Raw genomic sequence first — 57,671 nt, 5'->3', positions numbered from 1 at the left:
AGTATTTGTCCCTTAATTGGTTGCACCCGATCTTTGAACCAAGGCTCAAGAAGTTGTGAATAAGCATTCGTTGCTAACAACACTTTGTCGCAATCAATGATGCGATTGGCAGTCATCACCTGCAGTTGCTTGTCTTGACGAATGGACATTACCGCCTCTTCGTCATAAAGCTGCACTCCACTTTCGGCAATCAATGCCTTGACCAACTTAACAGGATTCACCCCACCATCACAGGCGTTGTACAGAGCACCGTAATAGCTACGGTCTAGTGGATCTTGTTTAAGATACTCAACATCAAACCCGTCTTCGACCATCAGTTGATGGGATTCTTCTAAATCGTGCAATTCCTCAAGCGAGCAAGCCAGCAGATATGATCCTGATGGTTCATAGTTAAAATCTTGACTTATTCGCTTGGCTAATTCACCTATTAGCCTGACGTTTTCTTCAGTAAAGCGAAACAGCATCGAGGCAGTGTCTCGCCCATATTGCTTGACGGCCTCGTTGTAGTAAGAATGAATGCCGCGCAATAAAAATCCGGCATTGCGCCCTGACGCACCTGAGGCCATATGCTGCGATTCAACGATGCACACTCGCAAACCACGCTTGGACAACCAATATGCGCATCCTGCTCCCATGATGCCGCTGCCCACAATGACGACATCATACTTTTCTCTGGGTTTGTTTAACTCATCTTGCCAAATTGAAATAGTCATAACGGTATTATAGCGATCCCCATAATTCACGGTATAATAATTGCCGTTGTCAATTAGAGATTTGCAAGATGATGCTGTCCGAACTTAAACGAGAGATTGAAGCACTCGAGGAGCGCCTGACGAAAGTCAGGGACTATCTTTGACCCGAATAGGTTAAGTTCAGAACTCAAACATCTCGAAAACGAGACTTTAGAACCAGGATTTTGGGAAGACCAGAAGCGCGCTCAAACTGTTACACAGAAAATGAGCCGGCTTAAGGCATCTGTCGAACAATACGAGACTTGGCACCGCCTCCAGAGTGATTTGTCTGTGCTATTACAAATCGGGCTGGAAGAAAAAGACGAAAGCGTAGCCAAGGAAATTGAATCCGGCATCGACGCGCTCAACAAAGACCTGGAAAAATTCGAACTAACAAGACTTTTGTCCGGCGAATACGACGACTCGTCGGCAATTGTGACGATCAATGCCGGAGCTGGTGGCACCGATGCACAAGACTGGGCAGAGATGATGCTCAGAATGTATTTGCGCTGGTGCCAACGCAAAGGGTTTAAGACAGAAGTTTTAGATCAATCCGCCGGTGAAGAAGCAGGACTCAAGAGTGTTACATTTAGAGTCGATGGGCCCTTCGCATTCGGCTATCTTACGTGCGAGAAAGGCGTGCACCGGCTTGTGCGCAAATCTCCTTTCAAGCAAGGCAACGATTCAAGACAAACAAGCTTCGCTGCTCTTGAAGTTAGCCCATTAATGAACGACATTGATAACCTCGTCGAGATAAAAGACGATGATATTGAAATAGACACCATGCGTTCAGGCGGAGCCGGCGGACAAAACGTCAACAAAGTTGAAACGGCTGTGCGCATCGTTCACAAACCAACCGGCATTGCTGTCAAATGCCAGCAAGAACGCAGCCAACTACAGAACAAGGCTCTAGCAATGGAGCTTTTACGTTCAAAATTACTAGCGATCAAACAAGCAGAACGCGAAGATGAATTAGCCCGATTGCGCGGTGAAAATGTTTCCGCTACATTCGGCAATGCTATTCGCTCGTATGTTCTCGATGATCGCCTCGTCAAAGACGTACGCACTAAAGTTGAGACTTCCAATGTGGAAGGAGTGCTTGACGGCGCGCTAGATGATTTCATCGAAGCGTACCTCAGACACAAAGCGCTAGCGGAATCCCGCACCGCCTCCTCCAACTAGACGCACTACTTTGACTTTTTAACGACGAGTCTGTGACTCGTCGTTTTTGTTTCAGCTTCCCTACATTCCCTTTGTCACAACCCACCCCTTTGTCATTCTGAGCCTATCTTTATTGTCATCTCGACCGAACGAAGTGAGTGGAGAGATCTCGTGAGTTAACGACTTGAACATCAAGTAGCCACAAGATTTCTCCACTGCGCGCCTTCAGCGCTTCGGTCGAAATGACAAAGGGAAAAGCGCATGACAAAGACGAACCAACGTGACAAAAGCGAGGTTCATCATGAAAAAGACTCTTTCCGTACTTTCCCTTACCGCATTGCTTGCGGTCTCAATACAAGCGCAAGCTTCACCGTATCAATCCGGCGACAAACGCATCCCAATAATTGCGGCTATATACGACGGTCGCGGCGCGTACACCGAAGTATACGACTTCATAACAAGTACGCACCTGGATCTCGTCGATCCCGCTGTCAGGCGCCAATGGAACGATCGCTGGAACCCCAGCAACGTCAGTCCTTCTATCTATCAATCCAGACAAGCAACTGAAGCCGCCATCAAGAATATGATGCAAAGCCTAAGAAGAAAGCATGACATGTTTCTTTCTCAAGCAGATACCAGCAGACAAACAATCTGGATGGAAGCTCACGATACAGTCAGAACAACCATGCTGAAAAACAACATTGCGCTTGTAAAAATCCCGTCCTTCTTGCCTAAAACAGTAGACCGGGAAACACAAATAGCAATTGCACATTGCAGCAAGGCACAAGCAATTATTCTCGATCTCCGCGGCAACACAGGCGGACTGGTGACTCCTGCACTCAATGTGGCGGCAACACTAATTCCCGAAGGACTTATCTATGTAGCCAAAGCAAGAGTAGGTGATCAAATCGAAGAAACCAGACGTAGTCTGACAAAAACCCAATGGGTAACAGTCACCACAGGCAGCAATCCGGTTACGGAGTACGCCACTCGCACGCAATTGGTGGTATCACCGAGTGTTCCTGTCGTAGTGCTTGTTGATCGCCAAACAGCCAGTGCGGCAGAATTGCTCACCGGTGCACTCAAGCAATCAAGACGCGCTGTAATTCTAGTAGGCACACGCACCTACGGTAAAGGTACCGGCAATAGGCTTACGCACTTGAGCAGCAACGGGCGATCGTTGCAGATCACGCACGAAAAGCTTTTTCCCGGCGGACTCGATACCGATGGCGTCGGCATTCTCCCCGACGTCGTCATCGATCAACCGGCAGGAAGTTCGGTCGACTATCAATTAGATGCGGCTGTCAAAGCGCTGACCAGATCTCTCCTGCAAGCAGAGGCTCCCATGCCTCCGCCTGCCAAATCCGATCAACCAAAGAAACCTTACGGAGGTTCACCCTATGTTCGACTCTATTAGAACTCTCGCGGATGTCACTTATCTGGCATCCGCAATTTTTATCGGCGTGCATGCCTTGCGAGCAGTTGCACGTGTTCTCAGTTATGGAATTGAGTTGCTGTTGGACTGCGCGAAAAACGCCAAAGCCGCCGACTTCAATCTAAAAGCAGTCGGCAAAAATATTGTCAGATTTGGACTGCAAAGCTTCGATGCTTTCGCGCCGATGATTGTTGTGGCATATGGCATTGGTGCTGTTGTGCTCAATTTCAGCATGCTCGCATTCGTTCCCGATCTGACATTCCTGGAAGTAGCCAGTGCCGAGGCTCTAACAGTGGGCATTGCCTGGCGTTCACTTGAGGCATACATCCAGCACATCCAACGCAAACGCGATGCCCTGAAGCCAGCCTGGAAACCACAAAAGAAAGGCTGAGGAGCCACATGTTAGTCCAGTTGGACTAAGTCACACACAACGACATAACAAATCTCGGAGAAAAAATATGGATCCATCAATACTCATTAAGTCAGCTGTCGAAGCCGCTCCCTATGTTGCCGGCTTCGCGGCTTTGACTGTTGCATTCGTTGCAGTTCTGAGAGTTGGTGTATTTGCCTGGAGCAAACTCGGCGAATATGCCATTCCTGTACTAACCACAGCAACACTAGCTTCAATGGCAATACTTCTACCTGGCGTCAATCTCGTAAGCGTCTTTGATGCACAAGTATTTCCCGGCTTCTTCATTCTCCACGTTTGTGGAGGAACAATCGTGTGCTCAATCATTGCCAAATGGGTTAAAGACAAAGCACGCAAAGACCTCGAAAAAGAATTGCTTTCACAACGCGGAGAATAAGCACATGGATATACCTACACTCCTAATTGACTTCGCAAGCATCACATTCGCCTTCATTGGCACACTGTTGATCGGCGTCCCGCTCTGGCTCAAGCTCGGCAGACACAAACTTCTCATCCTCACCATGCCAATTGCCATCGCGCTCTTTTTCGGCATCAAGAGAGAATTGCCGCTAGTCTATAGCTTCTCACCAGAAGTTATTGGGGCAATTGTGCTGGCGCACATTGCCGCCACCGGACTTATCGCCGCGATGATCTATCCCAGCATCAAGGCTCGCCTGCAAAAAGAGCAAAACAAATAACACTCTACCGGAGATCACGACCATGAACGAATTGAACACCCTTGATGCGATGACCCCACTTGCAGATCCTCGCATCACGCACTTTGTCGGCAGCGAAATAGTCGACTCAATTGAAGCGCTAAACTTCGACACGGTTGGCGATCTCTGGTCTGGCATTCAGCTTTATCCGGAATCCTTCCGTAATTTGATTGGCGCTCACTTTGACGATGTCGAGGAGCAGCTAACAGCTCTCATGTCAAAGGATGCAATTGCGCATTTCAGAAACAACCGTGAAGAAATGAATTCATCAATTCACAACCCACTCACTGACAAGCGATTTGTCGATTTGTACGCAATTCCCGGCGTGCTGCAAGTGCGAAGCATATTGCCGCATCAAATTGAATTGCTCAAGCAAGCAACGGCTATCGTTTGCATTGACGTGAGAGAAACAATAAATGCCATTCCTCGCATCGAAGCATTCAACAAAGAAAACAACGAGAACGTAGCAGTCATTCCAATTATGCCCATCCAATCAAAATAGCGCGGAGGCCCAGATGAACATTCTAGAATTCAAACCCGCCAAAGTAGTAGCGGGTTTGGGAAACTTCGGACAACAGTACGAGTACACCAGACACAATGCAGGCTTCTTTGCAATTGAGAAAGTGGCTTTGTCATTGGACACACAGTTTTTCGCTTGCGAACTGTTGCAAGCAGAATTAGCGGCTGTGCATATTGATGCTGTTCCCGTTTTGTTGGTCAAGCCAAATTCAGGAATTGCCGGAATGAATTCATCCGGTATTCCTGTCAAAGCCGTGATCAACCATTACAACATCAATCCAACACCGGACAACTTGATAGTCGCTTACGACGAAATCGAGATGTCCGGCACGAGAGTGAATCTCGTCTACAAGAAAAGTAGACTCCACCACAATGGAGTCGCATCGGTATCGGAATGCCTAGACAATGCTCGTTTTGCGAGACTGCGCATTCCAGTCGGTCCGCCACCCGCCAATCGTGACTTCAAAACATTTGCTCTCACCGAAATTGAAGGCAATGATTTGGACATCATGATGCAAGCTTGCAACTCGGCTGCCACAGCAATCAAGTTGTGGGTGAGCGAAGGCGTCGAACGTGCGGCAAACAAGACCAACAACCAATGAAGGAGTACGCGTTTATGAATTGCAAAAATTGCAAATCAAAACCCGACACTATGTCGTGTCCGCCTTGCTCACACAAGAATTGCACATGCGATTCTCAATCGAGCAATGCAGGACAATGCACTCATGCCTGCACTAAAGGGTCACAGCAACTCTGTAGCACCTGTAGTAAAGCCATGGGGCGCTGCCAAACATGCACGCGCGAAATCCTTGTAGAGGAAGATACTTTTACAGACGAAGTTCTCGGTAGTCCTTTACCGGCTTCCGACCTGACGTAGAAGCAATCCCTCAATCCAACGCAACCACAACAAGCGGCGAGGCAAAGTGCTTCGCCGCTTGTTTTCAAAGTAATTCAACGATTAAGACAGGTGACTACTATGCTCCAGTTAATCAGAATGCTCCTCAAAAAGAGGACAACTAAGAGCGCCGAGAAAATAGAAGCTACAACGGCTCCACCGCCAAGTCCAAATCCCAACGGAGACAGCACTGCAGAGGCTGAACCGGACGTACCTGCGGAAATTGCCGTAACAGCTCCAGAAATAAGCGAGTTGACAACTATTGATTCGGCTGCTGTGATAACTCCTCCTCCGCTGCCACAAATTTGTGAGCCTAGAGAGGTCGACCTATACCAACCAAGCGAAAAAGAAACACAATTCGCAGAATGGCTCAGCGAGCGAATTATCGGCCAACCCAAGGCAATTGAAGCACTTGTAGGCGCCTACAGAGCACATCTCAATCCGATTCGCGATCTCAATAAGCCAATTTGCACATTGATGTTCGCCGGCCCGTCGCGTGTTGGAAAAACTCTTTGTGCCCAGAGATTAGCCGAGTATTTTCATGGGCGACGAGATGCCTACATAAAAGTTGACGGCGGCGACTACATCGATAAGGCAAACCTTACAAAGCTTGTCGGCGCCTCCGCTCAATGGGTAGGTTATCAAAAACCCAACGAAAAAATACCGGAAGGCGTGATGGATACATCAGCATTGCTTTCATCCCACAACCTCATCACTTCACGAAAGGGATCAAGTGCCAATGTGACGATTGTGCTGATTGACGAGATAGAGAAAGCCTGCACCGAGTTCTTTCAGCTCTTCTTGTCTATTCTGGACGTTGCAAATGCCACCATGGGCAACAACCAAAAGGTGGACTACGGTCAATGCATATTCATCATGACCAGCAACCTAGGCATGGATCGTGTTGAAAAGGAAATGTCTAGACCTATAGGACTAGGTGCAACAGAACCAGAGGTCTTGAACGAGTCCAAAATCGGCTCTCTAATCGATAAATGCATGAAAGAACGGTTCCTTCCGGAGTTTCGCAATCGAATCGACGCGCTGGTGGTTTTCTCTCACCTCACACGCGAAAGCATGAGAAAAATTGTCGATGTGGAAATTACCGATCTGGAAAAACATTTGCACAGCAGTTTGGGCGAAAGGAAATTCGATCTTGAAATAGATGCAAGCGCAAGAGAGTTTGTACTCAGCGAAGCTCTTAAGAGCAAGGGCAACGTGTCCAATCTTAAGCGCGTGCTTAACAAACACCTAAGCGCGCCCTTAGGCACCGGCATCATCAACAATGCAATCGGTTGCGGACAGACAGTTTCAGTCACCCACAAGGAAGGCGATCGCCTGTCATTCACTATTTCCGGCAACACAAATGCGGCAACTCAGACCAATCCGGTCACTCAGTCACAACCACAAGAGACGAAGGAAGTGATCGAAGCTCGAAAGCTGTGGGAACAAGCAACAAAAGACCACAACGCAAACTTAATTGATCTAGCAATATCAAATTTGCAAGCAGCAATTGCGATTTTGCAATCAACCAACGGCACTCACAGCCTGAGACTTGCCCAACTCTACAATCGATTGGCACTGTATTATGCCAAAAAAGGAGATCAGCGGCAGGAAATAGCCTCATACATAAGAGCACTCAGCGAACGTCGACAGGCAACAACTGCGGATAACATCAACGAGCTTACAGAGCTGCCCACGATTTATGGGAATCTTGGAATTACCTATACATGCTCGGGACAACGTGAGAAAGCGCGGGAGATCTTCGAAGAGGGAATGGCACACTGCAAACAATATCGCGACGCCTACAAGGGCGGCGGGAACGTGCCTTACTTCCTTTTCAGATACGCCCAATTCGATAATTCCAAACTGCAAGAGCTTTTCGAATTTGCCGCTTCATCGAAGACCAAACCGTAAGTCACAAGAGGATATAACTATGCCAATTTTAGGAAGATCAAACTGGTTTCAACTCTTCAATCGCAAACACGCCGATTTCCAACTAGCTGTTAACCGATCGAAAATGGACGCAACTGAAGTGCATGTATGGCACAACCTCGAAATAATGCACCAAGTAATCGAAGAAGCCGGACTTCAAGACAAGCTGGAACAAAAGTACCAGCATGCCATAGATAACTACGCTCAAATTGAAAGCGAGCGACTGGAAAGATATCGCGACAAATCCTAGTCCGTCATCGAGAAGGATTTACGATGTAAACCCTTCTCTTTTTCCAACCTCTTACTATCCAATGTAGCATAACCAACTTGCGTTGACATTCCGAACAAGGGCGCATGCAATGCGCCCCTACAAACGAGCATGACAATGATACTACTACTCCGGCTTGCGCCAGGTCTCGCGCATTTCTAGATTGCCTTCGTCGTCTACGTACACAACGGACGGTATGGGATCCGGCCTTTGTCTATGCTTAGGTAGGAATTTGCCTAAGAAAGGCGCGGGATTTTTAGCTAAAATTTCAAAGCAGAGACGATCGCCGACAACAGATATACGAGCACTACGTAGAGCAATCTTGTCGATGTTTATTGGTACATCAGCTACAGTCACCGGTATCTCCAATCCCTTAAGACCGGTTAAGTGCGTCTTTCCGTCTACAGTTACAAATTGACAGCGTAAGTGTTCCGGAATGAAAAGTCCGTGAGTAGAAATGTCGGCCGCCAGTGTACCTTCTCTCAACCATTGCGGCTTATCTTTCTCTCGCTTGCAATCAAAGTGCAAGTCAATAACATCGCCATCAACTGTGATTTTGTCCACCCAACTAAGCAGAGGTGTTAGCTTTGCTGCAAATGTAGCGCTTTCCTTTTTCAAGTCGTCCAAGAATTGCTGCTTATCCACTACAACCTTTTTGCATTCCGAATCCGGAGCCGGAGCATAACGGTCAAAGACGTTTTTCAATGTCTCTGTACAGTCTTTTCCAGCACCTGAATGACAGCTCTTGCCGCGGGAAATTTCCTTGTATTCATCCACCTGACTGAAAATTTCGCGAACGAATCCGTCGGCAACTGTTCTTTTATGAGATGCTGACTCGTTAAATTCTCTCAAGGCAACACCTAGTAGCCCAGACGCTTAATGGCCTTATCCAGCAATTCAACTTCGGATGCCAGACGGCAAACAGCGTGATAGTTTTGTGTTTGGCTCAAACGCTTAATTTGATCAGCCAAAAATTCTTTGCGCTTAATTAGCTTATTCGCTTCCCGCAAATTTTTGCTCGGTGCAAAATATGGGCGATTGCCGCGGCGAGTGTCGATATTTACGACGTTGTCTTTTACCAATGTCAGTTTTCTTGGTTTAATACTGACCAAACGATCGGCGCCTGTTAATTCAATCGGGATCGCACTGGCTTTTGCTTTGGCATCCGCCAATGCCGCTCTAAAAGCAATTGCATTAAAAGCAAATTGTTGGTGATCGTTAAACGACATGTTGCGCATATATTCTTCGCGCCTGCGATTGTCCATTTCATCACAGAAGAAAAAGGTCATGCCGAGGCCAAGGAAACCCAGGGGCGACCCGGCGATAAAGGCAGCGGCGGTCATTGCCAGCTTATCTTGAGAGTTCAATGTGGGCTCGAGATACTTGCGCGCCTCTTCATCCAATTCAGAGGCTTCCTTGGAAAGGGTGCGACTTGTACGGGAGTCAAATCCGCTTTCGCGTATTGCGCTTTCGCTATAAACATCCCGTACGTACATTGATTTCATTCAGAGTCGCCCTTTGTTTGCCAACGCCTAGCCAAAGACGTCATTTGGAACTTAGTCCAAGGTGATTGAGTCTAAGCTTCAGGTAGGGAAAAGTCACTGGGAAAACCACCATGCCAAGTTTCAAAAAGTCCAATCTGGCGGTAGTTTGCGGGTTTGACCGGGCGGTTTTCCCCACTGAGGTGCCAAACCTCTTTACTACCACACCTTGGCAGCCAGGGGAAAATTTTTCCAACAAGCAATACAATGATGGCGATGAATATCCCCATGGATAGACCTAACGGCATTACTGTCGCCAACCCTCTTGCGTTGCTCGACAAATACTTTGGCATTGTTTTAGAACTTGTGGGACAAGCCACAATAATGTTCTTGCAGACAATGCGCTATATCTTTCGTGGCGAACTTAGTCTGCCTGAAGCTTTCCGCCAAGCTAATATGATTGGATTGGGTTCGCTTTATGTGGTCGGCGTTACCGGTTTGTTTACCGGTTTTGCCATGTCTCTGCAAATTTCCAAAGAGTTGGCAGCTTTTGGAGCCGACACTGCTGTTGGCGGTGTTGTGGCGCTCGCACTTATTCGCGAAATAGGACCAATTACTGCCGGCGTTATGGTCGCCGGTCGAGTAGGTTCAGCGATGGCAGCGGAATTGTCCAGCATGGTGGTATCAGAGCAAATCGATGCTTTGAAAATCATGCGCGTTGACCCCGTACAGTTTCTTGTTGTTCCAAGATTTCTTGCGGCACTGGTAATGATGCCTGCACTTTCCATTTATTCAATGTTTCTCGGATTGGGCGGCGCTATTTTCATTGCACAAGTAAAAGCAAATATCCCTCCGGAAACATTTTTAGACTCCGTCAAACAAACAGTGGTCGGCACTGATTTCATTACACACATAGTCAAATCAGTGGTGTTTGCCACTATCATCATCTTCTTTTCTTGCTCAATTGGTCTGAGCGCAAGGGGCGGTGCTGAAGATGTTGGTCACGCCACCACTCGTGCCGTTGTTTGGACGATGACCATTATTTTCATTGTTAATTACATTATTACCGCTCTTAGCCCCATGCACGCGAGTTAAAACAATGCAAGCATCAGATGCAAAAAAACTTGCAGCAAGTCCTTATCTTCTAGTTGAAGATTGGGTTAGTATTGGCGTTCGTCTAGCCGGACAAGTCGGCATCGTCATTGCCAAAACTTTTTATTACTTGGTGCGATTGCAAATCGATTGGCAAGAATCAATTCGCCAAGCGTACTTCATTGGCGTCAAATCATTTCTTATTGTCAGCTTAACGGCACTATTTACCGGTCTTGCCATGTCATTGCAAATTGCTATTCAGCTTGTGCAATTTGGCGGCGAATCGGCCATTGGCGGCGTTGTTTCACTGGCGCTCATTAGACAGATTGGTCCAATTACAGCAGCCATCATTGTTGCCGGACGAGTTGGTTCATCCATCGCAGCCGAACTGACAACGATGAATGTTTCGGAGCAAATAGATGCGCTGAAAGTAATGCGAATAGATCCAATAAAATTTCTTGTCGTGCCAAGATTCGTTGGCGCCATGATGATGATGCCCGTGCTTTCTATTTACGCAATGTTCATTGGTATTTTTGCCGGCATGGTTATTGCGCTCGTTTACGCTGACGTTTCGTTCGGCGTATTTCTTGACTCAGCGAAGGCAATGGTGATTGACCAAGATTTCTTCGTGCACTTTCTAAAGGCGTTTATCAATGCAGCCATCGTTATCTTCTACTCGTGCGCCATCGGACTAAACACCAGAGGTGGTGCCGCTGATGTTGGTAATGCCGTTACGCGGTCTGTTGTCTGGTCTATGACAGTTATGTTTATCGTCAATTACATCGTTACTGATCTTACCTATGAAGGTCCTCGCTAAAAACAATGACAAGCCAACCTATACCACCTAGTTCGTTACCGTCATTTTCAAAGGCTTCCGAGCCGATGATTAAGGTCGAAGGATTGCGCAAATCCTTCAACGGGCGAGAAGTTTTAAAAGGCATCAGCTTTGAAGTTTTCCCCGGCGAGATGCTCGCTATTATTGGTCCTTCGGGTTGCGGCAAATCAACTTTGCTCAAACTAATCACGGGCTTACTCGAGCCGGATGCAGGCACAATCACCCTTAATTCAGAGCAGATCGGCTTGGTTTTCCAAGGATCGGCTCTTTTAAACTCGCTCACTGTTCGGGAAAACCTGGCACTGGCTCTAAGAGAACGCAAGCTGCCAAAACGGGAACAGGATAAAGCAATTTTGGAGGATTTAACGTTAGTCGGTTTGGCCGATTATATTGACTCCTTCCCCACCCAGCTATCCGGTGGACAACAAAAGAGGACTAGTTTTGCCAGAGCCATCGTCAATGATCCGCAAATTATCCTCTATGATGAACCGACCACGGGTCTGGATCCTGTAATGTCGACCGTCATTGAAGACTATATGATTGAGCTGGAAAAGCAGCTGCATGCAGCCGGCATTGTGGTGACCCACCAGTTTTCCACATGGACAAGAACGGCACACAGGGCAATCCTATTGAATCAAGGCGTGGTAGTCTGGGAAGGTAAGCCTCACGAGGCCCTGAATTCAACCAACCCGTATATCATCCAGTTTGCAAAAGCAACTCGGGAAGGACCGATGTTAGCCGGTAAGGTTTAAGGACGACTTGAACGAACAACGGAAGCCAGTAGACAGAAAAGGTGAGAAGGATAAATGGCAACTAAAGCAAATTACGAAATCAGGGTCGGGCTGTTCACATTAGTGGCACTTGGACTATTAATCTGGGGATGGGGTTGGCTAAAAAGCGCTTCCCTGCTACATCCGCCACAACGCTTTATTGCCCGCTTCCATGACGTTGCCGGCTTAAATAAGAATGCCACGGTTAACATCAACGGCGTACGCGTCGGCGTGGTTGAGGACATCAAGCTAGTCCGACAATCAGAAGTCAACACATATCTGAAAATCACCGCGGAAAACGTAAAGGTGCCTGTCGGGTCGACATTCACCATCCAAACCCTTGGACTAGTCGGCGCCAAGTACATCGAAATAACCATGCCCGACAGAAAGCCTGGTGAGCCGGAACCAGTAGCTATTGCCGAGGGCGCGATAGTGCTAGGACAAGATCCTGTCCGTGTTGAGATGATCGTCAACGATGTGGCTTCCAAAATTCAAAAGGTGGCTAACACCATAACCACAGGCAAGAGCGGCAAGAGCTTCGAGCGCGCGCTGGAAAAATCCGGCGAAGCAATGGAGAACTTGACTGATGCTTCTGTAAAACTGAACAAGAACATGGACAGATTTGCCACCGTTGCTGATTCAGTTAATGACACATCGAGAAAAATTGGCACAGTTGCTTCATCTGCGAGCCAATTTTTTGCGCACGGCAGCAGCACCCTGGACAACATCTCTTTGCTGTCTAGCGATATGCGGGGTGCCACAGGCAAAGTCAACAAATTGTTGGATTCGCCTGCACTCTCATCTGATTTAAAAGAAACTGTGCAAATGGCTCGCGAAACAGCCAACACTGTTTCTGCCACAGTTCACGAGCTAAACACCACTCTAGGTGATCAACAAATTCGTGGCGATATCTTGACGATGCTGCAAAAAATCAATGATTCAACACAAAACATCAGCAGATCGATGCAAATCGTAGACAAGGTTGCTAACGATCAAGGCTTGCGCTCAGACATCAAAGAAGCCGTTGCATCAGCCAAAGATGCGATGACCAAGGCTGACGAAATGATGAAGGATGCAAACTTCAAGTCTGATCTCACACAAACAATGGCGAAAATGAAGTCGGCCGCAAACAACGTGGATATCGCTGCACGTCAACTCAATCAAATACTGGGCAAGCGCGCACCGCTTTTCCACATGATGATTGGTCGCCCGGGAAAACTTCCACCAGATGAAATCGAACAACAAGCAGGCGTGGATCTGAAACCAGCCCACTAACTCGTTGTCCTTTGTAGGGGCGCATTGCATGCGCCCGAAATTTGAAGAGAAAGGCTAGAAGTGAAATACGAAGCAGTAATTGGTCTTGAGGTGCACGCACAACTCAAGACAAAGTCAAAAATCTTTTGCGGTTGCCCCACCGACTTCGGCGGCAATCCAAATGATCACGTGTGTCCTGTTTGTTTAGGCATGCCCGGTGTATTACCTGTTTTAAACAAGCGTGCAGTGGAGTTCGCCATTAGAACTGGACTCGCTTTGAATTGCGAAATATCCGAAACAAGCAAATTCGATCGCAAAAATTACTTCTATCCAGACTTGCCTAAAGACTATCAAATATCACAATTCGATCAACCTGTTTGTCTTGGCGGTCATCTAACTATCAATGGTAAAAAACTGCGCATTCACCGAGCGCACCTGGAAGAAGACGCCGGCAAATTAGTACACGCAGGCGCGGCCGGCTTGCATGGATCCGACTACAGCTTGGCTGATTACAATCGCTGTGGGATTGCGCTTTTAGAAATTGTCAGCGAACCTGACATGCGCTCACCGGAAGAAGCGCGCGCATATCTAGAAGAGCTACGCACTATTGTGCGCTACATCGACATTTGCGACGGCAACCTAGAAGAAGGAAGCTTCCGTTGCGACGCCAACGTATCCATTCGTCCAGTCGGACAAAAAGAATTCGGCACCAAGGCTGAAATCAAAAACATGAACAGCTTCCGCGCTGTGCAAAGAGCAATTCAATCAGAGATTGAGCGCCAAAGTGAATTATTAGATAAAGGCGAACGTGTTGTACAAGAGACACGACTGTGGAATGAATCAACTGGGACAACATTCCCTATGCGCTCAAAAGAAGAAGCGCATGATTACAGATATTTCCCGGAGCCGGATCTGGTGCCACTTGCAATTGATCGCGCCTGGGTTGAAGAAATCAGAAAGACATTACCGGAATTGCCTGAAGCAAGACGTACTCGTTATGTCGAGCAATCACAACTCTCTCTAGACGATGCCATAGTTTTAGTTGACTCCAAAGAACTAAGCGATTTCTTCGATGTTGTTTTGAAGCTTGGCACGCCTGCAAAACAAGCAGCCAACTGGTTAATAGGCCCGGTAACAGCTCATTTAAAAGAGAACAAGCTAGACATCAATGAAACACCAATGACACCGGAAAATGTGCGTGATTTGGTGGATGCAATCGGCAAGGGTGTTTTAAGTTCAACGACAGCCAAACAAGTGCTTGCAGAAATTCTTGCGAAAGCAGGCAACGTTGAAGACGTCATTAAAGAAAAAGGTCTCGCGCAAATTAGTGATGAAGCCGGTTTGAAAGACACAGTCGCCAAAATCATCAATGACAATCCGGGACAACTGGAAGAATTCCGAAGTGGTAAGACCAAATTGCGTCAGTATTTCTTTGGTGAGGCAATGAAAGCTACGAAAGGCAAAGCCAATCCACAAATAGTCAACAAATTGCTCGATGAAATGTTGAAGTAGCGAGTTTCAATTCGTGGTAAGTTTGAAAAATGACGCGTCCATCTAGATCCGTTAAACTCCTGGTTATTGCCGCATTGTTTGCAGCTGCAACCCAGTCACTCGCCTGGAGCAAGCCGGTGGCTAAGCCAACGGCACCAGCTCGTCCAGCTATTAGCGATCCGTATTATCGCCCGTGGCTGATGTGGGCACCTTTGCGCGACGATTTGGCGTACTCACCTGTGGGAATGGGACTTGTTACATCTAATGCCGGTTATCGAACGCACCCAGTGACAGGACAGCACGGTTCTTTTCACAGCGGCGTTGACCTCAGCGCAAAACTCAATGACAAAGTCTATTGTCTACTCGATGGAATCGTAACCCGCGTTGGTTGGCGCGGCAATCTTGGTGTTGCCGTTGAGGTCTATCATCCGGCTTTTAACTTGAGCACGATTACGGGCCACATGAATGCGTATTTCGTTCTGCCAAATCAGTGGATTCGCCGCGGCACGGTTGTAGGCTACGCTGGCTCTACAGGGAGATCAACCGGCGTCCATGTTCACTACACAGTGCTTCTGTGGCCTGACCGCCAGTATGTTGACCCGATGGCCTTTCTTAAAGAAGTGCCTGATTACGTAAAAGCGATGAGGACAGCCGGCGTGCAGATGGCAGCGGCTCGTAATATCGAAGCATTTAAGAAAGCACCACCGAAAGCGGTGCCGACGCACACGGACAAAGACGATCTCCCCGAAGGCGAAGCAGAAGCCGCCCCGCCCGGGTTTGATGCATTGTAAGGTTAGTCATCTCGACCGAAGGCTGCGCAGCAGCCGCAGTGGAGAGATCTGCTACAGCTTATCGCAGCGGCTCTTGATCAAGGGCCTCATCGTATACATGTCGCAGATCTCTCGACTCACACTCGACGACCCACAGGGTCGTCTCATTGCTCGCTCGAGATGACAGAGTGTGCGCTAGCGCACACTCTGTCAGTTCAATAAATACAAATTTCCATCCTGGCTGCCTACGCAGACGCCGTTTGGCGTTACAGCGGGTGAACTCACGATTGGACGTTGTGTTTTGTATTTCCACTTAATAGCGCCGTTGCGTATATTGATCGCATAGACATTGCCGTCTGAACTTCCGACAAACATCATGTCTCCAGCAATTGCCGGTGACGACGACAGCAATGGAACAGGACTATTGAGCAATGTCTTCCAAAGCATTCTACCGTTGGCTGTATCTAGGCAATACATTTTCAAATCATCGTTGCCGACAAAAAGCCTGTTTCCTACACCAGCTGGCGAAATGCTGAATGACTCATTCATGGTGAGCTTCCATTTCGTAGCGCCGGTTGCAGCATTGAGAGCATAGAAGGTTTTATCCCAACTACCGAAGTAGACTGTTCCATCAAGAACCATCGGCGATGAAAAAATCTTGCCGCGTGTCTGATACTTCCACTTCAAGTTTCCGTTTGTCGGATTAAGCGCGTACAAATACCCGCCGTGTGAAGTAACAAATATCGTGTCGTTCCCACATGCAGGTGAAGAGGTAATTCTTCCGTCTCCCTGAAATTTCCAGGAAACCTGCCCTGACTTGGCATCTATGGCGTATACATTACCGTCCCAGCTGCCTACATATATATATCCGTTATAGAGCAACGGCGAGGAAGTGACATTTTGTCCAGTCGAACAAGTCCACAAAATTTCGCCTGTCTTTGCAGAAAGTGCATAGACTTTAGAGTCTTCGGAGCCAACATAAACAGCGCCGTCTGCAACAAGAGGCGATGATTTAAGCTTGCCCGCCAACTTTGTGCGCCAGATCATCTTACCCATGCGTTCATCGACAGCATAGAGATATCCGTCATCGCAGCCTACATATACGACGCCTTTAGCAATACAGGGCGACGAATCGATGATTCCTTCACCCGGAAACAACCAGCGCAATGTGCCGTTTGAATTGTAGACATTGCCCGGCATTACAGCGCCTGTGCGTCCCAAGTTATTGTGGAACATCATCCATTCGGAGTCTTTTGCAGATGGCTGAACGGTCATTGTAGGTGCCACAGCAGTCGGAGCTTGTTCACTTCGAACAGCAGTTGCTGCACAGATTCCCAGCACTACAGATAACGCGACAAAGACTTTTTTGTTGATCATTTCTTCTCTCGTCTAGAAAGTGTTACGAGTTTTATGAGGATGAATTATACGGTATGCCGCATGAATAGTGCATATTAGTGAAGGAGTAAAACGCAGATTTTATTGAAAGCCCCTTGGTATCTACATTCCCCGAAACGCTGTGCTGCCCTACATTTCAAGACGCGCTGATAATCAGCACTTCAATAAACGCGCAAAAATCGCACTTGCTGAAATGAAGCGGCCATCGGTATTTCGATGCGATGCACAAAAGAGATTTTTTCGAAATTGGCTTGTTTATTCAAATTGAGGGTGCTATCATCACCCGCTGTGAGTTGGAATGAGCATATTTCCACAAGGAGGGAATTGCATGAACCGAGCTGAGCTCGTTGAAAGCGTAGCTTCTGCTACACATCAACCAAAGACCGAAGTTAGCAAAACACTTTCGGCACTCGTATATTGCATCACTGGCTCTTTGGCCAAAGGCGACAAGGTTACCTTGGTCGGCTTCGGCACATTTGAGCGTCGTAATCGTAAGGCCCGTACCGGCCGCAACCCAAGAACATTGGCTCCATTGAAAATCGCTGCAGCCAAAGTTCCGGCTTTCCGCGCTGGTAAAGAACTGAAGGACATCATCAACGGCCGCGCAAAGCAACCAGCTTTGAGCATCGCTAAGCCAAAAGCTGCTAAACCAGCCAAAGCTGCTAAGACCGTTAAGAAAGCTGCTAAGCCAGCTAAAAAGTCCGCTAAGAAAGGCAAGAGAAGATAAATCTCTACCGGAATTAGGTTGGATTAGGTTAGGTAATACTTCTACATTCCAAATTCACAAAAAGGTCGACTCTCACGGGTCGACCTTTTTTTATGGTTCAATAGTCGGGTTATGTTGAATTTTCACGTCGTCACTCTCTTTCCCGAGATAATCCGCAACTATTGCTCGACAAGCATTGTCGGGCGCGGGATCAAAGCCGAGAAGATAAAAGTCGATACCTATAATCCCCGCGACTTCGTCACCGATAACTACAAAAAAGTCGACGATACGCCTTATGGCGGCGGCGCAGGCATGGTTTTATTGCCGGAGCCTTTCTTTGCCGCCTTTGAATCTATACCACGCGATACATCGACTCCTGTTCTGCTGATGAGCCCGCAAGGAAAACCATTCAAACAAGATTTTGCCGAAGAATTATCAACGCACAAAGCAATAACTTTGCTCTGCGGCCACTACGAAGGTTTTGATGAACGCATAAGAACACTCGCCACCCACGAAGTTTCAATCGGTGATTTTGTTATGACGGGCGGCGAATTACCTGCTAACGCCGTAATCGATGCTGTTAGTCGTCTTGTGCCGGGAGTAATCGGCAAATCAATTTCACTGGCACATGAATCATTTGTGGAAAGTTTGCTTGAAGGACCGCAATATACGAAGCCGGCAATTTTCCGAGGCATGGAAGTACCGGAAATATTACGCTCCGGTAATCATAAACTCGTAGATAAATGGCGTAGGCAGCAAGCGTTAAAGCGAACATTCGAGCGTCGTCCAGATTTACTAACTGGCGCTAATCTTTCTAAAGAAGACAAAGAATATCTAGATATGCTCCGTTCTCGCAAGCTCGACCTTCGCTAGCTCGCGCAACCCACGCTTTGTTCCAGATTGCTCATCGCAATCTTGCACTCTCGCTGTTGCTTCTTCTCTAAATACCTGCTCACATCTATTGATTTTGCCATCTTGCAAAGTGGTAGAGTCTCTTTGTCTATATAAATTTGTCTTTTAAAGAGAAATTCCAAGCAACAAGAAAAACCCAGTATTTCCCGCGGCTTACAGACTTTTTTCAGTGCATGCAATGCGCGCGTGCTAAATCGTACTGCAATCCAATAGCGTTGTTCCTGCTGAACTTCGCCTAGCACCGTCTTTGCTATGCCGTGCTAGCTCGTATTTTTTCATCGTGATTTCCCATCACGTCGCTTACGGCAATTTTCGTTGCCGATTTTTTGTTGCCTATGTCACATCCACCAACTCAAAGGAGTTAAAACAATTATGAGTGCAAACACAGAAAAGAAGAAGGAAACGAATCGCCTTCAAGAACTTTTGGAAAGATTCAAGGGACGCAGCCTGATCGAAAAAATCATGCTGATTATCGCCTTACCGTTTGTTTTGATTTTGGAACCGTTCCGTCAACTTTATGATCGCACCTACGAAACGAAAAACGGTTGGGACGGATTCCGCAAATTCTTCGGAATTCTTACCGCACTAGGCTCTGGCATAGGCTGCGGCTATACACTCAAAGCTTTTGAACAACTTGCTGCGTGGAAAACGTACTTGTTGCCTTCTCTGGGCTTAGCCGCCCTCGGCTTCTACGTCATTTTCCCGCTGTTTTACCTGCGGGGCTGGAAATGCGACACATTCCTCTGGAACCTAGTCGATCGTGAAAAGTACGTCCAAGACGGCAAAACCAAATACGAGCACGAGAAGTCTTGGTTGACTCAATTGCTCCTTTTCGTGTCACACGCCGGAGCCGTTTTCGGAAGTATCTACTTAGCGTTTGCTGCAGGCAATTATGTTGCTACTGCAATGCCTAACATTATTGGTGGGCTTGTTGGTCTGGTGGTTGGAATATTGGTTGCATCCGTTGGAATACCTGCTCTCTGGGCACTAGTATCCACTCTGCAACTGAGAGTATTCGCTCTAACCTTTGGCGTCTATGCTGCGCAAGCTGCTCCGCAGTACCTAGCAGGTTTAAGCATCGCGCCAAGTCTTGCATTGTATGCCAACTGGGCGGCGAGTTTCGTGGCCTTCCTTATAGCTACTGGTGATGTCTTCCCGCTCGCCCACATTTTTGTGAGCCGCGGACTGAAAAAGCTGGTTGTTGAAATGACCAAGGTATACGACGAAAAAGACAGGAACTACCGCAACATCTTCGAACACACCTTCAACATTCTTGAGTCATCTTATCTGGCTCAGGCAGTTGTCGGTATGACAGGAGCGCTTGCCGTCGGCGTGCAGTCACTCATCGGCGCAGTTGTCTTTGTTCTATCCTATATTTTCGTCGGACAAATGGTCACCACCCAGCAAAAACCCAACGATGACAAACGCAGAAACCACGACAGTCTGCGCACAGCAAGCGTTCTTGTATCAGCACACTACGGCTGGTATCAAGGAGCAAGCTTTCTGGCTACAGCTGGTACCGATGGCTGGGGAATAGGTGGAGCAATTGGTGGCGGATTGCTACACGCTGCAGCCTGCTATTTGCTGTTTTTCCCCCTAGCCTACGTAACCGTCAGATTCGTCACAAGACCATTGGCGCACCCTGCGATAGGCAGATTCCTTGTCACCATGTACGACCAAGTCGTAACAGCGTTCGAAAGAATCGATGAGATGCGCAAAGACGTCTATTCGTCCAAAGCATCACCTGTAAAGACTTTGGTACAGCACTCGGTTAACGCCCTCGTGGCAGGCACAATAGGTGCCGGTACTCAACTGCTGACAGCTAAATACTCACTTGCTGCCCCACAGCTGTTGACTGCATTGTCTATTACGCTCTCATATCTCGTAATTGGTCGCGTCCTGACCAAGGAGACAATACGATTCTTCGGTCGCAATGCTAACGGCATGACAGTACTCGGGATGCTAGCCGGTCTTTCAACAGGACTGCTCGCAGGCATAGCTACACTCAAATCAAGCTCGATGACATTTGCCATCATACTTGGATTGCTTGTCGGCTCCGTCACAACAGCATGGTTGTTCCCGATTGCCTTCGGCATTCTGGCAGCACTGCTAATGACTCTTGCGCCGCGTGCCACTCGTTGGTTGAGTGAACTTCTTGCGAAGATACACTCGTTTGCCTGGTCGAAGTTCAAGTCTTTTGTCACACTCTTTGTCAACGCTTACCGCGCTGTCAGAGATGCACTGAAACAACTTAGACAGGCTTTCAGAGAATCGTATCGGGCCATCAGAGATGAACTCGATCGACTCCTCGGACGCACACCTAAGTCGGAAGAAGACAACAACAAAAACAACGAGTAATCGTTGACGTGACCCTCAAGAGATCGGCGACGCAAATTCGCCGATCTCTTTCGTTCTTAAACACTTACGGAGACACAATATGTCCAGATCAAGAAAAAAGAATGCCACACCCAAATGGACTACGCGCCTAAGCAACAAGTCCAACAAACGTGTCTGGAACCACAAACTCCGCAACACTATCAAGAAGGCTTTCGTTCGCGCCCTTCGCTGGACCGGACTGGATTCTCTTCAAATCCCAAAACTGGCTCAAGTCACCGACTGGCGCGATTCCGGTCAGGACACTTCCGGACTGGAAACAGATCCAAACGAGATTCCAAAAGCCCGTCGCAAATAACAACTTTGTAGCTTGTCACAGGAGGTAGGAATAATGCACACATTCCTAGCGCGTGTCTTCTAAGACGCTTGACGCGATTGAGAGTTGTTCTTATCGCGAGCAAGCTGTCTTTAGGAGACGGCATATGTCCAATTCGTACAAGAAAACATCTATTTGCGGATTCTCCAAGGCGGAAAGCAACAAGAAGGACAAGCGCTTTGCCAATCGCAATCTGCGTCGCGAGTCCAAGGAGACTATCAATAACGCGCTCAACATGGACAGCCTGGACAATTTGGTTGTTCCTATCATGCGCGAGTGCTCCTGCGTCTGGGCCTTCGCCAAGGACGGCAAGCAGTTCTTTGATCCGTTGAAGCATCCGAAGGAAATGCGCAAGTAGACGTGCAGGGAAGACGGTTTTACCACCGTCTTCCCCTCTAACTTTTTACAGGAGGTTTATAACCATGTTGAATCTGATTTTCTTAATTTGGGGAATCATGCTCATCGGCAATCCCGATACGGCACCCCTCGGCATCATGCTGTTTGTTTTTGCGCTCTTGCTTAGATAGGAGGGTGACAATAATGAACGAGTTATTTGGAACAATTTTGGGCGCACTTGTCGTCATCGCCGCGCTAGGCGTTTTGACCATCGGCTCAAAATTCATTAAATTTGTCGCGCAAAAGGTCTCGGACCTTTTCGACTAGAAATCATTCACAAGACAGAGGGAAGTCCATTTGAGTCTTCCTCTGTCTTGCGAATGTGCAAGCTATTCGGTTTTTCGCGATCTTTCCTGCAGCTTCTAATTCTGCTGACGTTTTCGTAATTGTTCCTTGGGCGGTGAGTAGATGCGCTACCCAAAGGACATTATTGCAACGTTCAGGCTAATTAGGGTTTGACGGAACAACACGCTTCTTATTTTTCGAGCAAGAAGCACGTGCTTGAAAGGAGCGCAATCAGACAAAATGATCTTCGCTGATTTCAGACAAGGTTATAAACGCTATGAGGTGCCAATTACGGTAGACCGCATTCATCAAATAGACATTTCGTTCTGATGCCCATCCAAGATAGAGGAAGACATGTGGATGTTTTCCTCTATCTATTTATTAGTCTCCGCTGTCATCAGTGTCCGAAACTATCGGCGGCATCCATCATGTTGCTCTATAACTTATTTAGAGTGCCCGACACTGCCGTTCGAATAATTTCGATTGGCACTTCATCCTAAGGAAACACTCTCTCAAAACGTTTTTTGCCGAATCGACGATAAATATTGAAATCTTGATCCAGACTAGCAACTCTAGGGATGTCCAAGCGCTCTGAGATCGCTATCAAGGATAGATCCGGATAATCAGCAGCTAGATCGGAATATTTAGCATTGAGCTCAGCAATACGAGCAAAATCTGCCGCTTTTAGTGGTTCACACTTGTACAATCCTTTTGCCAAGTCAGAAAGAAATTCATTTTGTGTCAGATGGTTGGCTTGCAACAACCACATTACCTCCGTCGTACAAGGTTCAGTCGTTACAAACTGTGCTCTACTGTCGTCAAAGAATTTCCTTGTTTTGGCAAACCAGGGATCAGAATTGTCGTAATAAGCGACAATAATTCCGCTATCTATCAAAATAGGAAGAATTGCTGGCATGCTATTTAGTATTGCGTTTGGACTTCTTCATTTGCCATTTGCGCTCTAAATACTCTGCAACTTTCTGTTTGCGGACTTGCCTATCGGAAAGGTTTTCGCCAGAGTTTAATAAGTGAGCTGGATGCCCACCTCGTCGTTGCAAGAAAGTTTTTCCAGGTTGACTGGCGGCCCATCTTTCAAGAATTAAAGTCTTGATTAGTTGACTCTTGTTGGCGCTACCTGTTCGATGCACTAATTCTTCAAGATAGACTTCCGTATCATTATCTAACCGCACACTGAGAATCATTTTTTCGGTCCTTGTCATACATGTCATACACCCAGCATACAAGCAAACAGTCACATTGTCCACCACCTTTATATAAGTCAGTATGACACGTATGACAAACTAGCAAAAATCAAAAATTTGAAGTAGCGCATAAGCCGGGTTCTGTTTGAGACTGTCATCTATCTTCGAGTTCAGTTACCTGAACCCTCTAGCAGCATCGGCAATTCCAGATGATGGGCCATCATTTACTGGACTTATACCTTAGCCTTGCACCTTTAGCGGGGTTTACCTAGCCAGGGACTCTCGACCCTGCTGGTGCGCTCTTACCGCACCGTTGCATCATCACCCATGTAACGCTCCAGCTTTGCCTTCGGCTTCGCTTTCGCTAAGCCATCCGGCAGCTACTGGTTCGTTCGGCTACGGATTCTTCATCAGAACCCTTCGCCTCACTAGCGCCTTTTATCATGGGCAGTCTTCATTTCTGTGGCACTATCCTCACGCTTACGCGCACTGGGAATTACCCAGCAACCAGCCCGTTGGTGCCCGGACTTTCCTCATCAACTGAGATTGCTCTCAGCTAACGCAACAGTCTGCGCTACTTCATTAGCATTATAACGCTCCGGCTACGCAAGCTTCGCCTTCGCTAGCCAGCCAGCAACCCGCGCTCCATTCCGGATTGCTCGGTCGCAATCCTCCATTCTCGCTATAGCTTGTAAAGCCTCGCTATACGCAACATCTATTAGAACTATAGGTCTAACTCATTTCTGTTGCTTTCAGTCTCGATATTTAGCTACGTTGGGGTTAACGATTCGTTCACATTCTAGTTTTCCTCCGAAATACCCAAAGCCAAGACAGCGCATTAGTTTTGCCTTTTTACTCTCGCTTTTGAAGCGATCGGATGGTTACACGCTTCGACTTGCATCGAGGTGGTTAGCGCTGTGTGTCGTGTCGTCGGATAACACTAAGAACGTCTAAGAGACGGAAATACTATGAATAATAACCAAACACCTGGTCGCTCCAACGAGCGGTCCGAATTTGAGCGGCTGCTCGAGGAGGAGTTCTCGCCCTCTCAGAAAAACTGCAGCGCTAACGAAACAGTCACCGGCACACCGGTGAAGATCACCAGAGAGGGTGCATACATTGCCATTCCAGGCAAGAAAACAGAATCCTTCATTCCAGCTAATGAACTTCCTTCGCTAGTTCCGCTTGTAGAAAACGAGACGGCGGAATTTCAGGTAGTGAGCGACGAAAGCGAAGATGGGCAACTGAAGTTGTCCTACGCATGGACTGCCGCTACCAAACTCCTGCAAGAAGGAGCCGTTGTCGAAATCATAGCGAAGCATCGCAACGATCCCGGCCTCGATGTGGAAATTCCAGGACTCGGCAAACTTCAAGCTTTTGTTCCAAAGTCGCTGCTGGGCAGCATCGGCTCAGATGTGACCAAGGGCAAAACACTGGTTGCCAAAATTCTGGAAGTCACCGTGGTGCCGGCTGAAGGAAGACGTCCTGCAAGACGTCGCTTGATAGTCAGCCCCGCAGCAGCTCAGCTCGCCTTCCTCAAAGAATTGAAGAAAGGTCAAACTGTGGCAGCAAAAATTCGCCGGGTCGAATCAACCTACGCCGTTGTCGAATTTGCCAGTGGCGCTACAGCCCTGGTTATCCGCTCACAAATGTCCATTTTTGGACAAGCCGAAGATCTCAGCGCCGCAAAAGCTGAAGGGCGCGAGCTTGAGTTTGAAGTAACGGATATCGATTTGACCAACGAGCAAAAGCCATCTGTCAAAGTAAGCCGCCGCGCAGTTCTCGTGCGTCCTCGCCGCGAACAGCTTGAGCGCGATCTTCGCATCGGCGATGTCGTCTCAGCACGCGTAACCCATTTTGCCAAGGATGGTCACAGAGCATTTCTTCTAGTCGAAGAAAGCTTGCCGGCTTCCATCGACAAATTCAATGTGCCCGCTCGCGTTGAAGACATCAACGACGCACTCACAAGAGACCAAGTAATTCTCGCCAAATTTACCGGCGTGCATGAAAAGTCCGGCAACTTGAAGCTCTCGATGAAAGGCGTCCAACAGTAAACCCCAACACAAGGAAACCCCGCATGCAACAACAACTGATGTTGTGGCGATTCGCGCCTTTCAGGTGAGGCCTCGCTCTAACAAGACGTAAGTACGTACTTGATGAGCGAGCGCCCTCCACCTGGAGGACGCTATGCATCGCAATCGCAAACACGGTTACAAACACACCAACGAAGAAATCGTTGAGGTCGCCGTTGACGATATTTTCGTCTCTGAAAAGAACGTCCAACGTGTACTTCGCGATAAAACACAAATCGAAAAAATGCGCCGCGATTTCGAATCCGGTCGCAACATGGTCCGCGTTGTTCTTCATCCTCGCGCTTTGGGTGGCTACGACGTCGAAGACGGACGTCACCGCGTCATCGCCGCCAAAGCAGCCGGCATCACCTACATCGATGCTGTAATCAAAGGACAATAACGCACGCAAATCGAGATGGACTCCCCGTCTCGATTTGTTTTTCTCTTTCTTTACGATGTGTTTTAGTAGGGGCGCATTGCATGCGCCCGATGTTGCTGGTTCAATTTTGCACCCATTTCAGTCATACGTATTCCCCCCATATTCAGATCAAATTAAATACAAGACCCTAGTTAGGTAATCTGAGCTTGGCGAGGGATTTACTCAGATGATTTCGGAAATAAAATCAAAATTTTGCATGCTCTGCGGCAATGCTCTAACTTTCATTGAAGCCGGTGACAGAACAGCACCCGCTTGTTCCCAGCCGACATGCAACTTCATTGACTGGAATAATCCAATTCCAGGAGCACATGTTCTCGTTAGTTTAGAAGGACGCGTGCTTCTCGTAAGGCGCGGCAACATGCCGATGAAAGGTGATTGGTGTCTGCCTGGTGGTTATATGGAAAGTTATGAAAACCCTGAGCAAACAGCGGCTAGAGAGTTGCTTGAAGAAACCGGTTTAGAGTCAGTCATCAACAAGAAGAACATTTTGTCGGTAATCGCCGAAGGACATAACGATATTCAGGTATTTTATTGGACCAAAGTAATCACAGGCGGTTCGCTGACACTTAGCAGCGAGACAATGGATTTGCGCTTCTTTGAAGAACACGAGCTTCCATCAAACATCGCATTTGAGTCTCATGCACAAGTTATAAAAGATTGGTTCGCTAAAAATCGTCGCAAATCAAATGTAGTGCGCCTTGAACAACCTGGGTCCGATCAAGACTTGGCATACAACTAAGTTATTTGGACTTGAAACCCAAATCTGCCAGCACCGTCTTCAAACAAGCAACGGTCATTAAGATGTCGCGTTCAAAGACATTGCCCATGTGCCCGATGCGAAATATCTTGCCCTGCAGAGACTCCTGACCATCAGCAACAAAGATTCGAAAGCGTTCTTTCATTCCTTTACGAATGTCAGCGACGCTCACTCCATCGGGCGGCAGAATAGAAGTAATTGTCGGAGAAGCAATGTTGTCCGCCGCAAACAATTTCAATCCCATCGAAGTCAGATTTTTACGCAAGAGCTTTTGCAAATCTTGATGGCGTTTAAAGACTTTGTCTTTTCCTTCATCTCGGAAAAGCTTCATTGAGGCTTGCATACCCATAATGAACGACACATTTGGCGTAAATGGCGTCGTATCATCTTCCAGAGATTTCTTGTACTTAGCCAAATCAAAATAGAATCTCGGAGTGCGGCAGTCCTTACTTGCCTGCCAGGCGCGCTCGCCCATGAAAATGAACGCCATTCCCGGTGGCAACATCAAAGCCTTCTGGCTGCCTGTAATGAGAACATCAATTCCCCAATCATCCATTGGAATTGCAACAGCGCCAAAGCTTGTCACTGCATCAACAATTGAAAGCGCGCCGTGCTCCTTGCACAAAGCAGCAATCGTCTTCAAATCATTCATCACACCAGTCGATGTTTCGTTGTGCGTAATGGTGACCGCCTTAAATGGCTTGTCCTTGTTTTCTTTCAACTTAGTACGCACGACTTCCGGATCGATACATTGACCCGGCTCAACAGTAATTCTTTCAACAGCAGCGCCATAAGCCTCTGCGATTTTGGCCCAGCGATTACCAAACACACCACAGACAAGACTAAGCACCTTGTCTCCTGGGTTGATCGTATTGGCAATAGCAGCATCCATTGCACCTGTTCCGGAACTGGTGAGAACAAGTACATCGCTTTTGGTATCACCCAACCACTTGAGATCCACAACGACAGACTTCAATGCTTCCGACATCTCTTTAGTACGGTGACCAATTGGATGTCGCGCACATGCTTCCAAGACAGCATCCGGCACAGGAGTTGGTCCAGGAATCATCAAGAAGTCTCTGACGTGCATATAGTTCCTTTCGTTGTTCCTGCCAGGATAGCAGAGCCCCGCTAATTGAAGATTGCTTGCAAGCATTAATTGCGGGCTTTCAATATTGCCTTTGCCCCCGCATTTTGTCTACGGTGTTGTTAATCATTTGTTTATTATTTTCCAAGAGCTAAAACGTATACCCAGCAAGCAATACAGCCATCAACCAATCCCAAAAGCTATCAAATATTGATAGCGAAGAATTAGTTGAAATAAGGCTGTTTGCAACCACTAATTAGGTATGGCAATAAACAACATGCGTCCTCAACACGGGGGGATGGCAGGCCTAAGTGGGTTCAATTCCCACCCTCTTCGCAATTTTCATAACAGCAGTGCTGTTTCTTCAGTTGTGTCTAGCTCTCCTGCTTTTTAACGGGCGCATGCAATGCGCCCCTACGAAGCATCACGAGCAAAGGCACTTCTGAAGCTGCATGGAGAGGCGGAAGGCCACAGGATACCTGGATGGGTTCGAGTCCCACTTCCCCCGCCAATTTTTCAATTTGCCATACTCATCAATGGCAAATTTTTTCTGTTGTTTTACTATACTCCTTAGTGTAACCTGTACAAAAAAATAGACACGCGCTATGCTGCAATTAGCCTTACTCTCTCAGCAGACTGACATAGAAAAATGACTAGCAAAGACGAACTCCTTTCCAGAATCTCCATCGATCCGAACATATGCTTTGGAAAACCCTGCATCAAAGGTCATCGCATATGGGTGTCGCTAATTCTTGATTTTCTTGCCAGCGGCATGTCGACACAGCAAATTATTGAGGAGCACCCCGGAATCACAGAAGATGACATTTTGGCGTGCATTGCATATGGTGCCGAAATGACTCGTGAGCGCTATGTAGATCTGCCAAGTTAGGTATTTTCAGTTGAAAATCAAACTTGATGAAAACATCGGCAAGCGCGGGAAAGAAATACTTGAAGCGGCAGGGCACGAAGTTCTGACAGTTGCCGATCAAAAGATGTGCGGCTCTTCCGACGACAGCCTCATTGCTGTGTGTGCCAAAGAGGGGCGCTGTCTCGTCACACTAGATTTGGGATTTAGCAATCCGCTACTCTTCAGTCCCGCCAAACACTCCGGAATTGCGGTTTTACGTCTCCCAAGCAAAGCAAACCGAATAGATTTGCTTACAGCATTGGCAAATCTGATCCGAATTCTGGACCAATCATCGATAGCAGGTAAATTATGGATTGTAGAGCGGCATCGCGTCCGGGAATATAGACCAGACGACGAGCCGCTTTACTAAGTCCATCTTTTAGCGACTCACATTCCGCTACTCCGCTATTTCGACAATGTAATAGAAGCCGGAATCGGACAACTTCACCTTGTAGCCATTTGCTTGAAAGGCTCTAATTGCCAATGTCACGGCGTTGATTGAATACTTTTCTTTATCGACCAAGACAAAACAAAAATCGTGAGTGTAATTGTTCATTCTGGTGTAGAAAGTGCGTATCCAATCTTTTGCCAATTCGCGAGCCTGCTGACGAACGATCGGATCGCCAGTCGGCACCTCTTGCAACCTCAATGATGAGGCGCGATTGTACTCCTTCGTCTGCGGTATCATGCGAGATAGTTCTCGAACATTGGGATCAAGCGAACCCATTGCCGCACGAAGATAATAGCCCTCACTTCCTGTAATAGCCATGACAATCCCTGAAATGATCAGAGAACCAATAGCCATGATAAACAGAATTGGAAGCAAGGACTGGGAACGTTTTGAATTTTCCATGACTTCCTCCTATTGTTTTCGGCGCTTGCGTTGCACCGATTTTGGCGTGTACTCGTAAAGCAAATTGAAGTAGCCGTTGGGTCCGACGTAAGAATCGATAACCTTGGCGTCTACACCTTCAGGCAGTTTGTCGCCATCCCCAATGATGTTGAAGTAGCGATACTCTTTTTCGGTGACGCCTTCCGGCTCCAGCATGGTCAGATAGACACGGTTGTCTCTAACCAACAGACGTGAAAGTATTTGCGTCCCCTTCACGCATTTGAATTTAAACTTGTAGGACGATACGTAATATGTTTTGAAGACAGACATAGGGTTATGTCTCCTTTTTTAAAATTAGGGCGTATCAGGTTCCACCTCAAAGGGAATTGCTTTGTGCTTTTTCCCACTGTCAGCATCCACATCTACGTGCAGGTAGAATGTAGTCCCGTAGTTAAAGGCTTCGTATTTTTCAACAGTGTCTTCACCACGTTGTTCGGTACCCTGATATTGCAAGAAAAGGTCGTTAGCAGCGGCACGATCAATTTTGAATTCTGCATGGCGTGCGTTGTGAACAAAATCCACTTCTTGCCATTGCTTTACGTGAATTGTTTTCGGTGCTTTCTTCTCGTCGCCATTGGCCATTTCCATCAAGTCTCCCGACTTGGAAAATGTCAGAACCATTGGCTTGACGCCAAGTTTTCCCATGGCGAATTGATATTGGACATAGCGACCATAGGTAACGAATACAGCCAAGACCAGGAAAATCAGGAATCGAATTTCTTTTTTCATTGTTTCCTCCAGCAAAAGTTGAGGTAACGAAAAGAGAAGGACCTAGAGCCCTTCTCTTTTCCTTAGCCTGCTTACTTGAGCTCAGCGTTCAAGAGATTAGCCAAACGCGTGGCAGCAAGTGAAACTCTCTTCTTGATAAATTTCCTTGCCTTCTCGGTGTACTCATCAGTGATGGTGAAAGGACCGGAGCCTTCAAGAATTGGGTCCGTGTAGACCAACTCTCGGCAAGCATTGAAGCTTTCCATCAGCCAGTCATTGACTGTCAGATTGGCAGTCGCTTGCGTATCGTCAGACGGGATTTCTCGCGCCAATTTATTTACCTGCCAGGCTTGTCTTTCTACTCCCAGAACATCGTCCCAGAAGAAGTGCAACCGAGAATTGCGACCTTTGACGATAACAAATACTTTGTTGCCGCCCAGATCACCACCCTTTTCATTTTGGCTTACGCGGGCAACAGCGTGCAAAGGCTGATGCGCATCGCCAACCAGGTGCAAAAGCCAGCTCAACGCATAGGACTTCTGCGCTTCCGTGGCATCCGATGCAATCACTGCACGCAAGTCACCGAGAGCGGTTTCCAAATTCGGCTTGGCCACTGGCGGCAACGGTGTTCCGTCGTTAGAAAACGGATAGTTAACGTAATGCCAGTACTTGTGCATACGCATATCACTATAGTCGCTGACCTCGGCGGCAAAGTCTTGCTGACCGCCACCATCCACTTTGTCAGAAACATAGTTTTTGTCGCGCTTGATGTCGTCTGCCCACATTGAGGCAAACATGAATGTGCGACGATCGCGTTCATCTTGCGAGGCATCAGATGGAATGGCAGCCTGCCAGCGATCGTAATACGGATTGAGCTTCAGCAGCTCTTTTACGCGCTTTTTAGTTTCCGGCTTCAATTTCTTATAGGCAAGATTAGCCACAGTCATGTGACCGGTGCCATTAAAAGTGCGAGCCGTCTGTCGCTGATTGCGGAACAGCGAAATCAAAAATGAAAGGAATCGTTTAAACATAGGGATTTGCCTCCGCGAACAATTTGTTCGTATAAAAATGTCGATTAGTTCGCTGGGTAAACGACATCCGTAACATTTGGAAGTGCATCGTCTTTACTGACAAAAGACACGCCAGTACAGACACCACCATTAAGGTGGTCTGCAGATACAACAATCGTGCACTGCGAGGATCCATTGCGCTTGATTTGCACCATTGCTTCCACCATTTTGTTTTGTTGGTTTTGCAGCAGTGGCAATGTGTCTTTGGCAATCTTGCCTGTAATCACAACAAGCTTGCGTGGGACATGTGAAAGCGGCATCGGTATTGCCTGAGGCAAGCCAAACGCCGGTCTAGGAGCAGTTTTTATCGTACTCAAGACCTCATCCGTATCAGCATCACGCACTGTGACCGTGCAAATTACTTTGATGTCTGATGCATCCGGTGCGGCAGGATAAGCCTGGTAACGCACGTCGCGATACATATTTGCCACTCTTGACGCAAGGGCATTTGCTTGGGCAAATACTTCGTTTTGCGTGGCTTCCGATTGAAAAACATTGACAGCCGGCATTGCCGGAGCGTTGAGAATGCTGTCTAGATCATCATTGGCCGTGTCCGCAAAAGAAGAACAAACGGCACCGGACACTAGAGCAGCAAAAAGAGATAGCGCAAGCAAAGGCTTGCGCCAAGAAAACTTGCTATTCATTTTTCACTCCAACTAAAACTAAAAGGGCAAATTATGGGCGCATATTCAATGAGCCGCCAGTAATAGTGCGGTCTTCGACAAACACGTCGACTTCATCGACTATTACGCGCTGCCTTTGATTGGCTATATCAGTGGGCATCTGCTTTTCCTTGATGAGCTGAATGGCACAGACTTCAGAGATACTGCCAAAAGTCGAATACGTAACAGGACCAAGTCCGTAGACTTTGTATCCACCCGATGCGAATGTAGTGAGTACCGGATCTCTCAATTCAGAAGGAAAATTATTCAGCATCTCTCGTAGCTGATCTTCGGAGAGTTCGATTTTCAGGGTCCGCTCAACTTTTGCCAAGACATCGTGTGAAACACCAACAAAAACGAAGCGCCTCTTTAGCCCCGTCCAACCACCATCTTCGGGACGCTCCAACCAGACCACTGTGTGATCTTGCTGAATGCCGTCGCCCTTCAGCTTGTTCCTTACTGAGGCTTCGCGAATTGAATAGGCATTCTGCCCATAGCGCAATCTTCCAATGGCCTCCTGAAATTTGTCCGGCAGTCTTTCAACTACCTTCTCGCCCTCAACCAAGGTTGTGCCATCTTGAATATAGGTCGAATAAGGATAACTGAGATCATCGCTTGCAAAAAACATCGCTGCACCAGAAGCAGCACAAAGCATAACTATACAACCGGCAAGAAAAGTAGGCACTGCTGCCTCGGCAATTTTCTTATTACCCATCAGTTTTCCTACCACCAAATCAGTGAGAAAAAAGACAGACCAAATGCTAAATGTAAACGCCAGTATTTGAAGAATAGAAAACTCATACATAGTCAACCTCCACCGAACAACAAATTTGAGTACCTGTGCAAACGAAGAAGCAGGTTCCGACGGAACCTGCTTCTTCGTTTTTATTTAGTGAGCGTTACTTATTTGTAGAAGTTTTCGCCCTTAGCTGCTTTTTCTAGAAGCATCTTCGCTGGTTTGTAGTTTTCACCAGCCACTTTCGATAGCTGCTCAAGTGAATCAGCAACTACTTTGACGCCTGTTTGATCGGCATAGCGCAGGATGCCACCACGGAATGGTGGGAAGCCTGTGCCGAAGATCATTGCCAAATCCAGTTGTGACGGATCGGTAATGACGCCTTCTTCCAAGCACTTGACCGCTTCATTGAGCATCAAGAGCACCATGCGGTTTTGGATTTCGGTCTTATCCTTCTTCACCGGCTTAACCTTAACAGCAGCCAGAATTTCCGGATTGAACTCACCACGCTTACCTGCTGCATCATAGAGATACAAGCCTTTGCCGCCCTTTTTACCGAGCAGCTTCAAGCCAGCAAGTGATGCAAGGATAGCCGGTGGCTTCAAGCGATCGCCGAAAGCTTCATGCAAGACTTCAACAACTTTGGCACCGATGTCCAAACCTACTTCGTCCATTAGCGTTAATGGACCCATAGGCATGCCGAAGTCTTTCATCGCCTTTTCAATGTCCGCCGGTGCGACACCTTCTTCCAGAAGCACAATGGCTTCACGCAAGTAAGGAGTGAGGATGCGGTTGACTACAAAGCCGGCCGAATCGCCTGTCACAACAGTTGTCTTGCCGAGTTTCATGGCGAAGATCATTGCTGCGGCTACTGCATCATCAGATGTTTGTTTGCCACGGACGATTTCAACTAACGGCATCTTATGAACTGGATTGAAGAAGTGAACTCCTACAACAAGCTCAGGATTACGAGCGCCTTCAGCCATCGCCGTTACCGACAACGAACTGGTGTTTGTCGCATAGATGAAAGGCTTCTTGATGGCTTTTTCCAAGTCAGCAAGAACACTCTTCTTAACAGCGAGATCTTCTTTCACGGCTTCCAAAACCATGTCGCAATCAGCAAAAGCGTCATAGCTTGTCGTAGTGGTGATGCTCTTCATGTAAGCATCCATTTCCTCTTGAGTCATCTTGCGTCTTTCCACAAGCTTCTCAAAGAGTCCACGGATTGTAGCCATGCCCTTCGCCAAGAATTCCTCATTGACGTCTTTGATGACTACTTTGTAGCCGGCTTTGACTGCAGCTTGAGCAATACCTGCACCCATAACACCAGTGCCGAGAACACCAAATGTCTGCACCTTAATTGAAGGCTTTATCTTGTTAGGCGTGCTCTTCGATTCATTTTGAGCGAAGAAGATGCCGACGAGATTCTTCGATACATCGGTTGCAGCCAACGAGGCAAAAGCATTCGACTCTCTTTCAAACGATTTTTGCTTGGTGTCGGAAGCAGTGTTCATGATTATTTTGACTGCTTCTACAGGTGCCGGATATTTACCCTTTGTTTGTCTCTTGGTCATCTTCAAAGCCATGTCACCCAAGAAGTGACGGCCAAGCGGATTACCTTCCAAAAGCACTTTCATAGCTTGTGCTTTGAATGGCTGCTTGGCGCGCTTAACACGACCAGTCAGCACAACTTCTTCAGCACGCTCGAGAAGTTTTTCCGGCGCAACAACCTCATCAACCATGCCTAACTTCCAGGCTTTCTTAGCAGGAATTACACTGCCAGCCGGGATGATCGACAAAGCATTTTGCAAGCCGATGAGTTTGGCCAAACGATAGTTGGCACCCCAACCAGGAATGAATCCCAGTTTGACTTCCGGCAAGCCAAGCATTGTTTTCTTCGAACTTGTAGCTATACGGTTGTGGCAAGCCAGAGCAAATTCCATACCACCGCCGACGCAGATGCCGTTAATTGCAGCAACTACGCGAATAGGTAGTTTTTCCAATTTATCGAAAACAACTTTGCCCATATCGGATGCTTGCTTGGCAAAGATTTCCTGTTCGCTTTGCAGCTGTTGGATTTCTTTGACATCAGCTCCGGCAAAGAAGTTGTCTTTCTTACCGGAGATAAAAATGGCACCTTTCAATTGCGGCATCAGAGCAATTTTTTCAATCGCCGCATTTAACTCGGCCAGTACTTTTGACGACAGGAGATTTACTTCGCTGCCAGGCAAATTTACTGTGACAACTGCCACATTGTTTTTATTCACCTCGAGCGTAACTGCTTTTTCTCCGCCGACCGTACCAAGCTTTTCTTCCAGCATTTTTGCTGTGTCTTGGCTCATAGACTCTTCCTCTTTTTTTGGACTCTTATCCAATAACTGATTTGAAACCATTCTTTCTCCAATATTTTTTGGGATTATTCGGTTATGCCGTAGGGGCGCATTGCATGCGCCCTCATGTGATTCTGATTCTTACGGTGCTTCAACCAGCGTGGCAATTCCTTGTCCACCGCCAATGCACAAAGCTGCGATTCCACGCTTCTTCTTGCGCTCTTTCAATTCATGCGCAAGCGTGAAGACAAGTCTTGCACCGGACATGCCGATTGGGTGACCAAGAGCAATTGCACCACCGTTAACGTTGCACTTCTCCGGATCCAAACCAAGCAACTTCTGGCAAGCCAGATACTGGCCGGCGAATGCTTCGTTTATCTCAAACAAATCAATGTCTTCGACGGTGAGGTTGTTGTCTTTGAGCAATTTCTTGATTGCCAGGACAGGACCTATTCCCATTTGTTCCGGTTCCAAACCAACTACACAGTGATCAACAAGGACTGCTAATGGCGTAAGCCCAAGCTCCTTGCCTTTCTTTTCCGAAGTTAGAACCACTGCACAAGCTCCATCATTAATTCCGGAGCTGTTGCCGGCTGTTACCAATCCGGATTTTCCAACTGCTTTCAACGATCCAAGCTTTTCGGCGCTGGAGTCAGCGCGTGGATGTTCGTCACGGGAGAAGTATCCTTTTTCGCCAACTTGAATTGGATCTATCTCGCGGTCAAAGCGTCCCGAGGAAACTCCGGCACAGGCTCTTTGGTGAGAGCGCAATGACCAGGCATCCGCCTCTTCGCGACTTACGCGATAAGTGCTGGAGACGCATTCTGCCGTAGCGATCATATTTGTCGACTTCATGTCGCCATAACGAGCCAACGGCACATGCCCGTCATCGAGAAAACCGATGACAAGACGCGGTCCGGTTTTTGCCGGTGCCAGCGAAAGAATTCCTGCTTGCGGATATCTCTTATCGAGACCAAACCATTGAGCAAACTTCTTGGAAAATCTCATTATCCCCGGAGCAAGGTAGGGGACAGTGGACATCGACTCAACGCCGCCGGCTACATAAATGTCGCCGCGACCAAGCCTAATTTGGTCGGCGGCATCATTTACTGCTTGCAGTCCTGATCCGCATTCGCGATGCACGGTCATAGCTGGAATGCTGGCGGGCAAGCCGGCATTCAACGCCGAGAAGCGCGAAGTGTTGGGGGCATAAGATGACTGCCCCCTGTGACCAAGAATTATTCCGTCAATTTGGCTGGGTTTGATACCAGTGCGACGAATCGCATTTTTCAAAACGTGCCCAGCCAGCTTTTCCACCGGAATGGATTTCATTGTTTTCCCGAACGTGCCAATCGGAGTCCGGCTGCCGTCAACGAGCCAGACTTTGCTTTTTTCTGTCATATTACCTTTTCCTCAATAACCTTAAGAGGGCAATACATTTTACCGCGTTTCACAGCAAAGCTGCTCACCAGAGATGATATTCGGTGAGCAGCTCTTGGGTACGCGTTGCAAGCTCTCCTTTGAGTTTGGCTGTCTTCTTGATTTCAGCAAATCTCTCGAGGATGGTATTTGCTTGCTCAAGTTTTTCGCCGGCCAACAGTCCATACTGTTCGAGCACCTTGGCAGTTGATTCAAAGCCAGCCATGATTGCCGGCCACTTCTCATCTGGAGTGGCTGCGAACTGCAATGTGATGCGGCTGTCAACCTGCGGTTGCACAAGCATGACTCCTTCGAAATTCGAAGGGAATCGGCCGCCTTGCGGACAGGCTCCACCACAAAACAAGAACCAAACACTTTTCCAAAACACGCTCTCAAACCAATTTGCGGCGGTCGAAGAATCCCACATGTCAAGGACAAGTATATCTTCCGCGTTTGCGTTGAAGTGTCTCTTCACAGCTCCGACAGGTGTTCTGCCGTCGAATGTCAAAGAGCCATCGAGTAGATGTTTGCCTGCAAATGGAATGGATCCGAAAAAGAGTGGAATGGCAATACTGCTGCGCACGGCAAATCCAGGAGTGACTGGCGTATCAGAGATGGTTTCTTTGTGTCCATCGGGATGATACTCAAATACTCCTTGCTTGCAGAAGAAAATTTGCGAAGACGTATTGCCGTCGACAGCGACGCTCCAGTAATTTTCCGGAAATTCCGCTACGTGCTTGTCGATGAAGACACCGATTTTTTCGGAGCCGTAGATGCCTTCCTTGGGACGAACGACAAGATCGTCGTGATGACCAAACATCTTATTCCAGACTTTCTTCATCCAACCAGGCGTCCAGCGCGCCAAGAATTTCTTCACGCGCTTTTGAATTGTGGTGACCGCGTACCATCCATACACGCGCTGGTCATTGACGTGAGCTTCGGCGACTTTACGCGGCCAGCCCCGTCCTGTAACCAAACCCGAAAAGTCGGTTTCGATAGCCATGTGAAACATGCGGCGACCGGAAGCACCACCGGCAATGATCGCAGTGGCTAGTGAGCCGCCGCTGCATCCACCTATTGTCGCCAGCTCAATAGTGCCGGCAAGATCGATAGCCGCCTTACTGCCGGCACCGGCAAGAATGGATTTCAGGCCGCCGCCACCGTCTACAAAGTGCAATTTGCGAAGTTCAGCGCGAGGTCTGACTTCGTTTTGTTTTCTAAATTCAGACATGACTCCCCCTTATGAGCGCCTGAGCCTGTCGGAAACCCAGCGTCCAACGCGGAGTCCCAACTGACTGACATTGCTCTTAAGCTTTTCAATTGCTCTAAAACGTGGCTGCTTGGCCGGTTTTTCGGGGAGCGATAAATGCTTATCCGAAATCCGTGTCGCGTGGCCGTTTTCGTCAACCTGCTCAAAGTACAGATCGCGATTTTTCAGTAGCTGTTTTATGAGTACTACAAACTCGTTATGATCTTTTACATTGTCGACGAGCACTTTATACTCGGTGGCAATGTCGCAAGCGGCTTGGCGAACCTCATCCGTCAACATGCCAACTTCATCAAGTTTGGCGATGGTGGCAAAAAAGCTCTCCATCAATGCTTTCCACTTCAGGTGCTGAGGCACCATGAATTGCAGACCACAGAAACCTTCGATGTTGGGTTTAACCACAATCGGCTGCTTTTCGTTTGTTGCGGATCTAGCGGCAATGGCCTTTTCCTGCTGTCGCAACTCATGAATGCCGTAGAGCGAATCCCACATCGTGTGACTTTTGTTGTCTTTGTCAAAGTCGTCCCCGACATCAACGGCAAGCAATCTGTCTGCCGGAATGTTCATGTACTTGATTGCCACTTCCACCGGACAGGCACCGTATTTGCTTAATGCGCCGTCGAAAAGATAACGTCCGTAAAGCGACACTGCATCGATAATTCCAGGTACGGCACACGAGGCAATTGCGGCTGTTCCCACAGAAGGTGGCTGATCAGCTAGTTTCTTCCAGTCACCATTGGCAAAAACTTCGTAAACGCCGAAACTCGTAAAAACTATCTGCGAATTACCGGAGACAGCCATTGTCCAGAAAGACTTTGGATACTCGCCGACAATGCTCTCGATAAACAAGCGCAGCTTATCCGGGTTTAACACTCCCTTGCAGGGACGAGTTTCTTCGTAGACTTTCTGACGCAGAAAGGCCGAGAGAATTCTTAGATAACTACCGTGCCAAGTAAGCAGGCTCTGATAGTCGGTCTCAATGGCGTAGTCGACAATCATCGGGATGGGCACATCAGCAGCCAACATGGCCGCCATAGTTGCGCCGCCGCTTATGCCACCAATGTGCTTCAGCCGAATTCTGCCGGGGGAAATCTGGTTAATCAAATGCAGAGCCATCATTGACCCTGCTGCAGCGACGATGGCTCGTGAACCTCCGCTGCCGTAAAGGGCGCTAATTTCAAAATGTGTAACTGGGTTCATGGGGATTCTCCAGACAAAAACGCCCGCCCAAAGGCAGGGCGGGTGACGAACAAAAATGAGGCAGTGTGAGTTCCGACTCACGAAATGTGAGAATCAGAAACGGAAATGGCTCACTGCTTGCCTAAATACTCTTCTAAAACTACTTCAAGAAAAAATGGGAAGTAACAATACAAGATTCAATGGTATGAAAAATTCCCATATAGTTTCAATAAAACTTCGCGGAACTATTAGGGGAAAAGGTTATGACAAGGTTATTTGAAATAGAACTTCCGGCCATGGTTAACGCCGCTTCGCTAGGCCTCGCCAGCTAGGCCATACTGACAACCATCATCTTTTTGGATTATTTCGCCTTTGATCCAGGCTTTGGCTTGCTGTTTGCCAGGCAAATTCAGTAGTTTCAAATAGTCTTTCAAATTTACATTTCAAGAGAAATTTTTAGTTCTACAGCCCATTTAAGTTCATTAGCAAATAGATTTCACAGCTCTAATTTGAGCTGAAATTTGCGCCGACCTAGTAGCGCATCAATTCCTTTCGAAAGTGTCACCGACGTCTTGCATCGCACGGCGTCATACGGAGGCAGGGTCAAACCTGAAAACATATGGCAAAACAACAAACACTGGTTCAACGATTCTGGCACTACGTACTAAATACTCCATCGGGAGTTGCAGTTGTTGCCGCCCGCAAGGAAGGAAAAGGTGATCTTCATGTTCCCTTCATTTGCAATTGCGTTTATGCAGCAGCATCAACAATGATGCCGGTCTATGCGTACGCATACAGCGGTCAATGCGAGTGCGAAGCACCGGTTAGCTGGTTTTCCTGGAGACATGTCGGCACAAACGTCGCCGAATTGATGAGCTTCCTTTCTGAGAACGGCTTCAAGAAAGGTGATCGCGCAGCGATTATCTCCGACAACAGACGCGAGTGGATAGAAGCGGATCTGGCAATTCAAAGCTTGGGCGGCATTGTTGTTCCCATCTTCGCGCATACAAACGCCGACCAGATGAATCAAATCATCGAGCATTCCGGCTCAACATTTGTCTTTGTGGAAACCAAACGTCATTTGTCCAGATTGACAAATACTGAGACAAGGAAAATCGTTATGGAAGCACCCAAAGAAAATCATGATGAAAGCATGATCACTTTCAAGAGCATTTTTGCTAGAGGAAAAGCTCGTCCTGTGCTCGAACAAATTGCTGCCGAATTGAAAGGCGACACAATTGGCGGCATCACTTCCGACGATCTTGCCACCCTCATCTATACATCAGGGACAACCGGACAACCGAAAGGCTCCATGATCTCGCACGGCAATATTGCCTTTGCCTTGAACGGCATCGTGCGGCACGGCTACAAACTGCGTGAAGATGATCTCTATCTTTCCGCGTTGCCGTTGGCTCACGTATACGGTCGAGTCAACGGACAATATCTTGCACTGTGGTGCGGCAAACCCACGGCATTTTGCAGGATAACGGAAGTCGGCGAAGCTCTGCGTCTTTTCGAACCGACAATTCTTTTGGGAGTGCCGAAACTCTGGAGAAAAATCCGCGACGCTATTGAAGTGGAATTGGCAAAAGCATCGGGCACCAAAAAGCGAATTATCAATTGGGCATTTTCAGGAAACAAGAAAGGCGCTTCACGCCTGCTTGCCGACTTGCTCGTGTTTAGAAAGATTCGCAGTCGCCTGGGCGGACGCCTGAGAATTGCCATGTCCGGTGGTGCTGCATTGAGCGCTGACGTGCAGCAGTTTTTTGCCAAGATTGGCATCAAACTTTGCCAAGGCTACGGCATGACCGAAACAACAGGAGCAATTTGTGCTTCCTTGCCGGAAAACCAAGACGTCGGCTCGTCTGGCCGCATCACAGACTACACGGATGTGGCCATTGTGCCCAATGAATCAGTGCCTACTGATCTAGGTATTGAAACATGGGGTCCGCTCGTGAAGCGCTATGCGAAAAATTCCGACAGCCATTGCACCGGCCCGCAAGCTGGTGAGTTGCTTGTAAAAGGACCACAAATCTTCAAAGGTTATTGGAATGATCCGGAAGCCACGAAGAAAGTGTTGTCGGAAAACGGCTGGTTCAAAACAGGCGACGTGGCGGTCCTCTACAACAGAGACTTCCTGGCGATAGTCGGCAGAGTCCTGCGTGTAATTAAGGGCGAAAACGGCAAGTGGATACCTGTTGATCTCATTGAAGAAGCTGTCTATTCAGCAGACCAAGAAGACAAATTCTCAGTGATTCAAGTAATCGTGCCGATTGCCGGCAGCGAGTACAAATTCACTGGCGCGCTTGTCTTTGTTGATCCTACTGAAGCAAAGCTTTTCCTGGAGCACAAAGGCATAACACCACCAATTGCCGAGCTGGAAGGTGACGCCTGCGCATTTTACGCACAACATCCTCTCATCAAAGAAAAGATTGTCAGCGCAATTGCCAAGGCAAACAAACCAAGACAAATTTGGGAGCGCATCAAGCGCATTCAGATTGTCGAAGAAGAGGCAACTGTTGAAGGCGGTCATTTTACAGCCACGCTGAAAGTGAGACCGGAGGCAATTAAGAAGAAATACGCCGGCCTAGTCGAGAGTATTTATTCTTCTGCCAAATCAATAGAAGCAAACGACTATTCAGAGCCGATTGATATCGACTAATCGGCAAATCCCGTAGGGGCGCATTGCATGCGCCCTTTTTTCTTTTTGGGGGAAACATGAAACACAAATTCATCTCGTTATTTGCTTCTTTTGCTCTAGTGCTTGGATTATTGCTAACCGCAACCCCAACAGACGCTAGAGGAAATGCCTGCGGACGTGGCGGTGGCGCCAGCTTTTGCGGAACACGCGGAGCCGGCTTCGACGGTTGCATCAGATCGCCTGGAGCTTACGGACGCGGCACCGTCTGCGGTCCCTATCGAGGATATCATCCGCGTTACGGATACGGTGGCGGTTTTGGTTACGGACTTGGCGGCTGGGGATATCTTCCCTGCTACGACGGTGGTTCGCCGTACATATGCGACATAAAAGCACCACCTCCTCCGCCACCACCCATCATCATTTACCAGGGCGGCACGGTTGTGCGCGAGTATGGAAAACCAGACACTCCAGGCGGCGCACCCAAAGTCATAAATGTGATCACAGCCTCTCCCGGCAGCAAACCGACTGTAATCGGCAAGTAACACCTATAGCAGGAGAGCGACGCTTGTTCTCCTGCTACTTACCAAGGAAATCAAATCATGAACAAACCACAGAATTTCATATACCTGGCATTGGTTGTTGGGTTAATAATTGCCGCTATAGGAAGTTTCCAGTCTCAGTATGTGCAGATTCCTGTCCCAACCGATGTGACACCGCCACTTGGTCACGGACACGAAAGACTGCGCATGCCTGATGGGGGAAACTATACCAAGGCACGCAACGACGGCGAACCGGTGCAGGTTGAGTACTTCGGATCGATGAGCTTCCGTCATTTGGACAATGGCTCTGTTCAAGAAAATCAGTCCGGCGTCGGACTTGTCGACGGAGAAGTAATCGCATCCGCGAAAAACGCCGATAAAACATGTCAATTCAATACCGGACATATTTCAACTCAGCTCGATTCAGTCACATTCGACAAAGATGGCATCGTCCAAGCAATTGTTGATAAGCAAGCCGGCACGATCACTATACGGTCATTGCACGGAGGAGTATCACTTCTGTTCAACACTATCACTATCGCAGAAATTCACGATCAGCATGAAGTCAGATTGCTTGACGGCCAAGAAATTACCGTTCCCATTCGCTCAAATTTCCGCAGTCTGTATTTGACCGCAGAAGACTTAGACACTTCAGTAAAACTGTCTGATTTTGTGTCTGTCGTTAAGGCAAGCCCTGTTCTGCAGAGAATGCAAAACAGCTCCAACAAAAACGATCGCAGAATCTACAAGACGGCTGAAAAAACAGCAGCAGCGCTTCGGCAATTGCACTAACAATTAAAGAAGAAGAACCGCTAAACTCCGCGGTTTTTCTTCTTGTTGATTTCTATTATATGCTTTAGTTGTTCCCTACAAAACAAAAACCTATTAGCAATTCCTTGGAAAGGCTAATAGGTTTTTACCAACGTCACAGCGGGATATTCTCATACGTTTCAATGGTTATAGTCTCGACCTTTTGCAAACCAGTTTCTCCAGCTTCGGACATCGGGGTAATTCGCACAAAGACATCCGTTTGATCAGAATATTTGAAGTCCGACGACCAGTCCTTCGTACTACTCAGCCAAGCGAATCCTGATTCACTGAGTTGCTTAACTAATTGTGTAAGCGCGACAGCGTGGTTGACCAGCTCACCAGGCTTAAGCTTAATCGTCGAGCTTAAACCGCTAAGTGCCTGATGCTCGATACTGGCTGGTTTCAAAACGTCCTTAAGCGCATCAGAATCAACATACTTGTCCAAATCACCAAGCATTGGTTCGAATCGTTTGAGCTGATCATTGCTGCCCATACGTACCAGTTTGGATTGATACGTAACATGGTCATAGTAGTAACTTTTAGCTACCGAGTCAGTTCCGGATGACATGTCAAAGCCGATTTCTAAGCCTTCCCCAACTTGATGAGAAAGATCATTTGGCTGAATGCGACGCGACGAATAACGAACCCTAAATGGGTTGTATATAACGTCACTACAGATGTCGCCTTTGTTGATGACTTGCTCAAGATAGCTAGCCAGGGGCTGTGGAACTTGGTCCAAGAGTTTCGCACACTCCAGATCCTGTGCACGAATGTTTCTTTCACTCGACTTAACTGTCGGCACTACTTTCTTCGTGACGATTGGCTTCTTGGAAGGAGCCAATTTCACGAGGGGTTTCTTCGACAACTTTGTTGCCTGAGGCGCAGCCCACACGGCTGAGCAGCACATAGTAAAAATAACAATAATCGCAATTGCTATCTGCATAGTTAATGCCCTCTTCAACGAAGTGGAGCAAGATAATTCCTGCTCCACTTTTTTCTTTTAGACGCCTTTTCTTCCGAGATACAAACGAGCCATTTTGCGGTATGAGAGTAGTTGCTTCTGGAATTTCAACTTCTTTTCGTCGTCATAGGCAGCGTGAAGAATTTTAAGTGCTGTGCGTTTTACATCCGGCATTGCTTTTGCATCGGATACTTCAAAAGGCACCAGCGTCTCAACTTCAAAATAAAATCCGGAGAAACGTCCAAGATCGACCACTTCATCGATAGCGACTGTGTAGTCACGTTTGCCAATTCGCCCAGTGAACGTGTACCGCGTCTTGTGCACAGTTGGCAATTCCGCACGCATGCGCAATGCCATGGCAATGAGGACATCACGCGTGAATTCGTCTATCTTGGATTCGGCTTCGCACTTGTTTTTAACTTCACCGTTTTTCTCGTTTGTCTTTTTGCTGGAAAGAAAATACTTGCGCGACTTGCCTTGTATTTGCTCTCTGACACGCAAGGACTCGTTCTTTTGCTTCGGAGGAAGCCACATATCGACAAGGTCGTATGTGGCATCGTGACGAAAGCCCATGTCCATTAGCGTATCGAATATATCGTTGACCTTTTCTGCATGAATGGTGTATTTCACCTCGATTTCATGAACATGTTCTTTCATCGCAAGCCTCCTTGTTAAGGAAGGAGACCAATTTGTCGAATTCGTTCGACAAATGCCTCCGGCGTAGTGAATTGAATGGCACGCAGACCGTACTGTCGCGCTCCATGCACAAATGGCGCTTTGTCGTCTATGAAAAGCACTTCTCTTTTCAGGACTGAGCGACCAGTGTATTTTTTGACTTCCTGAAAAATCCGTCTATGCGGCTTCATGAAGCCAACGTTGTGACTGAGAATTAGGTGCTCGAAATGTCGATAGATGTTGAGACCTTTATCCAGTCGTTCAAAGTGTTCTGAATTGGTATTCGATAAAGCGACCAGCCTATGGGTCTTTGCCAATTGCTCCATCACAGGAATCATTTTTTCGCATTCGTAAAATGATTCGTTCCAGAGTACGGTGAATTCGTCTCTGCTGATATCCGACTCCAAGAGTCGGTTTAACTCTTGCAAAAAGCCGGCAGTGTCTATGCCGCCGGATTCGTAACCGAGCTTTTGCAGCTTCAACATCGCATCTGATACTTCGCCGAGAGTGCGACCTGCTCTCTTTGCGAAACCAGCTTCAACGTCCGGCCAATGGAATGGAACCAGCACCTTGCCAATGTCAAAGGCAAGCATTTTGAACTTCGTGCCTGGTTCGATACCATCGATGCTCACATCAATTGTGCGTCGACGCTGTTCGCACGGATCAAACGACGCAGGCGCCTGTTGCGCCTCATTTTCATGTTTTCCCATAATTTGCTCCAGTGTGGTGGATTCGTCATTCTGATAAGCAGCAAAGCTGCGACGAAGAATGACAAAGCGGTTACTTACGTTTTTCATGGCGCAACTTGCGGCGCAGCATATCGACGGCGGCGTCGAATTGGGGGTCTATGCCAGGTTTGTTGTAGTCGTAGACAACGTGAATATTTGGAGAGACGCCTATTCCATCGAGGCGTTCGCCATCTATTTCCACATCAGCTATCGCCAAGAACAGACAAGTTTTCTTGTCGATGGCGAAGTAGGTTCCGCCCATCAAGGCACCTGCGGTCTTCTCACCGACAAGAAGTCCACGCCCTGACTTTTTCAATTGCAGAGCAACGAGTTCCTTGCCACTGCGAGAGCCGCCATTGATAAGGGCCATCACAGGCTGGTGAAAGCCAACGCTCCACTTGTACTTATTGCCGTCCTGTAAGCGATTCGTCAACGACTGAATACCATTGGTCGGCCTATACAACCAATCAACAGCATCTACACCGATAGCGCCATAACCATCTCTAAGATCGATGATCCAAGCATCAACGTCATTGATTACATCGTGAACAACATCAACAAAGACGCTTCCTGAATCACCAATGCCACTCCAGAGATGGACATAGCCAATTTTGCAGTCGGAATATTCCACAACCTCGGCACTGGCTCGAATAGCATCAGTAAAACCCGTGCGCGGCGTTGTGAATGTTGGCGTCAAATAGCGGATCAATCTTTGCGAGCCGCGCTTAACAGCCAGGGTCACAGCGGTGCCTGATGTACCGATGAAATTGACGTGGCCGGAATATGGTCTTCCGTTTACTTTCTCGATGATGTCACCAATCATAAGCTGAGCTTCTGCGGCTGGGCTGCCGTCGAGCACATAGCGAATTTGATTTGGTTTACATCTGACACCGCCAATGCCCATGCCGGTAAAGTCATAGGCCGGCTGCTTATGACTAGTGCCGCGCGAGGCAAACAAGCTGCGCAGAAAATAAAACGTATCGTCATTGTGAGTGTATAGACCGCAGTGACTGGTCTTGAGCACGGCAATCAATGCATTGATGCGTTGCCCAAATTCAATCAAGTCTTTGCTGGCAAGAATTCCATCGCGGTGTTCTTCCAGCGCTGCCGACCAGACTGTGTTTGCAATTTTTTTGTCGAAGAAATGCTGGCGTACCAGCTGGTCGACTTTCGACAAAACCTTTCGGCAGTACTTAGGCGTAACTGCCAGCTCTTTCTTTATAAAGTCCGTCATGATTGTCTCCTGTCCTATTTCTTCTCTTTTCGGACAAAATAGAGTTGCGGCAACAGCAGAAGGAAAGCAGCAGCTCGATCGAAAATGTTTTCGTCGTGGCAAGCAGTCATTGCGCTGTTGATCAAAGCAACTGAGTTGTTTGAGTAGGGGAAGTGCCAATTGCGCACTCCTTGCTTATCAACACCAATGTGTTTGATGTTCACAAATTCCATAAGCGAAGCCGGCGAGTGACTGCGACCAAAGCCGCTTTCCTTCAAGCCGCCCCAGGGGGCATCCGGTGCAATGTGTGAATAAAGTGCATCGTTTATCCACACCATTCCTGATTGAATGCGTGTAGCCATTTCTTCGCCTAGCTTGGTGTCTGCTGTCCAAATGGAAGCGCCCAGAGCAAGGTTGGAATTGTTGGCTCGTCTTACACCTTCTGATTCGTCATTCACAACGACTATTGGCAGAATCGGCCCGAAAATTTCCTGGCTAATCACATCCATGTCGTCGGTGACACCAAAGAGCACAGTCGGCTCGAAGAAGTAACCAGTAAGATCACGTCTTTCATTGCCGCCGGCAAGCACTCGTGCGCCCTTGCTTACAGCGTCTTTGACTTGTGATTTCACTCGCTGCAATTGATCGTCATCGATCAAGGGACCAATGTCGGTATCAGTGTCCAGCGGGCAGCCGATGTTCAACTCTTTGGTCAACTCAGCAATACGCGCGGACAGTTTCTCTGCAATGGATTTCACGACATAAAGTCGTTCTACTGCAGCACAAGCTTGACCGGAATTCGTAAATGACGACCAAACAATTGCGCGTGCTGTCTTTTCCACATCAACATCACCAAGCACAATGGCCGGATGCTTGCCGCCAAGTTCAAGCGTCACTGGATGAACTTTCTGCGCAGCCAAACCCATAATTGCTCGGCCACCAGGTACGCCACCAGTGAAAACAACGCGAGCAACATCGGAAAGCACAAGCGCACTTGCCTGTTCTCTGTCGCCTTGTATGACAGTAACAACACCACTTGGAAAGTCGGCTTTATCGAACAGGCGCTGGATTGCTTCACCAATAAGCGGTGTCTTAGGCGATGGTTTCAAAACAACAGTGTTGCCGCAAGCAAGCGCGGTAAGCATGCTGTTGACTGAAATCGAGAATGGAAAATTCCAGGGCGAGATTACAGCAATCACACCCATTGGCTCAAAAATGTTGTACGACCGTTTACCGAAAAACATGAACGGGTTCAACTCGACCTTTTGCGAACGCAAAAGTTTCGGCGCCTTTTCCTTAAGCCACGCACATGTTTCAACAACGCCGAATATTTCGCTTGCTAGCGATTCCATCATCGGCTTGCCTGTCTCGTTGCTAATCAGCTGAGCAATTTCTTCACGATTGGCGAGCAGGAGTTGTTTAAAGCGTTCGATTTTGCCGAGACGATAACTTAGCCCACGCTCATTCCAAAAGTGGACACAGGCTTTTGCATCGTCGACTGTTTCGGAAATTGTTTTGGGATCGGTTAGCTTCACTTCACCCAACACTTTCAGATTGGCTGGGTTGATGACGCGTATTGTTCCTTCGTTTGTAAATTCAACAGCCATGGAGAGCCTCCTCACGTGTTTGGGGCAAACAAAAAACCCGCCTGTTCTGCAATAGACGGCAGAGAGAACGGGTTGAAACTTAGTTATTACTTGTATTTAGAAGCTAAATGTCTTTGTCTTTGAATTTGATTTACTGAGTAACAAACTACTGGAATTGAAACTACAAAATCAATGGAATTTGAAATGAAACTTGCGCGAACTCCGATCGCCTTGCATGGCCGCGCTAATCTTGCCACTTGTCATCTAAAAGTTTAAGGCCAAAGCACTTTTAAATACATTGCCAATAGAACTTGAAATTGTTTAGTTTGAAGACTGGCTATTAAACATCTATTTCACAGGTAATTCCCGAACTACTGTCACTTTCTTTCAGACTTTAAAAACTAAATTGCGCGTTTTTATTGCGCTTGCGGAGCACTGGTTGGTGTTCCGCCTTTTTATACACATAAGCCTAGCTAAGCAAGACCACATGCACGCGACCGAGTTCGCCAGGTCTTAGCCGGAGCACAAAGGCTTCAGGCACGAACGTGCACAAGTTTGTGCCAAGGAGTTTCACATGAAAAAAATCGCTGCCGTGCTTGGCACGGGTTGGGCTGGTGGCGTCGCTGCACTGCGACTGTCCATGGCCGGCATCCAGGTAATCGCTTTTGAACGGGGTAAAAGATGGCGTGGTGAAAACATGCCTGCCGAATTTGCACCCGAGGGATCCAAACCATTTCCAAAATTGGGCGACAGAGACTTTTTCTGGGGCAAACAGTTTTGGAATCCCTTCCGCCAACGATTGGGACTCTATCAGATCCACCAAATGCCTGGATTGCAAACAATCATGGCATCAGGTGTCGGTGGCGGCTCACTAATTTGGGACAACGTTGTGGCAACTCCACCTCCGGAGCTTTTTGACTCCGAGCATTGGCCTGCTGGAACTTCCTGGAAAACTCTTGAACCCTTTTATCAATTGCCTCTGCAATTCATGAGACCGTCTAAATCTCCCGGTGTTTCCGGCAAGGTTGATGCATTCGGACGAACAGTCAGACGCGCCACTCATTTTGAAAACGCTGCTAATGCGCTTGGACTATCGTGCGAGCCTGTTGATCTGGCTATCAATTTCTCGGATCCCTCGCAAATAACTCCAAGTGGATTCGGCAAAACTTTCCAAAGAGGTTGCAACTTCTGCGGCATATGCCCGGCAGGCTGTCCACAAAACGCCAAGAACTCGGCGGACATGACCTATATCGCCGCGGCAGAAGCGCTTGGCGCCGAAGTAAGACCGTTGCATTCAGTGACTACGGTTGAGCACTTGGACAACGGTAAATATCGTGTTCACTATCAACGCTACGATGACAACGGACGTGTTGAGGAAAAGTCTTCCCTCGACGCCGACATTGTTGTTGTTGCTGCAGGCACCATGGGCACACTCAAGCTTTTGCTCACCAGCAAAAAGAAAAAGCATCTGCCCAAGATTTCAAACATGCTCGGACAACGCTTTAGCGCCAACGGCAATGCGCTTGATGGTGCGCTTAAGAAAAATAGTCCGCGCGATTTGATTGAAATCAATGACGGCCCGGCAATTGTTTCGATGATCAAGTACAAAGACTTTGTCATCGAAGATCACGCCGGACCAACTTGGTCTGCAGGCATGGTCGGCACAAGTACCCCTGAACGCGGCATTGCTTTCCTCAAAGCATTAGCCGGTGTCAAAGTGACTCCTGCCGAAATAGCCAAACACGAAAAGGATTTGCTTGTTTTGGTCGGCGTTGGTGTCGACAGAGCAATAGGCAAAATGTCTCTCAATCCGCTGGGAATGCTCAGTCTTGCCTGGCCAGGCGGAATCAACAACGAGCCCATAATCAAGGCTCAACACCAAGCAATGGCTGAATTGGCCAAAGCGATGGGACGCGAGCACAAACCAAACGTGCTTTCGCTGTTCGACATGCCGCTGACGTATCACCCACTAGGTGGTGCGGTCATGGCAGACAGTCCGGACAAAGGCGTCGTCGATGCTTTTGGCAGAGTCTTTGGTTATCCAGGACTCTATGTAGCTGACGGATCAATTATTCCGCAAGCGATCGGACGCAACCCTAGTTACACCATTGCTGCTCTTGCCGAGCGCGTAGCTCAAGGCATCATCAGCGACCTTCGCTAACACTTGCCCCTTTCTGTTTGTTGTAGGGGCGCATTGCATGCGCCCTTTTCAATTTACAGAAATTCAACGGAGAACACTTATGAGTCAAATTACTTTTAGCGTCCCGCGCGCCTTCAGCACGAATTACGACATCCAACTCATCGGTTACGACCAAAGCAGCTTCCAACCGAAAAACCTGAAATTCCTTTCGCCAACCAAACAAGTTCGGCACGAAGAAGAAGCAGCACTTATCGGCTTTGAAGCAAAACTTGGTCATACAAGCTTACACTTCACAGAACCAAGAACTGCAATCAGCAAGAGAGTTATGCTCGTCGGACTTGGTGATACAAAAAAACTGAATGGTGAGTCCTTGAAAAAAGCACTTGTAGCCGCTTTCAATAAAGCCAAAAAAGAAAAAGCGCAGCAGCTATTTCTTTCCTTCGATTTCTTCAGAGGCGAAGCTCCATCTATCTCGGCATATGAATTTGGCCGTCTAGTTGCCGAAACTGCCACTGTCATCAACTACGAACTAAACCACCGCAAAACTGAACTGGGCGGCTACAAACCAAGTCCGAAGTTTGAGCGAGTAGATGTTTGCATCAGCACATTCGATGACCTGCAAGCTTTGGAGAATGGACTACAGGCTGGAGCCACAATTGGAGAAGCTGTCAACCTGGCTAAGAATTTGGTAAATGAGCCGGCAGGCAACATGACTCCACAAGCTCTGATTGACCAGGCACGAGAAATAGCTGATGCTTCCGACGGCGCAATCGAACTGCGCGTCTACGCACAAACAGAACTCGAGAGCATGAAAGCAGGTGCTTTTCTCTCTGTAGCCAAAGGCTCAGCAGACATTGAGCCACCTGCATTGATCACACTCAATTACACTCCAAAAGATGCCAGACCCGGTATCAAGCTGGCCGAGATTGGCAAGTCAATTACATTTGATTCAGGCGGACTCAACGTCAAGCCCAGTTCGAGCATGCGCGATATGAAAGGTGACATGGCTGGTGGCGCAGCAGTGTTGGGAGCAATAAAGGTAATAGCCGCCCTCAAGCTACCCATTGCCGTCCAAGCCATTTTAGCTGCAACACCAAACATGATCAGCAGCAAGGCAACCAAACCGGGCGATATTGTCACAAGCATGCAGGGTCGTTCGATCGAAATCGACAACACTGACGCCGAAGGACGCATGACATTAGCTGACGGAATTGAATTCGCAAGACTCAATGGTGCCACACACATTGTCGACATCGCCACACTGACCGGAGCAATTTTCTACGCGCTTGGTCCGGACATTGCCGGTGTTTTCGGCAACAACGAGGAACTAACAGACCTGGTATTGAAAGCAGGAAAAGCAACAGGTGAAAGATCTTGGCAATTGCCCTGTTTCGACGGTTTCGAAAAAGCAAACGAAACACCAATGGCCGATTTGAAAAACTCAGGCGGCGGATTTGGCGGCGGTGCATCAACGGCAGCAACATTCGTTCTCACATTTGCACGTGAAACACCAGCCGTTCACATGGATATCGCCAATGTCTCGATGAAGCAGCAAATGGCGACTGGTTACGGCGTGCGCACACTTGTAGAAGTCGCTCGCCAATTGTCTCAAGCGTAAACGGCATCACTGAAAAGTAACGTCATCATGGAAATTTCCATGATGACGTTACTGCAAGAAGGAATTTGTCTATGAAAAAGAAAGTCTTATCGCCGCCTAAGTTGGCACAACTAAATCCAACAAACCCGCAACTTTCACCGGACGGCAAACAGCTTAGTTTTGTCACTGAGTTTGGATATGGTCTGTCCCAAATTCGCATACGCACGCTGGCCGAGGGCAAAGATAGAATAATTACTCCAAGCAAAGGCAAACAAATTACGTCACATCGCTGGTCGTATTTGCCAAATATCTTTTTGTACACACAAGAAGACGAAAATGGCAACAAGCATATCTATGCATTGAATTTAGAGACCAACATTAGACGCTGCTTGACGCCTTTTGCTTCAGACAAGCAGATTCTCACTCCGGAAATCATCGCAACAAGCCCCTGCAATCGTAGTGAAGCACTTGTTACGTTGAACCTGGAAAACCCGGATATACACGATATTTATCGCGTTAATTTGCTAACAGGAGCGATCACTTTGGATACAAAAAATCCAGGGGATGTCGTTTCCTGGATTCCGGATATCGCCCTAAATGTGCGAGCAGCTAATTGCGTTAGTGAGCGCGGTAACGTAATTAGATATCGGAATTACCGCAATCGTGCTTTCAGTGAATGGAAAACCATCATCTCCGCAGGCCAGGCAATTTGTCTCTCGTCCCTGTCGGGCAAATTGTACTTCACACCAGCTACTTCCAAGATGCAGTTGGCTACATACGACGTGCAAACAGAAGAAGTATCGGTAATTTACAAGGAGCAGGGAAAAGACCTGATAACGGTTCAGATCAATCCGGCGACTTTTGAAATTGAGGCTCTCATTTTCAGAAACAGCGATCCGGATCTGTTGAACCCAGAGCTTGCTGTCGAGTTAGACCAACTCAAGACAATTCGGCAACGAAAATTCTGGGTGCATGACCGCAACACGACCGGTGACCTTTTACTGGTCACTAGTTCATCGCGGCGAGGCAATCTCAAGTATTGCCTGTTCAACAAGCAGACAAATCAGCTCAAAACTTTGTAGCAAAGGAGGACTTATGTCCAATCAAACTTTCAAACGCCTATTTTTTCTTGTTGCAGCAGCTGCAGCAGTTGTCGTTTTCGTGATGTTCACCAGCGGCTGCAATATTCAGCCACCATCGACTGAGCAACCAAAAGAAGACGCACCGACAATGGTTGGTTTGTACACCAGTCCATATGATTTGCTGGTCAACGATTCGGCAGACTGCAACGACTTTTTGATGACGTTCAAAGGCGACTCTTATATCGCCAGCAACGATTCGCAAAAGGTCAGCTCGTACATGTCGCCCTGCCAATTGTCTTTCATGATCAACCAATCGAAAGAGACGAGGGCACTTGTTGCCGATCTGACAAGCAGCGCCACCAAGGAAGATACTCGCCTGACGGCGAATCTCATGACCTATGAAGACGCTCAAGGTTTCATCCAGTTGCGCAACGAGAAAATGAACATCGATGTCTTCCTACGCTCCAAAGCGTCGGAAATGCTGCCTCGCAGCAAGGACTTTGATGGCTCTTATGACCGCAGCAAACTGACCACGCCCGTGCCTGATTTTGTTGACCAACTAGCCCAAAAGCTAATCGCTGCCGGCTACAAGTTCAGCAGCGCCAAGCCGGGACAACTTCAGTTCGACTCGGGTTCACTGGAAGCAACTTCCGGTTACAACACAGCGGCAATCATGTTTGAGCCGGGCACGAAATAACCGTGCACAAAAGAGAATAGACTTTGCACTCTATTCTCTTTTGAATTACAATTTTCTACTACTCTTTGTAGCATTTCTCAAATTTACCGTTTACAAATTTGATCCGTTCGCCACCACTGAAGGCGCCAAGTGGATCAAACTATTTGCCGGAAAAAGAAATTGATCCACGTCGCGCGAGATGCGTTAGCGTTTCACTATTCTTTTCACTTTCTCCTCGATAACTTGCTTCGATCCTCTGGCAAGCAGGATTTCTTACATTCGGCGAAAAATACGCTTAGCAGATATTCTCCTTATCAACCTTGATAAACCACTACCAATTTTCGTAGCGTGAGATCGTCATTTATTTCTCGCATAGAAACACGGAAACACAAGCCTTACCAGGCAACCCAAAATCGACAGCTAGCAAAGTTAGAAAGCATGGCTTTCTGTTCCTTGCCGCTTGTCGTTAATTTCGTGCGCGAATTGACATGACAACTACACAAAAACAATCGAGGAAAATGATTATGTCTAAATCAGCAACGTATCAATACGACAGCTTGGGACGTCTCGTTGGCGTCACATTCCCGAATGGTGCACAAGCTACCTACGCTTACGACGACATGGGCAATCGCACGACAGTCGTTGAAGTCCCACCTCTAACAGGAACGCCCTCAACCCTTCCAACAGTCGCTGCATTGCCCAAAAAGCATTGCATGGACTTCATGAACAACCCAATGATGGTTTTGCTGTCGGACGGACAACTCATTGGATGGGGTGAAAATACTACTGGCTGTCTCGCCAATGGAATCGCGTCGACTACTTCGTCAGCTCAGAGAGTCTTATTCGATCCGAATACGACTATCCCACCAGCCAATGCAACTATAGTTGACTGGGCATTCACTAATGCTTCGCTATATGTTGTCTATTCCAATGGCTGGGTATATTCCGCTGGCGATTCGTCTGTCGGACAACTCGGACATGGCGATACCGTATCTCGTCTAAATTTGAAGAGAATCGAATACTTCGTCACAAACAACAAATCAATAACCAAAGTGTGGGCTGCCTGTCACACAGTCAACATGAACGGCGCGGGTTGTGCTTACTTCCAAGACAGCAACAAAAATATGTACGCCTGTGGTGGAGGAGGCTCCGGTAATTTAGGCAACGCATCTACCCCGACCGCAAGCTTAAGTACACCGGCTCCAATTACCGGAGTTACAACGTCTCCATATGTCGTAGAGATGGCGATTTCCTGTTGGTTCTCCGCCTTCAGTGCCTACATGTTGATGAGCGATGGTACAGTCCTGGTGGCGGGGTATAACGGTCAAGGTCAACTTGCAAATGGCACCACTACCAATATTACTGGTGGTTTTGTTAACGCTAAGAAAACCGGTTCGACTAATATCACCAATCTTGTGTCCATCTCTGCTACTGCCGGCTATCCGAATGGCGGCTCGGCGCTTGGCGTTGACTCGTCTGGAAATGTCTGGACTGTTGGATATAACGGATCTGGACAGTTGGGACACGGAAACCTCTCAGACAAAAACTTGTTTACACAAGTCGCCGCGCTGAGCAACATCAGCAAGGCAGAGATTGGTGGTGGGCAGTATGCATACTGCTATGCGATCAACACGTCAGGCAATGTCTACACGTGGGGTTATAACGGACAAAACAATTTGTTTCTCAATCACAGTAATGCTGCTTACACTCCAGTTCAAGCAACGTACATTCCTGGTACAGCATCGAGGTTTTTCTTCCCTAGAGAGCAACAACTAGGAGCTAGCTCACAACTTATTGCTGTTACGACAACTGGAAAGGTCGTGTATGCGGGAACAGATGTTTCGCAATTAGGCTTAGCCAACACCGTTAATCCGGGTGCCTACAAGTATATTCCGATGCCGATTTCCATTCTTAATGGATCCGAAGTCATCACGGATATCTTCACGCATGGCACTGGCTTGGCGCAACGCTTCTTCGCGTTGACTGACCTAGGAAATCTCTATGCATCTGGATCCAATCTCAATTCCATCTGCACAGGTGGAGAGACATCCAGCATGTATAAGACAGCCTTCTACAAAATCCAATTTTTGCCTTAATCGAGGTGGAATCCTATGAACGATAACAATGAAAACAAGGACCGTTCACAAGACGTTCTTACACCTACATTTGGTGCTTTGGCTCCGCAAAGAGCTACCAATCCTCGCATGGCAAAGAAGCGCCGTGGTGAGAGAAAAATGCCCGACGATATTTATCGTCGCGAAAAGCGTCGTCCGCGTCGCAGAGACGAAGAAGACATAGTCGCTGACAGCCCGGAAGGCACTCCATCGCTAGCCGAATTGGCTCGCGCACTGTCCAATGATCCCAATTCATTGCCGGTTGATCTTATCTATCAATTTGTCCACGACAACATTGACTTCATCCCAAACTACGGCTTGCATAAAGGTGGTTTGGGTGCATTGATTGATGGCTGCGGCAACGCATTTGATCAATCCGACCTAATGGTCCAATTACTGGAAGCTGCCGGAATTACAACCGGCGTCAACTACGTAATGGGCACCATCAAACTAAGTCCAAGCCAGTGGTCCAACTTGCTTGGTGTCAGTCAGTCAAGCCCATCTCTTGCCAGTCAATTGCTGGCTAATGGTGGAATTGCCAACAGTCTTGATGGATCAAATAATCTCTCGCTAGAACATTGCTGGGTACAGGTAACCATTGGAGGCACCAATTACGCCTTTGACCCTGCTTTCAAGGAGTACAACGTCATTTCCGGGGTCAACCTGGAAACAGCGATGAGCTACGACCGCGCGGACTTCTTGAGTGATGCCAATTCGGGATCAACTCTGACATCCGACTACGTGCAAAACATCAACGACGCTAACATCCAAACGAACTTGCGTGACTACAGCATGAATTTGGTCAATTGGATCAAAACAAACATGCCGGCCGCAAGCGTAGATCAAATATTAGGTGGGCATTCGATTGTGCCGACAAGCATGCCATTGCGGCAAACATCGTTGCCATATCACGACAATACATTGACCACGACAATTGTTGCTTCGTTGCCGGATAACGTGAAGGCAACTATCAAAATCCAGTACGACTTCAACACATCAACACAGCAGTACAACATCAGTTCTACTTTCTTTACTGATGACATTTACAGCAAACGTTTGACACTGTGGTTTGACGGCTCTTTGATTGCTCGTCTGTATCTGGATGGAACACAAGTAGGGAATGCCTCCTCGGCGCAGACACTTGGCACATCCAGCAATATGGTCGTGACAATTGATCACCCGTATCCAACCAACTTCGCTGATGCTGTACAAACAGCCTCTATCAGTGCTGGTGGTCAAACAACAATCGGTACTGCCTGGGGTGTGTCATCAAAACAAATGGCAGCCGTTCACCAAGAGGGTCAGAACCAAGCCATAGCTGACGGACTGGCATCAGGTGCTGAAGCCTTGTTGGGACGATCGCTTTTGCTTGTCTGGGACAACTTCATCGGACAGGGCAGTAAGGGCGTGGAGATGCTTTCTCGCATGTCCAATTGCACAACGGTGATGCATCACTTTGTCGGGACTGTTTGTCACCAGGCATATGGCTCCGGAACAATCAAGACCGTCAACTCTTTCCTTGGTGCTTGGAGCCCATCGAAGCTTGCAACTTCTGCGGATACGGCATCATTAGGAGTAGCTGCGTCGTTGATGTTCCAAATGCTGGAGAGTGCTGCGCAACAACAAGTAACCGGCATCACATCGGCTGACCCCATTCAGGCGATAAAGACCGTCAACCTTGCAGGGACGAAAATCTACGACGCCAAGACAAGCAATTGGACAACAGGAACCAACGTCAAAACAATCATGTCAAACGCAGGCTATACGTCTGCTGTATTGACTACGATTGAAAATTCGTTGATCAACGCTAATCCAAGCTGGCGCGTGGCGATGCCTGAGACCTTCTCCATCACCATGGGAAGCTTCAACAACTTCTATGCCTACATGGGAATTGGCAGCAGCGGTTCAAGCAGCGGCAGCAGCACAATTGTCGGACAAACTTGGTTTGGCTCAAAAGGAGTTGTCTCCGGCGGCTACCAAGACCAACCAACTACCAACTCTGCCGCAAGTGATAACGCG

Annotated in this window: 56 protein-coding genes and 1 other RNA gene (1 of these 57 running past the window's edge); 34 read left to right on the top strand and 23 right to left on the bottom strand. The window is 47.8% G+C overall.

Annotated features, from left to right (window positions below; genetic code table 11):
• On the bottom strand, window positions 1-713 hold the 5' portion of the coding sequence (locus K2Y22_15050; protein MBX9879773.1) for an FAD-binding oxidoreductase. Its footprint begins 442 nt before the window's first position; only the first 713 of its 1,155 coding nucleotides appear in the window; the start codon lies at window positions 711-713; the stop codon falls past the left edge of the window.
• A 135-nt stretch (window positions 714-848) separates the two neighbouring features.
• Here K2Y22_15050 and prfB point away from each other — a divergent pair, with 135 nt between their 5' ends.
• The 9 genes from prfB (at window position 849) to K2Y22_15005 (ending at window position 8,048) form a co-directional block, all read left to right on the top strand.
• A complete protein-coding gene (prfB, locus tag K2Y22_15045; protein ID MBX9879772.1) occupies window positions 849-1,913 on the top strand; it encodes a peptide chain release factor 2 in 1,065 nt (354 codons plus the stop codon).
• 280 nt (window positions 1,914-2,193) lie between these two features.
• Entirely contained in the window at window positions 2,194-3,309 is a 1,116-nt protein-coding gene (locus K2Y22_15040) for a S41 family peptidase (GenBank protein MBX9879771.1), read from the top strand.
• A complete protein-coding gene (locus K2Y22_15035) occupies window positions 3,293-3,718 on the top strand; it encodes a hypothetical protein (GenBank protein MBX9879770.1) in 426 nt (141 codons plus the stop codon). Before K2Y22_15040 ends, K2Y22_15035 begins: the two co-directional genes overlap by 17 nt.
• A gap of 67 nt (window positions 3,719-3,785) precedes the next feature.
• Complete coding sequence (locus K2Y22_15030) at window positions 3,786-4,133, top strand: hypothetical protein (protein MBX9879769.1); 348 nt, start codon at window positions 3,786-3,788, stop codon at window positions 4,131-4,133.
• 4 nt (window positions 4,134-4,137) lie between these two features.
• Complete coding sequence (locus tag K2Y22_15025) at window positions 4,138-4,434, top strand: hypothetical protein (GenBank protein MBX9879768.1); 297 nt, start codon at window positions 4,138-4,140, stop codon at window positions 4,432-4,434.
• A 22-nt stretch (window positions 4,435-4,456) separates the two neighbouring features.
• A complete protein-coding gene (locus tag K2Y22_15020; GenBank protein ID MBX9879767.1) occupies window positions 4,457-4,954 on the top strand; it encodes a hypothetical protein in 498 nt (165 codons plus the stop codon).
• Window positions 4,955-4,967: 13 nt separating this feature from the next.
• A complete protein-coding gene (gene pth / locus K2Y22_15015; protein MBX9879766.1) occupies window positions 4,968-5,573 on the top strand; it encodes an aminoacyl-tRNA hydrolase in 606 nt (201 codons plus the stop codon).
• 374 nt (window positions 5,574-5,947) lie between these two features.
• On the top strand, window positions 5,948-7,780 hold the full coding sequence (locus tag K2Y22_15010; GenBank protein ID MBX9879765.1) for an AAA family ATPase: 1,833 nt from the start codon (window positions 5,948-5,950) through the stop codon (window positions 7,778-7,780).
• 19 nt (window positions 7,781-7,799) lie between these two features.
• A complete protein-coding gene (locus K2Y22_15005) occupies window positions 7,800-8,048 on the top strand; it encodes a hypothetical protein (protein MBX9879764.1) in 249 nt (82 codons plus the stop codon).
• A 144-nt stretch (window positions 8,049-8,192) separates the two neighbouring features.
• Here the strand turns inward: K2Y22_15005 and K2Y22_15000 are convergent, their stop codons facing one another.
• The gene (locus tag K2Y22_15000) at window positions 8,193-8,918 is read right to left on the bottom strand and encodes a hypothetical protein (GenBank protein MBX9879763.1); all 726 of its coding nucleotides are present in this window, start codon (window positions 8,916-8,918) and stop codon (window positions 8,193-8,195) included.
• A gap of 8 nt (window positions 8,919-8,926) precedes the next feature.
• Window positions 8,927-9,571, bottom strand: a complete 645-nt coding sequence (locus tag K2Y22_14995; protein MBX9879762.1) for a hypothetical protein — start codon at window positions 9,569-9,571, stop codon at window positions 8,927-8,929.
• 264 nt (window positions 9,572-9,835) lie between these two features.
• On the opposite strand from K2Y22_14995, the gene K2Y22_14990 reads away from it, so the two are divergent.
• From K2Y22_14990 to K2Y22_14965, 6 genes are all read left to right on the top strand, one after another.
• Window positions 9,836-10,642, top strand: a complete 807-nt coding sequence (locus tag K2Y22_14990) for an ABC transporter permease (protein ID MBX9879761.1) — start codon at window positions 9,836-9,838, stop codon at window positions 10,640-10,642.
• A 4-nt stretch (window positions 10,643-10,646) separates the two neighbouring features.
• The gene (locus K2Y22_14985) at window positions 10,647-11,456 is read left to right on the top strand and encodes an ABC transporter permease (protein ID MBX9879760.1); all 810 of its coding nucleotides are present in this window, start codon (window positions 10,647-10,649) and stop codon (window positions 11,454-11,456) included.
• 65 nt (window positions 11,457-11,521) lie between these two features.
• Window positions 11,522-12,226 (top strand): ATP-binding cassette domain-containing protein, encoded by a 705-nt coding sequence (locus tag K2Y22_14980; GenBank protein ID MBX9879759.1) that lies wholly within the window; start codon window positions 11,522-11,524, stop codon window positions 12,224-12,226.
• 54 nt (window positions 12,227-12,280) lie between these two features.
• Entirely contained in the window at window positions 12,281-13,519 is a 1,239-nt protein-coding gene (locus K2Y22_14975) for an MlaD family protein (protein ID MBX9879758.1), read from the top strand.
• Window positions 13,520-13,579: 60 nt separating this feature from the next.
• Window positions 13,580-15,010, top strand: coding sequence for an Asp-tRNA(Asn)/Glu-tRNA(Gln) amidotransferase subunit GatB (gene gatB, locus K2Y22_14970; protein ID MBX9879757.1), 1,431 nt, complete (start codon window positions 13,580-13,582; stop codon window positions 15,008-15,010).
• A 29-nt stretch (window positions 15,011-15,039) separates the two neighbouring features.
• On the top strand, window positions 15,040-15,780 hold the full coding sequence (locus K2Y22_14965; protein ID MBX9879756.1) for a M23 family metallopeptidase: 741 nt from the start codon (window positions 15,040-15,042) through the stop codon (window positions 15,778-15,780).
• Window positions 15,781-15,969: 189 nt separating this feature from the next.
• On the opposite strand, the gene K2Y22_14960 is transcribed toward K2Y22_14965, so the two are convergent.
• Window positions 15,970-17,136: a PQQ-binding-like beta-propeller repeat protein gene (locus tag K2Y22_14960; protein ID MBX9879755.1), complete on the bottom strand. Its 1,167-nt coding sequence runs from the start codon at window positions 17,134-17,136 to the stop codon at window positions 15,970-15,972.
• 346 nt (window positions 17,137-17,482) lie between these two features.
• Here K2Y22_14960 and K2Y22_14955 point away from each other — a divergent pair, with 346 nt between their 5' ends.
• The 5 genes from K2Y22_14955 to K2Y22_14935 all read left to right on the top strand — a co-directional run bounded on the left by K2Y22_14955 (window position 17,483) and on the right by K2Y22_14935 (window position 21,840).
• Complete coding sequence (locus K2Y22_14955; GenBank protein ID MBX9879754.1) at window positions 17,483-17,881, top strand: HU family DNA-binding protein; 399 nt, start codon at window positions 17,483-17,485, stop codon at window positions 17,879-17,881.
• A gap of 111 nt (window positions 17,882-17,992) precedes the next feature.
• Window positions 17,993-18,733, top strand: coding sequence for a tRNA (guanosine(37)-N1)-methyltransferase TrmD (trmD, locus tag K2Y22_14950; GenBank protein ID MBX9879753.1), 741 nt, complete (start codon window positions 17,993-17,995; stop codon window positions 18,731-18,733).
• Window positions 18,734-19,144: 411 nt separating this feature from the next.
• Window positions 19,145-21,130 carry a hypothetical protein gene (locus K2Y22_14945; protein ID MBX9879752.1) on the top strand — a complete coding sequence of 662 codons (1,986 nt, stop codon included), beginning with the start codon at window positions 19,145-19,147 and terminating at the stop codon, window positions 21,128-21,130.
• A 79-nt stretch (window positions 21,131-21,209) separates the two neighbouring features.
• Window positions 21,210-21,464: a hypothetical protein gene (locus K2Y22_14940; protein MBX9879751.1), complete on the top strand. Its 255-nt coding sequence runs from the start codon at window positions 21,210-21,212 to the stop codon at window positions 21,462-21,464.
• 124 nt (window positions 21,465-21,588) lie between these two features.
• On the top strand, window positions 21,589-21,840 hold the full coding sequence (locus tag K2Y22_14935) for a hypothetical protein (GenBank protein MBX9879750.1): 252 nt from the start codon (window positions 21,589-21,591) through the stop codon (window positions 21,838-21,840).
• Between the two features lie 819 nt (window positions 21,841-22,659).
• On the opposite strand, the gene K2Y22_14930 is transcribed toward K2Y22_14935, so the two are convergent.
• From K2Y22_14930 to rnpB, 3 genes are all read right to left on the bottom strand, one after another.
• On the bottom strand, window positions 22,660-23,079 hold the full coding sequence (locus K2Y22_14930; protein MBX9879749.1) for a PIN domain-containing protein: 420 nt from the start codon (window positions 23,077-23,079) through the stop codon (window positions 22,660-22,662).
• A 1-nt stretch (window position 23,080) separates the two neighbouring features.
• Window positions 23,081-23,365 carry a hypothetical protein gene (locus tag K2Y22_14925; GenBank protein MBX9879748.1) on the bottom strand — a complete coding sequence of 95 codons (285 nt, stop codon included), beginning with the start codon at window positions 23,363-23,365 and terminating at the stop codon, window positions 23,081-23,083.
• Between the two features lie 115 nt (window positions 23,366-23,480).
• Window positions 23,481-23,946, bottom strand: an RNA gene (rnpB, locus tag K2Y22_14920) — RNase P RNA component class A.
• Between the two features lie 387 nt (window positions 23,947-24,333).
• On the opposite strand from rnpB, the gene K2Y22_14915 reads away from it, so the two are divergent.
• The 3 genes from K2Y22_14915 to K2Y22_14905 all read left to right on the top strand — a co-directional run bounded on the left by K2Y22_14915 (window position 24,334) and on the right by K2Y22_14905 (window position 26,615).
• Window positions 24,334-25,419 (top strand): hypothetical protein, encoded by a 1,086-nt coding sequence (locus tag K2Y22_14915; protein MBX9879747.1) that lies wholly within the window; start codon window positions 24,334-24,336, stop codon window positions 25,417-25,419.
• 133 nt (window positions 25,420-25,552) lie between these two features.
• Entirely contained in the window at window positions 25,553-25,837 is a 285-nt protein-coding gene (locus K2Y22_14910) for a ParB N-terminal domain-containing protein (protein ID MBX9879746.1), read from the top strand.
• Window positions 25,838-26,042: 205 nt separating this feature from the next.
• On the top strand, window positions 26,043-26,615 hold the full coding sequence (locus K2Y22_14905; GenBank protein MBX9879745.1) for an NUDIX domain-containing protein: 573 nt from the start codon (window positions 26,043-26,045) through the stop codon (window positions 26,613-26,615).
• Window position 26,616: 1 nt separating this feature from the next.
• On the opposite strand, the gene K2Y22_14900 is transcribed toward K2Y22_14905, so the two are convergent.
• Entirely contained in the window at window positions 26,617-27,723 is a 1,107-nt protein-coding gene (locus tag K2Y22_14900) for an alanine--glyoxylate aminotransferase family protein (GenBank protein MBX9879744.1), read from the bottom strand.
• 646 nt (window positions 27,724-28,369) lie between these two features.
• Here K2Y22_14900 and K2Y22_14895 point away from each other — a divergent pair.
• Together K2Y22_14895 and K2Y22_14890 are read left to right on the top strand one after the other, a co-directional pair.
• The gene (locus tag K2Y22_14895) at window positions 28,370-28,609 is read left to right on the top strand and encodes a DUF433 domain-containing protein (GenBank protein MBX9879743.1); all 240 of its coding nucleotides are present in this window, start codon (window positions 28,370-28,372) and stop codon (window positions 28,607-28,609) included.
• 10 nt (window positions 28,610-28,619) lie between these two features.
• Entirely contained in the window at window positions 28,620-28,997 is a 378-nt protein-coding gene (locus K2Y22_14890; GenBank protein ID MBX9879742.1) for a DUF5615 family PIN-like protein, read from the top strand.
• Window positions 28,998-29,024: 27 nt separating this feature from the next.
• On the opposite strand, the gene K2Y22_14885 is transcribed toward K2Y22_14890, so the two are convergent.
• The 10 genes from K2Y22_14885 to K2Y22_14840 all read right to left on the bottom strand — a co-directional run bounded on the left by K2Y22_14885 (window position 29,025) and on the right by K2Y22_14840 (window position 38,911).
• On the bottom strand, window positions 29,025-29,480 hold the full coding sequence (locus K2Y22_14885; protein MBX9879741.1) for a hypothetical protein: 456 nt from the start codon (window positions 29,478-29,480) through the stop codon (window positions 29,025-29,027).
• Window positions 29,481-29,489: 9 nt separating this feature from the next.
• Window positions 29,490-29,789 carry a hypothetical protein gene (locus K2Y22_14880; GenBank protein MBX9879740.1) on the bottom strand — a complete coding sequence of 100 codons (300 nt, stop codon included), beginning with the start codon at window positions 29,787-29,789 and terminating at the stop codon, window positions 29,490-29,492.
• 24 nt (window positions 29,790-29,813) lie between these two features.
• Window positions 29,814-30,248, bottom strand: a complete 435-nt coding sequence (locus K2Y22_14875) for a hypothetical protein (GenBank protein MBX9879739.1) — start codon at window positions 30,246-30,248, stop codon at window positions 29,814-29,816.
• A gap of 71 nt (window positions 30,249-30,319) precedes the next feature.
• The gene (locus K2Y22_14870) at window positions 30,320-31,258 is read right to left on the bottom strand and encodes a S1/P1 nuclease (GenBank protein ID MBX9879738.1); all 939 of its coding nucleotides are present in this window, start codon (window positions 31,256-31,258) and stop codon (window positions 30,320-30,322) included.
• Window positions 31,259-31,302: 44 nt separating this feature from the next.
• Window positions 31,303-31,941: a hypothetical protein gene (locus tag K2Y22_14865; GenBank protein MBX9879737.1), complete on the bottom strand. Its 639-nt coding sequence runs from the start codon at window positions 31,939-31,941 to the stop codon at window positions 31,303-31,305.
• Window positions 31,942-31,972: 31 nt separating this feature from the next.
• A complete protein-coding gene (locus tag K2Y22_14860) occupies window positions 31,973-32,674 on the bottom strand; it encodes a hypothetical protein (GenBank protein ID MBX9879736.1) in 702 nt (233 codons plus the stop codon).
• 188 nt (window positions 32,675-32,862) lie between these two features.
• A complete protein-coding gene (locus tag K2Y22_14855; protein ID MBX9879735.1) occupies window positions 32,863-35,037 on the bottom strand; it encodes an enoyl-CoA hydratase/isomerase family protein in 2,175 nt (724 codons plus the stop codon).
• A gap of 129 nt (window positions 35,038-35,166) precedes the next feature.
• Window positions 35,167-36,426, bottom strand: a complete 1,260-nt coding sequence (locus K2Y22_14850) for a thiolase family protein (GenBank protein ID MBX9879734.1) — start codon at window positions 36,424-36,426, stop codon at window positions 35,167-35,169.
• A gap of 64 nt (window positions 36,427-36,490) precedes the next feature.
• Complete coding sequence (locus K2Y22_14845; GenBank protein ID MBX9879733.1) at window positions 36,491-37,675, bottom strand: hypothetical protein; 1,185 nt, start codon at window positions 37,673-37,675, stop codon at window positions 36,491-36,493.
• A gap of 9 nt (window positions 37,676-37,684) precedes the next feature.
• Window positions 37,685-38,911, bottom strand: a complete 1,227-nt coding sequence (locus K2Y22_14840; protein MBX9879732.1) for a patatin-like phospholipase family protein — start codon at window positions 38,909-38,911, stop codon at window positions 37,685-37,687.
• Window positions 38,912-39,509: 598 nt separating this feature from the next.
• On the opposite strand from K2Y22_14840, the gene K2Y22_14835 reads away from it, so the two are divergent.
• From K2Y22_14835 to K2Y22_14825, 3 genes are read left to right on the top strand one after another with little or no spacing between them, the layout of a single operon-like run.
• Window positions 39,510-41,552 (top strand): AMP-binding protein, encoded by a 2,043-nt coding sequence (locus tag K2Y22_14835; GenBank protein MBX9879731.1) that lies wholly within the window; start codon window positions 39,510-39,512, stop codon window positions 41,550-41,552.
• Window positions 41,553-41,608: 56 nt separating this feature from the next.
• A complete protein-coding gene (locus tag K2Y22_14830) occupies window positions 41,609-42,073 on the top strand; it encodes a hypothetical protein (GenBank protein MBX9879730.1) in 465 nt (154 codons plus the stop codon).
• Window positions 42,074-42,130: 57 nt separating this feature from the next.
• A complete protein-coding gene (locus K2Y22_14825) occupies window positions 42,131-42,862 on the top strand; it encodes a hypothetical protein (protein ID MBX9879729.1) in 732 nt (243 codons plus the stop codon).
• A 133-nt stretch (window positions 42,863-42,995) separates the two neighbouring features.
• On the opposite strand, the gene K2Y22_14820 is transcribed toward K2Y22_14825, so the two are convergent.
• From K2Y22_14820 to K2Y22_14800, 5 genes are read right to left on the bottom strand one after another with little or no spacing between them, the layout of a single operon-like run.
• Complete coding sequence (locus K2Y22_14820) at window positions 42,996-43,823, bottom strand: hypothetical protein (GenBank protein MBX9879728.1); 828 nt, start codon at window positions 43,821-43,823, stop codon at window positions 42,996-42,998.
• A gap of 57 nt (window positions 43,824-43,880) precedes the next feature.
• Window positions 43,881-44,498: a CYTH domain-containing protein gene (locus K2Y22_14815; GenBank protein MBX9879727.1), complete on the bottom strand. Its 618-nt coding sequence runs from the start codon at window positions 44,496-44,498 to the stop codon at window positions 43,881-43,883.
• Between the two features lie 14 nt (window positions 44,499-44,512).
• Window positions 44,513-45,313 (bottom strand): HAD-IA family hydrolase, encoded by an 801-nt coding sequence (locus K2Y22_14810; GenBank protein MBX9879726.1) that lies wholly within the window; start codon window positions 45,311-45,313, stop codon window positions 44,513-44,515.
• Window positions 45,297-46,478: a hypothetical protein gene (locus K2Y22_14805; GenBank protein ID MBX9879725.1), complete on the bottom strand. Its 1,182-nt coding sequence runs from the start codon at window positions 46,476-46,478 to the stop codon at window positions 45,297-45,299. Before K2Y22_14805 ends, K2Y22_14810 begins: the two co-directional genes overlap by 17 nt.
• A 14-nt stretch (window positions 46,479-46,492) precedes the next feature.
• Entirely contained in the window at window positions 46,493-48,064 is a 1,572-nt protein-coding gene (locus K2Y22_14800; GenBank protein MBX9879724.1) for an aldehyde dehydrogenase family protein, read from the bottom strand.
• A gap of 553 nt (window positions 48,065-48,617) precedes the next feature.
• Between K2Y22_14800 and K2Y22_14795 the strand changes: the two genes are divergently transcribed.
• The 6 genes from K2Y22_14795 to K2Y22_14770 all read left to right on the top strand — a co-directional run.
• Window positions 48,618-50,204, top strand: a complete 1,587-nt coding sequence (locus K2Y22_14795) for a GMC family oxidoreductase (GenBank protein ID MBX9879723.1) — start codon at window positions 48,618-48,620, stop codon at window positions 50,202-50,204.
• Window positions 50,205-50,283: 79 nt separating this feature from the next.
• Window positions 50,284-51,801: a leucyl aminopeptidase gene (locus K2Y22_14790; protein MBX9879722.1), complete on the top strand. Its 1,518-nt coding sequence runs from the start codon at window positions 50,284-50,286 to the stop codon at window positions 51,799-51,801.
• 71 nt (window positions 51,802-51,872) lie between these two features.
• Complete coding sequence (locus tag K2Y22_14785; protein ID MBX9879721.1) at window positions 51,873-52,862, top strand: hypothetical protein; 990 nt, start codon at window positions 51,873-51,875, stop codon at window positions 52,860-52,862.
• A gap of 13 nt (window positions 52,863-52,875) precedes the next feature.
• Window positions 52,876-53,559, top strand: a complete 684-nt coding sequence (locus K2Y22_14780) for a hypothetical protein (protein ID MBX9879720.1) — start codon at window positions 52,876-52,878, stop codon at window positions 53,557-53,559.
• 503 nt (window positions 53,560-54,062) lie between these two features.
• Entirely contained in the window at window positions 54,063-55,634 is a 1,572-nt protein-coding gene (locus K2Y22_14775; GenBank protein MBX9879719.1) for a hypothetical protein, read from the top strand.
• A 15-nt stretch (window positions 55,635-55,649) separates the two neighbouring features.
• The coding region (locus K2Y22_14770) for a transglutaminase family protein (protein MBX9879718.1) at window positions 55,650-57,671 on the top strand (2,022 nt) is incomplete at its 3' end.

The sequence above is a fragment of the Candidatus Obscuribacterales bacterium genome (assembly GCA_019744775.1).
In the GTDB taxonomy this organism is placed as follows: Bacteria; Cyanobacteriota; Vampirovibrionia; order Obscuribacterales; family Obscuribacteraceae; genus SBAT01.
Note: the sequence above shows the minus strand (reverse complement) of the source record. Positions and strands in the feature narration are given on the sequence as shown.

Excerpts from the sequence above, each read along its gene's own strand:
- K2Y22_14930 (MBX9879749.1), bottom strand. The coding sequence starts at position 23,079 with ATGCCAGCAATTCTTCCTATTTTGATAGATAGCGGAATTATTGTCGCT.
- K2Y22_14960 (MBX9879755.1), bottom strand. The coding sequence starts at position 17,136 with ATGATCAACAAAAAAGTCTTTGTCGCGTTATCTGTAGTGCTGGGAATC.
- K2Y22_14870 (MBX9879738.1), bottom strand. The coding sequence starts at position 31,258 with ATGTTTAAACGATTCCTTTCATTTTTGATTTCGCTGTTCCGCAATCAG.
- K2Y22_14875 (MBX9879739.1), bottom strand. The coding sequence starts at position 30,248 with ATGAAAAAAGAAATTCGATTCCTGATTTTCCTGGTCTTGGCTGTATTC.
- K2Y22_14855 (MBX9879735.1), bottom strand. The coding sequence starts at position 35,037 with ATGAGCCAAGACACAGCAAAAATGCTGGAAGAAAAGCTTGGTACGGTC.
- K2Y22_14965 (MBX9879756.1), top strand. The coding sequence starts at position 15,040 with ATGACGCGTCCATCTAGATCCGTTAAACTCCTGGTTATTGCCGCATTG.
- K2Y22_14945 (MBX9879752.1), top strand. The coding sequence starts at position 19,145 with ATGAGTGCAAACACAGAAAAGAAGAAGGAAACGAATCGCCTTCAAGAA.
- K2Y22_15020 (MBX9879767.1), top strand. The coding sequence starts at position 4,457 with ATGAACGAATTGAACACCCTTGATGCGATGACCCCACTTGCAGATCCT.
- K2Y22_14895 (MBX9879743.1), top strand. The coding sequence starts at position 28,370 with ATGACTAGCAAAGACGAACTCCTTTCCAGAATCTCCATCGATCCGAAC.
- K2Y22_14990 (MBX9879761.1), top strand. The coding sequence starts at position 9,836 with ATGGATAGACCTAACGGCATTACTGTCGCCAACCCTCTTGCGTTGCTC.
- K2Y22_14900 (MBX9879744.1), bottom strand. The coding sequence starts at position 27,723 with ATGCACGTCAGAGACTTCTTGATGATTCCTGGACCAACTCCTGTGCCG.
- K2Y22_15030 (MBX9879769.1), top strand. The coding sequence starts at position 3,786 with ATGGATCCATCAATACTCATTAAGTCAGCTGTCGAAGCCGCTCCCTAT.
- K2Y22_14865 (MBX9879737.1), bottom strand. The coding sequence starts at position 31,941 with ATGAATAGCAAGTTTTCTTGGCGCAAGCCTTTGCTTGCGCTATCTCTT.
- K2Y22_15005 (MBX9879764.1), top strand. The coding sequence starts at position 7,800 with ATGCCAATTTTAGGAAGATCAAACTGGTTTCAACTCTTCAATCGCAAA.
- pth (MBX9879766.1), top strand. The coding sequence starts at position 4,968 with ATGAACATTCTAGAATTCAAACCCGCCAAAGTAGTAGCGGGTTTGGGA.
- K2Y22_15025 (MBX9879768.1), top strand. The coding sequence starts at position 4,138 with ATGGATATACCTACACTCCTAATTGACTTCGCAAGCATCACATTCGCC.
- K2Y22_14860 (MBX9879736.1), bottom strand. The coding sequence starts at position 32,674 with ATGGGTAATAAGAAAATTGCCGAGGCAGCAGTGCCTACTTTTCTTGCC.
- trmD (MBX9879753.1), top strand. The coding sequence starts at position 17,993 with ATGTTGAATTTTCACGTCGTCACTCTCTTTCCCGAGATAATCCGCAAC.
- K2Y22_14910 (MBX9879746.1), top strand. The coding sequence starts at position 25,553 with ATGCATCGCAATCGCAAACACGGTTACAAACACACCAACGAAGAAATC.
- K2Y22_15035 (MBX9879770.1), top strand. The coding sequence starts at position 3,293 with ATGTTCGACTCTATTAGAACTCTCGCGGATGTCACTTATCTGGCATCC.
- K2Y22_14915 (MBX9879747.1), top strand. The coding sequence starts at position 24,334 with ATGAATAATAACCAAACACCTGGTCGCTCCAACGAGCGGTCCGAATTT.
- K2Y22_14815 (MBX9879727.1), bottom strand. The coding sequence starts at position 44,498 with ATGAAAGAACATGTTCATGAAATCGAGGTGAAATACACCATTCATGCA.
- K2Y22_14845 (MBX9879733.1), bottom strand. The coding sequence starts at position 37,675 with ATGTCTGAATTTAGAAAACAAAACGAAGTCAGACCTCGCGCTGAACTT.
- K2Y22_14995 (MBX9879762.1), bottom strand. The coding sequence starts at position 9,571 with ATGAAATCAATGTACGTACGGGATGTTTATAGCGAAAGCGCAATACGC.
- K2Y22_14985 (MBX9879760.1), top strand. The coding sequence starts at position 10,647 with ATGCAAGCATCAGATGCAAAAAAACTTGCAGCAAGTCCTTATCTTCTA.
- K2Y22_14940 (MBX9879751.1), top strand. The coding sequence starts at position 21,210 with ATGTCCAGATCAAGAAAAAAGAATGCCACACCCAAATGGACTACGCGC.
- K2Y22_14975 (MBX9879758.1), top strand. The coding sequence starts at position 12,281 with ATGGCAACTAAAGCAAATTACGAAATCAGGGTCGGGCTGTTCACATTA.
- K2Y22_14955 (MBX9879754.1), top strand. The coding sequence starts at position 17,483 with ATGAACCGAGCTGAGCTCGTTGAAAGCGTAGCTTCTGCTACACATCAA.
- K2Y22_14825 (MBX9879729.1), top strand. The coding sequence starts at position 42,131 with ATGAACAAACCACAGAATTTCATATACCTGGCATTGGTTGTTGGGTTA.
- K2Y22_14820 (MBX9879728.1), bottom strand. The coding sequence starts at position 43,823 with ATGCAGATAGCAATTGCGATTATTGTTATTTTTACTATGTGCTGCTCA.
- K2Y22_14780 (MBX9879720.1), top strand. The coding sequence starts at position 52,876 with ATGTCCAATCAAACTTTCAAACGCCTATTTTTTCTTGTTGCAGCAGCT.
- K2Y22_14830 (MBX9879730.1), top strand. The coding sequence starts at position 41,609 with ATGAAACACAAATTCATCTCGTTATTTGCTTCTTTTGCTCTAGTGCTT.
- K2Y22_14795 (MBX9879723.1), top strand. The coding sequence starts at position 48,618 with ATGAAAAAAATCGCTGCCGTGCTTGGCACGGGTTGGGCTGGTGGCGTC.
- K2Y22_14775 (MBX9879719.1), top strand. The coding sequence starts at position 54,063 with ATGTCTAAATCAGCAACGTATCAATACGACAGCTTGGGACGTCTCGTT.
- K2Y22_14980 (MBX9879759.1), top strand. The coding sequence starts at position 11,522 with ATGATTAAGGTCGAAGGATTGCGCAAATCCTTCAACGGGCGAGAAGTT.
- K2Y22_14925 (MBX9879748.1), bottom strand. The coding sequence starts at position 23,365 with ATGATTCTCAGTGTGCGGTTAGATAATGATACGGAAGTCTATCTTGAA.
- K2Y22_15010 (MBX9879765.1), top strand. The coding sequence starts at position 5,948 with ATGCTCCAGTTAATCAGAATGCTCCTCAAAAAGAGGACAACTAAGAGC.
- K2Y22_14905 (MBX9879745.1), top strand. The coding sequence starts at position 26,043 with ATGATTTCGGAAATAAAATCAAAATTTTGCATGCTCTGCGGCAATGCT.
- K2Y22_14810 (MBX9879726.1), bottom strand. The coding sequence starts at position 45,313 with ATGAAAAACGTAAGTAACCGCTTTGTCATTCTTCGTCGCAGCTTTGCT.
- K2Y22_14840 (MBX9879732.1), bottom strand. The coding sequence starts at position 38,911 with ATGAACCCAGTTACACATTTTGAAATTAGCGCCCTTTACGGCAGCGGA.
- K2Y22_14885 (MBX9879741.1), bottom strand. The coding sequence starts at position 29,480 with ATGGAAAATTCAAAACGTTCCCAGTCCTTGCTTCCAATTCTGTTTATC.
- K2Y22_14935 (MBX9879750.1), top strand. The coding sequence starts at position 21,589 with ATGTCCAATTCGTACAAGAAAACATCTATTTGCGGATTCTCCAAGGCG.
- K2Y22_14880 (MBX9879740.1), bottom strand. The coding sequence starts at position 29,789 with ATGTCTGTCTTCAAAACATATTACGTATCGTCCTACAAGTTTAAATTC.
- K2Y22_15040 (MBX9879771.1), top strand. The coding sequence starts at position 2,194 with ATGAAAAAGACTCTTTCCGTACTTTCCCTTACCGCATTGCTTGCGGTC.
- K2Y22_14850 (MBX9879734.1), bottom strand. The coding sequence starts at position 36,426 with ATGACAGAAAAAAGCAAAGTCTGGCTCGTTGACGGCAGCCGGACTCCG.
- K2Y22_14790 (MBX9879722.1), top strand. The coding sequence starts at position 50,284 with ATGAGTCAAATTACTTTTAGCGTCCCGCGCGCCTTCAGCACGAATTAC.
- K2Y22_14805 (MBX9879725.1), bottom strand. The coding sequence starts at position 46,478 with ATGACGGACTTTATAAAGAAAGAGCTGGCAGTTACGCCTAAGTACTGC.
- K2Y22_14800 (MBX9879724.1), bottom strand. The coding sequence starts at position 48,064 with ATGGCTGTTGAATTTACAAACGAAGGAACAATACGCGTCATCAACCCA.
- K2Y22_14785 (MBX9879721.1), top strand. The coding sequence starts at position 51,873 with ATGAAAAAGAAAGTCTTATCGCCGCCTAAGTTGGCACAACTAAATCCA.
- K2Y22_14835 (MBX9879731.1), top strand. The coding sequence starts at position 39,510 with ATGGCAAAACAACAAACACTGGTTCAACGATTCTGGCACTACGTACTA.